The sequence below is a fragment of the Paenibacillus antibioticophila genome (assembly GCF_000455265.1).
Lineage (GTDB): Bacteria > Bacillota > Bacilli > Paenibacillales > Paenibacillaceae > Fontibacillus > Fontibacillus antibioticophila.
In genome coordinates, this window is the sequence record NZ_HG005139.1 from 1,038,842 (window position 1) to 1,096,512 (window position 57,671).

The window sequence follows — 57,671 nt, forward strand, 5'->3', positions numbered from 1 at the left end:
CGCAATGTGAAAGTGTTTGATAACGGGGACTTTATCGAGGTGTCCCACCGGGGGCGTGACGGCAGCGTAGATATCGCGGAAGTCGTTAAGGCCTATCACGAAAATGGATTCACCGGTTATGTGCGTCCTGATCACGGGCGGCATTTGTGGGGAGAAGAGAAGAACTGCCGTCCGGGCTATGGCCTGTATGACCGGGCGCTGGGCGTCATGTATTTGCTGGGCGTTTGGGACAGCCTGGAAAATGCGAAGGAGACAAAATAATGCTTCGCTTATCCTTAAATCGTATTTCCGATGCCTCGGCATGGGCGGCTGCAGGCGTGGAGCTGCCTCAGTTTGATATCGCGCAAGTGGCGAAGAACACAGGTTCAAAGCCGGAATGGGTTCACTTCGGCGCAGGCAACATCTTCCGGGGTTTTGTGGCGAATGCCCACCAAAAACTGCTGGACAGCGGCAAAGCGGATACGGGGATTATCGCTGCGGAATCGTTTGATTTTGAGATGATCGACAAGGTCTACAAGCCATATGACAATTTGACGCTGCTGGTACTGATGAATGCCCGCGGCGATTTTCAGAAGAAAGTGGTCGCCAGCATTGTTGAGGCGATTACGGCGGACAAAAACCGGGAAGCGGATTACGGCCGCCTAATCGAGATCTTTGAGCATCCGAGTCTGCAAATGGCCAGTTTCACCATTACGGAAAAAGGCTATTCGCTGACCGGCCCGGACGGTCATTTCCTAGGCATCGTGGAGAAGGACATGGAAGCTGGTCCCGTGCAGCCGATTCACGTGATGAGCATTGTCGCCTCGCTGGCTTACCGCCGTTATTTGAAAGGCCGGTATCCGATGACTTTCGTCAGCATGGATAACTGCTCGCATAACGGTGACAAGCTGAAGCACGCCGTCTTGACGATTGCCAGGGAGTGGGCGAAGAGAGGGTTGGTCGAAGCGGGCTTCATCGACTATCTTGAAGATGAACGCAATATTTCGTTCCCGTTGTCCATGATCGACAAAATTACGCCGCGTCCGTCGGAAACGGTGCAGGCTGCGCTGTTGGAGCAGGGCATCGGTGAAATGGATGTGATCATTACCTCCAAGAACACCTATACCGCGCCTTTCGTGAATGCGGAAATCAGCGAATATCTGGTGATCGAGGACAAGTTCACCAACGGCCGGCCGCGGCTGGAAGAAGCGGGGATTATATTTACGGATAGAGACACCGTAAACAAAGTGGAGACGATGAAGGTTACGACCTGCTTGAATCCGCTCCACACCGCCCTCGCCGTATCCGGCTGTCTGCTTGGGTTTACGTTGATTGCGGATGAGATGAAAGACGATACGCTGCGCAGATTCGTGGAGACGATCGGTTACACCGAAGGGCTGCCGGTCGTAGTTGACCCCCGCATTTTGAATCCCAAGCAGTTCCTGGACGAAGTGCTGCAGGAGCGCTTCTCCAATCCGTTTATTCCCGATACGCCGCAGCGGATCGCGACCGATACCTCGCAGAAAGTGGGCATCCGCTTCGGTGAAACGATCAAATCGTACATTCGCCGGGAGGACCTTGACCCGGCCGAGTTAACGGCCATCCCGCTGGCGATTGCCGCTTGGTGCCGCTACTTGCTGGGAGTGGACGATGAAGGCAAGCCGTTCGCATTGAGCCCGGATCCGCTGCTGGAAGTGTTGCAAGGGCATCTGGCAGGGGTGAAGCTTGGCGATAAAACCTCAGGAGTTCGCGCTATTCTTGAGGACGAGAACATTTTCGGCGTTCCTTTGTACGCGATCGGACTTGGGGAGAAGATCGAGCGCATGTTTTATGAAATGCTGGAAGGTCCGGGGGCCGTGCGGAAAACGCTGGAGAAATACTTGAAATAGCGGTAAAGAGAGTTAACTGCGACCCTCTTGCGGGTAATTCAGATTGTCGAGAACCCCGACATCATCAGACGTTGGGGATTCTCTTTTTTATTTCCGCAATGAACGGATGATGAAACCCAATAGATGAGAATCGAATTAGACGAATTGAATAGATGGATCATCTGATTAATCCGAAAGTGAAATTGGCGATTCATTACATTGGCAATACGATGAATTTCATCAAGAAATCATTGTCGTGCCCAAACCAAAAAAGAAATAACATGCGTATCGTTGGACTAAATTTGAAGACTTTAGTAAAATAGCGTTGATCATTAAAGGTTAGTAAGGTACATATAGCGGGGAGGCCTGCTTTACGAAGAGCTCTTGATTTGCCGTTACGGCGATCAAGAGCTTTTCGCATTGGTTACTGGAGGACTTGTTGACAAAAATAAAAGACCGGAATAATATCTAATTAACTTAAACGTATAAGTGATAATCATTAAACGATTAAGTTGAATTAATATCAAATCGGAGGATGGTTACGAATGGGAGCGAAAATCATCACACTTTCCAAGGTTTATTCCAAGCTTTTGGACAATTCGCGGGATGTTTACGTCTATTTACCCCCTTCTTATGATGAAGAGGTGAATTGCCGGTACCCGGTGCTTTATGCGCAGGACGGAGGGCATATGTTCGCGTCGGACGCGATGGGGGATTCGTGGGAGATGCACCGAACAGCGGAACGGTTAAGCCGGGAAGGACGGATGAAAGAAGTGATTATCGTCGCCGTTTCGTCTATTTCGGATCAGCGGGCATCCGAATATTTTCACGAGCATTCAGATCTACGGGAAGCGTTCCACGCATCCTGCAAGGGGGAGCTGTACGAACGATTTCTCATCGAGGAACTGAAGCCGATGATTGACGGCAGGTTTCGCACTTTAGCGGATCGGGAGCATACCGCGCTAATCGGTTCGTCCGCGGGGGGACTTGTCTCGTATCATATCGCATTTCGCCGGCCGGACGTTTTCGGACAGGTGGCGATCCTGTCGCCTTTCCTGGTGCATACGGTGGTGAACGAGCAAGGTGGCGGTGCAAACAGCCTTGAACCGATTCGCGAACAAGAAATATATCGTTCCTATCCGGTTAAACCGCCGGCGATGCGAGTTTGGGTGGATATCGGCGGAGCGGAAGGCATGATCATGCCCCGTCACGTCCGGGTGTTTGCCGATGAACTGATTGAGGCCGGATTTAAGCCGGGTGATGATCTGATGTTTCTGCTCGACGAATCTGCTGGCCATTCCCAGGTGGATTGGGCTAGACGGCTGCATAGCCCGCTGCTATACCTGTTCGGCGAGACCGGTCGCCCCCGCAGTCTGCGGTTGGAAGCAAGGAAGCAAGTCGGGCTTCGAGGAACGGGGGTTAGGCTGCATCCGAAGGTTACGTATGACACAGGCTTCGAAATGAATCTGCTGTCGGCCGAATATACGGTGGACCATCCGGAAGTGTTGGAGGCTGGCTCTGACGGCCGGATAGTTCCACTAACCGAAGGAGCGGCCGAGGTGACAGTCAGATATAAGGGGCTAACCGGATCGGCGAGCTTCGAAGTCATCCCGGAGTTATCGGATCATGTGCGGGTTGAAATCAGCGTGACGGTTCCTCCGACTACCCCGGCGGATGCTCAAATCCATGCGGGGTTCGAAATTCCGAAAGTCCAGGAAGGGTTCTATCAGGGAAGCTTCCTGCTGCCCAGAGATCTGGCGTTTGATGTGAAGGTATCGCGGGGTTTTGGTTTTCATGAGCGAAGAGAAACGAGCCGACGATTCGACACATCCGAGCCGGTATGCTTGCATTTCATCGTGGAGGAGTGGGAGGATGACCCATCCGAAAATGCGGAATGAGCGAATATTGATAATCCCTTCATTTTACTCCGAGGTGCTGGGAAATCAGCGGGACATTCAAGTCTATTTGCCTCCCGAGTACGCTACAGAGCCGGATCAGCGGTTTCCCGTGCTGTACATGCACGATGGCCAGGGAATCTTTGCACCAACATTTGTTTGGCGTTGAGTCGAGATGGGCTCCAAGCAGGAATCGGCAGTGGCGGCCGCCTTCCGGGATATGGTATCATCCTACCAGAGCATTAGTGAATCTACGAGGTGTTGGATGTGAGAAAAACGACGATGAAGGACATCGCCCGCGAAGCGAAGGTTTCGGTGGCGACGGTCAGCTATGTCTTAAACCAAGTGGACAACCAGAAGATCACGGACGAGACGCGCTGCCGGGTGCTGGATACCGCCAAGAAGCTGGATTATATTCCGAGTTTGACGGCACGCTCGCTCGTCAGGGGGAAGTCGGGCATGTTGGCCCTGCTCTTCACCCGCAACGAACGGGACGGGGTATGGAAGAAGCTTTATTACGGCATGCTGGCCGAACGAATGGAGGCGCTTTGCAAGCGGGCAGGCTACCACCTACTCGTCCTTGGGGTGGACGCCGAGCGGCCAAGTCCGGATATCGAGATCGTACGGCAGCGGGAGGTGGACGGCGTGCTGCTGGCTGACGTGAAGAAGGAAGCGTTCCGGGACATCTCCATCCACTTCAGCATGGGGGTGCCGATCGTGCTGCTTAACATCTATATCGACGACCCGTTGTTTCACAAGGTCGTGATTGATTATCGTCAGGCGTTCGCGTTATGGAGAGAGCGATCAGCCGGCAGAGGCGGTCGGCGCTTTCTGGTCCTGGATACCGTCACGAACGAGGATACCATGAAGACGATCCTCGATGCGGCGCAACTTGAGCCCGAATCGGTCTTCGTGCTGACGGCCGGCAACGCGGACCGCTTGCCGGATTTTCTGGCGCGGCATCGGGGAGGCCGCGGCGCGGTACTGAACGAGTTCGTGGGGATGTTCGTGGCTAACGCTTCGCGAGATCTTGAGCTTGAGTTGACCGTCTTCTGTACGAGCGGCTGTGCGGAGCTGCTGCCTCCGGATGTCCGCACGCTGATATCGGCAGAGAACCGGGGACCGCTCGATCTTGCCTTCCAACTGATGCGTTTCTACATCGATGCGAAGGATAAGGATGATACGTTTGTGGGATCGGGTGATGCATACGGGGAGTACATTTCCATTCCGCTGCAGTGAGCGGTTTTCCGGGTCCGCGTTCAAGCCGTCTCCGCCAATCCGGTGGACGTGAAGGTGCGGGCGCCGAAGAACCGGACGGAAAGCAAGCCGAGAGTGCTCGGCTGGGACGTGGCCGGGCGGAAACAGCGAATATCATCTCGTTGACGAGCCGATCGTCGGTTTGAAGCCGGTCACGCTGGACTTTGCGCAGGCAGCGGCGCTACCGCTGACGTCCAACACCGCCTGGGAAGGCTTGTTCCTTCGTTTGGGCCTATCTTCCGGCCAAGGCGCTAATCCCGGGAAGACTCTTCTGATCATCGGGGCCGCCGGCGGCGTGGGCTCCATCGCGACCCAATTGGCCAAATACGCGGGGCTTACGGTCATCGGCACCGCGTCCCGGCCGGAATCGGCGGCATGGACGAAGGGGCTTGGCGCGGATATTGTCATCACCACTACGAAGACTTCGTTCCGCAATTGCATTCGCTGGGCTCCGCGAATGTGGATTACATCTTCTGCCTGAACAGCACCGAGAAGCGCTGGAAGCATGGCGGATGCGATCGCGCTGCAGGGAAAAATCTGCTCGATCGTAGAGACTGACGAACGGCTTGATTTGACGATGCTGAAGGTTAAAAGCGCCACCTTCGTGTGGGAGCTGATGATTACCCGTCCGATATTCGAAACGGCTGCATGAAAACGCCCGACAGGTATTTTCAACTGATCGTGCTTCCCCGAATCGCCGACCGGCCTGTGGCAGCGAGTTGTAAAACGGGAGGATGCCGGCCGCAGGGCCGTGCCATCCTCCCGCTTTTTATTCCCCTTGAAACGCTTGGCGCAATTCCGCCAGGTTGAACTTCTTCATCTTCAAAAACGCCTGGGTGACGCGGTTGCGCTGTTCCGGCGTGCCTTTGGCCATCATCTCGTCCAGAGCGGCGGGAGAGATTTGCCAAGAGACGCCGAATCGGTCTTTGAGCCAGCCGCACTGTTCGGCTTCGGGCACTGCGGAAAGCTTGTCCCAGTAGTAGTCAATGTCCTCCTGCGTCTCGCAATTGACTAAGAGGGACACCGCCTCGTTGAGGCCGAATTGGTGTTCGTGCGCGCTGTCCATGGCCGCAAACCAGGTGTTCTCCAGCATAAAATCGGTGAACATCACCGTTCCTTCCTTGTCCGGCTCAAGGCCGGGACCGTATCGGAGGAGAGAGCCAGGTTTGGCGTTGCGGAAGACCGATAGGTAGAACTCGCGGGCTTCTTCCGCTTTGCCGCAATTTTCGCCCACGAACATCAGAGAGGGGATGATCGTCGGCCGCGGCTCTCCGGCCGGGTTCGTCAGCATAAGCTGCCAAGAGACGCCGTACTTGTCCTGAATCCAGCCGTACCGTTCGCTGAACGGGTACTTATCGATCGGCATCAGTACGGTGCCGTTTTTGGACAGCTTGCTCCACACCTCATCGATCATTTCTTTTGCGTTCTCCTCCCGGGACGGGTCGAAATTGACGATAAACGAGATGGAAGGGTTGATCTTAAAATACGGCCCTGCGGAGATAGACATAAACGAGTGTCCCCAAACGGTAAACGAAACGAGATCGGGATCCCCCGAAGGCGTATCGCGCAACGTTACCGCGCTAGTGATCTGGGAATCCGGGAAGACGCTACAGTAGAACTCTGCGGCTTCTTTCGCCTCTTTGTCGAACCAGAGGTGCGGGATGATGGGATGGATCTGCGGACCGTTTTTGGCGTCACTCATATATTTTCCTCCAAACATATAGGGTGGCTATCATTTCTATTTTACCCTGAAAACCAACTTTGTGACTCGAAAATATTTTTAATTTGAAATCATTCAATTTTAAATAAGGATATGTGGAAGAGATTACGGCTTCCGCCGCCACTTTGTCAACCATGTCGGAAGAACTCCAGAGTTTGGTCGCCAGGTTTAAAGTCTGATTTCTCGTGTGAGTATAAAGTCAAAACAATTAACGAGCTCCCGAATCTCCTTCAGTGGAGAATTTGGGAGCTTTCTGCATCATGCCATTAAACCGTCAGTGTAATGTTTCAGCAGGAGCTTCAGGCCATTCTTAATTTTAAGCCTCAGTAAAAATTGGCGTCAATTTCTCTGTTCAAACTCTGCAGGAGGGTTGGTACGCTGTACGAAATTTCGTACAACCCGTCGCCAGAAGATCGCCCTGAAGGCGAATTATACGATAAATCGGACAAAATACCTTTTGTCTGGTGTATATGTAGACTTTTTGTATGAAGAATCATACAAATTCATTGAAATTGTCTCGTTTTTGTGTCTGTGCATACGATTTTTCGTACAAATCGGGAGAATAGCATTTTTAGACGAATGTACAAAAAGCCCCGAGCAAGCGGGGCGCCCAAGCAAAAATTAAAAATAACATTGATCATTAAGGGTCAACAAAATGTATCATGCGAAAAATTATATTTTCTTTTTAAAAAATTTTACGAAACTTTAATCCTCCCTTTACGATCGATGTATTGTTTGAACCGGTCTTAAATCATATCATTCTTTAGGTCAATCATTACTTTGTCAAGGAGGGAATTTAGGAGTGAAGAGCAGGATTGCGCTTACAAGTCGGGTTCTAGCAGTAATTATACTTATCACCTCGTTGTTCTCAACGGGGTATGTTCCGGTTCAGCCGGCAGTGGCGCAACCCGGTGACGTCAATGTATTCGCCGGAGCGGCTGCTGCGGCCACGGCTAACGGGGAAATTTCGCAGAACTATTCAGCGGCCAATGCTATTGACGGGGAAGATGCTGATAAGAAATGGTCCTACGAAGGGGATGCACAGTTACCTGAACAGAGCAACCCTTATTGGTTAGAGGTTGATGCGGGCAGCGAGGCAACGGTTCACAAGTTCGTGCTGTACCATGCCGGTGCAGCGGGGGAGCCAGAGCAGTATAATACCCGCGATTTTACGATTGAAGCCAGCTCTGATGAGCTTCATTGGAGCCATGTGGTCACGGTGACAGATAACACATACGGCGTGACAGAGCATGAACTGGATGCGCCGGTTACGGCCCGCTACTTTAAGTTGAATATTACGAACCCTGGTGAGATTAACGATAATGGTCATTATCAGGCGAGCATTTATGAGTTCGAGGCTTACGGAACGTTCGGGAATACCCCGGCAGATGCCATTCCGGTAACCGGTATTTCCCTGGATAAGTCAAGGCTGGAGCTTGAGGTTGGAGAATCGGAATCACTTCGGGCAACCATTGCACCAAGTAATGCGGATGAGCCGGGCTATTCCTGGTCCACGGCAGACCCTTCTGTCGCAGAGGTGAGTGTTGACGGCCTGGTTAAGGCAATATCACCAGGGACAACGGAACTTACGGTGATTACGGAAGATGGCGGGCACAGTGCATCTGCGGAAGTCGTGGTGACCATGCCGAAGACCGTAATGACTTTAGCGGCAGGGCAATTGATCGCACACAACAGTGAATGGACCTATCTAGATAATGGCTCGAATCAAGGAGCGGCCTGGACCGCTGTTAATTTTGACGACAGCCAATGGAAGTCGGCTCCGGGTTCCTTCGGATACGCCAGCAGCGGTAAGGAACAGCCGAACACGGCGGTTGATTATGGTTCGGACAGCAACAATAGATATATTACGACCTATTTCCGCAAGGAGCTTCAGATTGCCAATGCGGACGACATTAAGCAGCTCTCTGCCGTATTGATCCGTGACGATGGCGCAGTGGTCTATTTGAACGGTCAGGAGGTTTACCGTACGAATTTGCCGCAAGGAGCCATTACCTACACCACGCTTGCTCCGGATGCGGTAGGCGATGAGCGTGAGGAATTGTATTTCGATATTGACCCTTCCCTGCTGTTAGATGGAAAGAACGTCATTGCGGTGGAGGTTCATCAGCAGCGCGGAAGCAGTTCAGACTTGTATTTCTCCATGGAATTAAACAGTTCTGATATTGCCCCTCCTGTCATCGCGAAGAATCAAGGTTTACTGGGGCAATATTACACGAACACAGGCACGCCGTTTAATTTTGGCGAACACAAATCAACAATGATTGATCCGCAAATCCACTTCACGAATCTGGACCCGATTCTGCAGACCTGGGTCGGCCAACAGGACAATGCCAACATATCCTGGACCGGACAGATTACAGTGCCGGAAACGAATGACTATACCTTTTACATGATCGGTGACAACGGATTCCGCTTATGGATTGACAATCGGCTCGTGATCGATCACTGGGAAAATGATTGGGACGTAGAACAAAGCAGTCAGCCGATGAATTTGCAAAGCGGAGTAAAATATAGCTTCAAAGTGGACTATTTCGAAGATTTCGGCGGTTCGAACTTATACTTGCGCTGGTCCACTCCAACGATGGTGAAGGAGATTGTTCCGGCAACCGCGTTTTATTTGCCTGAAGAATATACCGGCCCTATTGCCGGCAGCTTGGCGGCGAACGGTCAGACCGTATCCTTGCAGCTCATGGAGGAGCTGGATGTACTTCCTTCCGGCCTCAAGGATCATCTAACGGCAAAAGTGGGCGATCAGGAGCTGAAGGTTGAAGAGGCTGCGCTGGCAAATGACCCTTCCATGCTCCAGCTGAAGCTCGAGAGCACTGTCAAGCCTAAAGAAATCGTAACTATCGCATATGATGGACAAGCCGAACTGAAGTTCAATAGCGGTAGAAGCATAAGTGAATTTACCTTTAGTCCGGTCAACCAGTCGGAAGCTGTGGACTACTCGCCAAAGGATATTGTTATGTCCCTGTATGGTGACGCGAAGACGACTCGTTCCTTTGCCTGGTATACCTCTTATGAGGCTCCGGATCATGCCCCGGGAAATATTCTGGACAGCATTGTCGAAGTCGTACCTGCTGATCAAGACTTTAACTCGGCAGCAGTACTCCGCTTTACCGGTGCGCCGGAAGATACGCTGGTCTTGAAGAACTTGAATCTGGGCAGCACAACAGGTACTTATATCAGCCATAAAGCAATAGCATCCGGCCTTGTCCCGGGAACGGCTTATAAATACCGGGTAGGCAGTGACGGAAATTGGAGCACGGACGGTCACTTTACGACCGAAGGCGAACACGAGACGGAGTTCGAATTTTTGTATATGACGGACTCCCAAGGCGCGAACACCGAGGATTACCGCGTCTGGGCCGAATCACTCCGAAACGCTCTGGACGATTATCCGGACGCGAGATTTCTGGTGATGCCCGGTGATTTGGTGGATGCCGGAGCGAATGAAAGCCAATGGAGCGATTATTTCGGACAACCGCAGGATATGTTGATGAATCTGCCGGTAATGGCAACGATCGGCAACCATGAAGGGCCGAATAACAACAATTTCTTCTATCATTTTAATTTGCCGGATGATTCGTATACAGATCCCAAGCCAAGAGGAACCGTATATTCCTTTGACTACGGTCCCGCGCATATTATGGTGCTGAATACAGGGGACATCCCTTGGGATGACGCACAGACCAATTCATTCAACAAGCAAATGGAGTGGCTTCGCAAAGAAGTGGCTCAAACAGATAAGAAGTGGAAGATCGTTGCTTTCCATAAAGCGATTTATTCGGTAGGCAATCATGCTAACGATACGGATATCAAGGAGCTGCGGCAGAAGCTATATCCTGTGCTGGATGAACTCGGGATCGATATGGTCCTTCAAGGACACGACCATGTCTTTATGAGATCCTATCAGATGTATAACAATCAGCCTGTAGCCAATGTGACTACCGATACGAACGGCCAAGTGATGAATCCGGACGGAACGCTATATATGATCAACAACTCGCCGGGACGAAAATATTATGGAATTAACGCGAACGCGGACAAGTCTTTTGCCGCCGTCTATCAACAGCCGTACAAACCGATCTATTCGGGGGTTCAAATTACGGAGGACAGCCTGACGATCCATACGTATATTTCCGGAGAGGATAATCCGTTTGACAGCTATACGATTGTGCAAAACAGCGCCAAACCCAATCCGGTAGAAGAGCTGTCGATCGATAAGACCGATACGGGAGGGGCGGTATTATCCTGGACACAGCCTGCTGATCATTCTGCGGATGATCTCATTCGCGGCTTCCGGGTCTATGAGACGAGCGGGAGACTGGGACCGAATTGGAGCGTTTATGTACCTGTTGTAGCGGGACAAATAGACTACCAGGTTGAAATTGAAAAGCTGGACTTCTCTGTAACCTATGAATTTGCAGTCAGAGCTGTGGACAAGCGAGACAATTCAGAGGTCCGGACGGCAGTTCTGCAAGGCGGTGCGCCGTCTGCGCCAACCCATCCTGTGGTGGATGATGCTCGCAACACCTTCGGCTGGAAGCTGGTACCGGGCTATGCTGAGCTTTCGGACTACGAATACAGCGTAGACAAAGGCATTACGTGGCGGACGGTGACGTCAAATCCGCAGCCGGTTGGTGATCATGACTATCCTGCCGGTGCAGTTCTGGTACGCGTGAAAGGAAATGCTGCGGCTGGAACAGAAGCAGGCTTGCCGCTGGCTTCGGATCTTCCATTTACAGTGAACGGGTTCAGAGATACGTTTGCGCTGACCGGAACGGTGAAGAGGGAGGATCAGCTCCAGGTGGATGTGGAGATCGAGCAGCTGGAGAATTACACGGGTCCTGTCTATGTAGTGTTTGAGCTATTGAACGGGAACGAGCCGATCTTGATCAACGCCATACCGCTGAACAACGGCAAGCTGAATGTTTCCCAGTATTTTAACGTCAGCGGGAATAAGTACAGCGTGAAGGTGTTCGTGTTCGACGAATTTGATAACAGCCTTGAAGTACCATTCCAACTGGCAAGACCGGTTGTGCTTCAATAACGGACTGAAGGGGAGGACAATACGGTGAGAAAATATTTGGCGGCGATGCTGGCATTGGTAATTATGCTTATGCCGGCTTCGGTCTTTGCCGCAGCTTCCTTTACACTGGATCTCAGTGTGAAGGAAGTGCAACGCGGCGGTCAACTTACGCTTTCTGGAGAAGTTGCGGATGAATCAGACGATGTTGTGGTCAAAATTGTAAGTCCGAATCAAACCATCTTATATATTGATGTGATCCCTGCAGCAAGCGGCGCTTACTCGCAGACAGTTACAATCCCTCAGACGGAAGACCTGGCTCCTGCAGGACAATATACAGTGGTTGCAGGAAACGGCGGCCTGACGGCGAGCGGAACGTTTACAATTCCGGCCAAGGGCTCCGGTACGAGCCCTACTCCGAGTCCTGCTCCGAGCCCGGCTCCAACAGCGCCTGCGAATAATAATAGCAGTCCTGTGATAGATTCCGATGAGATTCCGCCTGACGCAGGACAGGCTAATGGGGCAAAGCTTCAGCCTGAACTGGCCAAGGATGGCCGTTATCTCGTAGGTCGTGATGTGCTCGCAGAGGCTGCTCGCCAGGCCAATGGCTCCGTAACGATTGAGCTTCCCGCTGCGGCCTCGGAATCCGGGGCAGCGCTGGAATTTCCGGCCAAATCGCTGACGGAATTAAGCGATCAAGGAACGGACCTGATCATTGTGTCCGGCAATCGGACGGTGCGTTTTCCAGCGGGAGCATTATCGCTAGCCGCTGACTCGTCTGCCCGAATCCATATTGTAGTGCAAGCGGCTTGGAACAATGAAGCCAAGGCATGGGTAGAGCAATCGTTAAAAAATCAATCGGATTATGCAGCTACGGGTGTCGTGCTTTCTGTAGTCATTCAATTGATTTCCGGCGATAGCATTCAAGAAATTCATCAATTAGATAAACCCGCTGTAGTGACGATAGCTTTGACAAGTGAACAGGCACAGCTTATTTCTGCGGATCTGGCCGGTGTCTATTATGCGGACGGAGCATCTGTGGAATATGTGCCAGGTGTCTTGAAAAACGGTCAATTTACGTTCTCAGCGGATCATTTTTCCTACTACACGATCCTGCAATACAGCAAGACGTTTCTTGATTTGGTTGGCCATTGGGCGGAGGCTTCGGTCAAGTCGCTGGCTGCCAAACAGATTGTGAACGGGGTGGACAATAATCATTATGCGCCGGGACGCAGCATCACGCGCGCCGAATTTGTCGCCTTGATTATGCGGGCACTTGATCATTCTGGCAGCCAGCCAACGGGCCAAGCGGCCGCGGGAGGATTCACAGATGTGCCTGCTGGCCGCTATTACACCGAAAATGTAGCTGAAGCGGCTGCGCTTGGTATTATCACCGGATATGAAGGGAAATTCCGGCCTAACGACCAGATTACCCGCGAGGAGGCAGTCGTAGCACTGAATCGTGCAGCGGATTACTTCCATTTAACAGCCTCCGGGCAAGGACAGCCTGCTTTTACAGATGCCGGAAGCATCTCGGATTGGGCTAAGGAAGCGGTTGAGACGGCATGGAGCCATGGCTTGATTCAAGGCGACGGGAAGAAGTTCAATCCGGGCCAAGCTGTGACTCGGGCAGAAGTAGCTGTCATGGTGGAGCGGCTATTGAAGAGCAGTTCTCTGTGAGAGGCAGTTCAAAAAAGGAGGAGAACCAAGCGCAATGAAAAAAAGGTTTTTTGCAATCATCATGACGCTGTTGCTGTTATTCAGTTTGTTAGAATCATTGATCCCTGGGCTGTCTCCCGTAACAACGGCAGCATCGGGCACACTCGTTCAGGGGGAACCGACGCGCAATGTTGCCTTGAACGCGGCAGTGACCGCTTCAGGACAATGCAACAGCAATGAGGCCGGAAAATTTGCCGTCGATGGCAAGACAGACACGAAATGGTGTGATAATACGAGCGCCAAAATCAAATGGCTGAAGCTCGATTTAGGACAGGTCTATACCATTAATGAATGGGTTGTCATGAACGCGGCAGTTGGCGAGAGCAAGAATGCCCCTTTCTGGAATACTAAAAATTTCCGCCTGCAAAAAAGTGACGACGGTACGATATGGACAGACGTCGATATCGTTCAGAACAATGCCCAGGCTATCGTTGACCGCTACTTGCCCGAACCGTTCTCGGCCAGGTACGTCCGGTTTTACGTTAGCCAGGGAGAGTATGACTCCAATACCGTTCGTCTGTATGAATTGCAATTGTATGGGGTTGAAGCCGGAAAGACGCCTGCCTATCCGCCCGTTAATCTTGAGGCGGTTGACTATGTAGATCCGTTCATTAATACGCTCGGAGACAACGGCCAGACCAATCCGGGACCGACGATGCCGTTCGGCCTTGTATCGCTTGGACCCGACAGCGATGGCGGCGCATTTAGCGGCTACTATTATCAGGACACGAACCTGAAGGGCTTCTCGCACCTGCGTTTTAGCGGTGTAGGCTGCAGCGGGGCCGGCGGCAATATCCTGATGATGCCCGAGACCCGCACGTTCACCAAAAATGTGAATGAATATAAGCAGAAATACGACAAGTCGAGCGAGCAGGCTTCCGCCGGCTATTACGCTGTGACCCTCGATTCCGGCGTCCAGGTGGAGCTTACGGCTTCCGATAACGTCGGATTTCATCGCTATACTTTCCCGAACACAGCTGCAACAGGCTCCGTCCTGGTCGATCTGTCCAATTCCTATGCCGGCATGATCGATGCAAATTTGAAGGTGGAAAGCAATAATGAAATTACCGGTATGGTCAAATCGAAGAATGTATGCGGAAACGGATACTATGTCATGTATTTTGCGATCCAATTCGATCAGGATTTCGATTCGTATACCTCCTGGCAAGGAGATGCAACAGGAACCGATCCTGTTCGCAGCGGCTCCAACAGCGGTGTATGGGTGAATTTCCAAAATGCTGGCGGAGAGGTGATCCAGGCCAAGGTAGGTCTGTCGCCAATCAGCGTCGAGCAGGCAAAGGTTGAACGTGATCATGACATCACAGGCTGGAGCTTTGATGCTCAGCATGCTGAAATCCGCCAAGCATGGAGTGACCTGCTAAATAAGGTAGAGATCACAGACGCGGATGAAGAGAACAAGAAGATTTTTTATACGCAAATGTATCACACCTTCCTCCATCCTAAAAATGTGACAAGCTCTGTGGGCACGTTTAAGGCGGGGAGAGATGAGAATACGGTTCGGCAGGCCTCCGAGCTGGGCAATGATTTTGAATATTATAACGGCTGGGCAACCTGGGATGATTTCCGGAAATATGCCTTGTTCTCTGTGCTGACTCCAACTGAATATAACAACATGGTGAAATCGCTGGCAGACTTGTACAAGACGCGCGGCACCTATACGCAATGGGGCGATGGGTACTGGCCAAGTCCGACGGTGCGCAATGAGTTCAACGGGGCGGTTCTGCTTGATGCCTATGCCAAGGGCTTTCAGGATTTCGATGCCTATACCGCCATGAAAGGGATGGGGGTTGACGCGGATAACTTCGGTGATCAGGACAAGGTTTCCGGTCAGCTTGAAAAGGCAAAGAGCGGTTATTTTCCAATGAAGCTGGCTGAGCTGCTTGGAGATAACACGACATATGAAAAGTACAAGGAAGTTGCCTTATCTTACAAGGATCTCTGGAACCCGAATCAAGTCGACGAGAATGGCAAGAAGATGGGCTTCTTTACTCCAAACGGGATAACCGTCGGCAGCGAGGATGTAGCTAAAGTAGACAAATTCGCCTATCAGGGAAATCTGTGGCACTATCGCTGGTCCGCTTCGCAGGATATGGACGGCTTGGCTGAATTAATGGGCGGCAAGACGGAAATGGCCAAGCAGCTGCTGGATTTCTTCAGCCGGGACGAATATATGGCTGTCAATGAGCAGGACCTGGATGCGCCTTACTTGTTTAACTATTTGGGCTATCCTTATTTGACGCAATATTATGCGCGCGAGTTCACGACAGAGGTTGTAACCCAGAAATATCATAACCACGGGCTGTATAGCTATCCGATGAAATCGCGGATATACCGGGCCGATCCCGAAGGCTATTTGTCTTCGATGGACGATGATGCGGGAGCCATGGCCTCCTGGTTCGTGTATAGTGCATTGGGGATCTATCCTGCCAATCCGGGAGACGCGGCTTTCCTGATCGGGTCGCCGATCTTCTCGGAAGTGAAGCTGCATCTGGATGGAGGCAAGACGTTTACGATCAAGGCAAACCAGGTTTCTAGCGAAAATCGTTTTATCCAATCCGCGCAATTGAATGGCAAGGTTTTTGATCAGGCGTGGATCAGCTATGAGGATATTATGAATGGAGGCACGCTTGAATTCGAAATGACCTCCGTGCCGAATACAGCTTGGGGAGCCAAGGCCTCAGCGGCTCCGCCGGCAACGGATTACGGGTCAAATGTGGACAGCAGCTTGTCCCGTCAGGAGCTGCTTGCTGAAGGAGCAGAATGGAATTATTTTGATAAGGGAAGCTATGCCGGCAATGGATGGACAGGTCTTACTTATGACGATAGTGCCTGGAAATCGGGTGCTGCACCGCTTGGATACGACAATAAAGGATATGCAAAGACGACGGTAAGCTACGGACCGGACAGCAATAACAAATACCCGACCACCTACTTCCGTAAGACCTTTGAAGTTGCCGACCTGGACGGTCTGATCGAGTTGGACGCTTCTCTGATTCGCGACGATGGTGCGGTGGTATACCTGAACGGTCAGGAAATCATTCGGACGAATATGCCAGCCGGTGCGGTGAGCTATAACACTTATGCTAATGTAACGGTGAATGATGAACGGGACTGGAACGTCTACCAAGTAGATCCTTCCTTGCTCATAGAGGGCACTAATGTCATTGCCGTGGAAGTGCATCAGTCGAACGCTACTAGCTCGGATGTGGCATTTGATTTCAAGCTGGCTGCCGTGAGAGAGCTGGCGAAGCCTGCTGCTCCGACAAATCCGGTGGTAGATGATACAGCCAACTCCTTCGGATGGACCTATGTAACGGGCTTCAGCCAGCCGTCTGATTATCAGTTCAGTACAGATGGAGGCCGGACCTGGATGACCGCTACGGCCAATCCGCAGCTAGTCGGTCCGGTCGATTATGAGATCGGTGCAGTTCAGGTGCGGGTAAAGGCAAATGAAGCTCTGGGTGTAGCTGCGGGCGAGCCGTTACTTTCAGATGCTGTATACACCTCGGATATTAAGTGGGATGTATTCGACCTGAACGCCGAAGTAACACGCTCGGGTAATATGCTCGTTGATATAACCGGTAATCTGAAGGGGGCATATGCGGACTCGGCTGTTGCTGTAATCCAGCTAATGAATGGCGGCGAGCAAGCGTTTGTGACCAGTGCGATCCCGGTCAAAACCGGAGATTTCGATCTGACTCAAGCTTTTAATGTAAATGCCAAGAAATATCAGGTCAATATTTATCTGGTAGATAAATATGAAGGCAACATCTATGATTCGCTCTGGCTGGCTGATCCGATTGTGTCCCAAGCAGAATCGCAGCCGGAACCCAATCCGAATCCGGATCCGGGGACGCCGGAAGAAGAACCGCTTCCGGAGCCGTTGCCGGTTCCAGTCAAGCTGCCGGATGTGCCGGAACCTTCGATCGAACCGGAGCCTCCGGCGGATACGCCAAACTTTGAAGCTGTAGACGGGAAGCTGACGATCGAGTTCGAGAGCAAGACGGATTGGTCGACGGACAAGCATTTCAATAATGGAAATCCGTTAGGAACCGAAGAGGGCAACGAAGGGACCGTGGTAAAAAACACCTTTAGCGGTGCATGGCTAGCCTACCAGCGCGTTGATTTCGGAACTGCGGGAATGAATCGGATCCAAATGGTATACGATTCCCCTACAGGAAGAGCACCTGCAGATGCAAGGGCTGAAGTTCGTCTTGGAGCGGTAGATGGTACATTGATCGGAACTGTAAACCTGACACAGACGGGCAGTGGTTGGGGAACTTACAGAACTGCTGCTGCTGAGCTGAATACTACGGTTAAGGGGATACAGGATCTCTATATCGTTCTGAGAGGAACAACCAATTCCAATCAACCATATATCGGCAATCTGGACAGCTTTACGTTCGATAAGATCAGAGGCGACTATGCCAAGCTGGAGTTGGAGCTCTATGATGCCTGGTCCACGGATCTGAATCCGGCCAAGAATAGTCCGATGAAGACGGAGGACGGAAAGAGCGGACAACAGGTGGCGAACACCTTTGATGGAGCATGGCTCGCCTATAAAGGAATGGACTTTGGCACGGTCGGGGTCGATCAATTCTCCATTGAATATTCCGGGAATAGCAACAACTGTTCACCCGATGCAGAGGTAGAGATTCGACTGGGCTCGGTGAGTGGAGCGTTGATCGGCAAAGTGAAGGTTCCGCCGACGGCGGGCTCCTGGGGAACCTATGCGACGGTAACGACTTCATTGACACAGACCGTAACCGGGGTTCAGGATATTTACCTTGTCCTGACCGGGACGACGGACTCGAAGTATACCTATATCGGCAACTTTGATAATGCAAGCTTTTCGTTGAAGTAAAGTGTCATTTTAAAGAGAAGACGGCGTTTTTCGTGCAGCCCACGGAGACGCCGTCTTTGTTTATAGTCTATTTCGTAGGTTTATGCGAATAGGAGGCCTATTTTAATTGATAATGATTATCATTCGCTGTATACTCGTTGTAGATGAGCACAAAGGGGATGAAACGATGGAGGAGCTAAACTTGCAGCCGGAAATCTCTCTAGCGGCGGCAAAAGTGATCCGCGAGCGAAGAACGATTCGCAGATTTGCGAAACGCGCCTTGTCCGGAGAGGAGCTGGAGGCGATGTTCAGGCTGGCAGAGCGCGCAGTGACATTGGAGTATGACCCTGAGGCGCTGCGGTTTGTTATATTTGCTACCGAGGAAGGGAAGCGCCAGACAACTGCAGCGATCATGGCCGCCTATAGCAATCAGGGCCTGTATCGCTGGATCCCGGGGAAATTGCTGCAGACGTTAGCCGAACAGGTGGCGAAGACTCCGGCCATAGTAGCTGTCATTCGGAGAGAAACGGACGATCCGTCGTTCAATGACAGGCAACTGGCCGCTGCCAGCGCGATGATACATGGCTTTACGCTGCTTGCGTGGGAGCGAAAGCTAGGGCTGGTATGGAATACGGAGCCGGTTATTGGACATGAAGCGCTATTCAGCGGCATTGGACTTGCTGCTGACGAACGGCTTGTGTGTTTGCTGTACCTCGGAGAATATGACAAAATCCCGAAAGGCAAGATGCGCAAGTCTGCCTTCGAAAGATGGACGGTGCTGGAGAACGCCCGGAGAGAGGAGAAGCAGACAAGATGAGTATACAGCTTGCTATGGAGCAGATTCAGGAGTACAAGTGGCATGGCCAACGGCCCGTTGCCGCGGAGCAGGTGTTAGCGCTTCTTGAGGAAGCGGTGTGGGCGCCAAATCATCATTTGCGCGAGCCCTGGCGGTTTGTATGGATAGACGCTGCCTGCCGAAGCAGTCTGGAAGATACGGTGGACCCGTCAACACAGGGTGATTTGAGAGAACTGATCCGAACTGCCCCGGCTTGCCTCATTGTCGTGGCATCTGTGCCGAAGACACCTCGAGAAGAGAAGGATGATTTTGCTGCGGCTTGCTGCCTGATTCAGAATTTGCAGATTCTTGCGGCGGCGAATGGTCTGGGGATGAGCTGGATTCTGCCCCCTCATACGGGGTGCGAGGACTTAAGCTTTGCAGTGAAGCTGGAGGCGAACGAGCGAATAGCCGGTGTGCTGGGGCTTGGTCATATTGAGGACGGAATCGCCTTGGCATCCGGAAAGAAGCCTGTAAGAATCGAAGTTTTGTAGATGCGGTGTTGGTGAGTTACACATATTCTCGGATTTTTCTACTAATTATAATGGTTGCTAATTTCTCTTCCGCTTTATATATTTGATTTGTTGTGCATATGAGTCTGTCGGCCTTGCTGATCAGGCTGGGGGGAGAGAAAATAATTGCTAACCGGTTTTATGGTTTTGTTACTGGCTTGTTTTTTTCAAGGTAGCTTCGGGCTGGGGATGAAGAAGTATCAGCCCTTTTCCTGGGAAGCCTTCTGGGTCGTGTTCTCCGTGGCAGGAATTCTGATTATTCCTATTTTGTGGACCTGGATTGAGGTACCGGATTTTATGAGTTATATCCGTGAGACTCCCGCAAGGGTGCTTGGTCTGGCCTCTCTATGCGGTCTGATCTGGGGAGTTAGCTCGGTATTGTTCGGCAAGGCGGTGGATACAATCGGCGTATCGCTGACCTATGGAGTCAATATGGGGATTTCAGCCTCTTTGGGCTCGTTGATTCCACTGATTCTGTTCGGAAATGTACCTCCCGCGCTCTCATTCAGCTTGCTGCTTGGCGGTATGGTGATTATGCTGGGCGGAGTCGTTATGATTACCAAGGCCGGGCTGGATAAGGAAAAAAGAATGAGTCAACAGCAAGCAGCTCAAGACGGACAAGCCGCTCCGGCGAAGCCTTTATCCAAGGGTCTTATGATGGCCTCCGTGGCCGGTCTCGGATCGGCGGCCATGAATATCGGCTTTGCTTATGCAAACCGGACATTGGAGATCGCTGCCGGGCACGGGGTCTCCGAGCTGAGCGCCAGTCTGATCCCTTGGGTGATCACCCTTTCCGGGGGATTTGTAGCGAATTTTGCTTACGCCGCTTATCGATTGGTAAAGAATCGTTCCTACCGGGATTACGTCAAGCCTGGATCCTCTAAAGCCTATGCCAAAGCATTGCTTACCTCGCTAATCTGGTTCCTCGCCCTCGGATTCTATGCCAAGGCAACGGTCATGCTTGGACCGATCGGCTCCAGTGTAGGCTGGTTAGCCTTTAACGGACTGGCTCTCATTATCAGTAATGCATGGGGCTTGAAGGATGGGGAATGGAGGGGATTTCCGGAGCCGAAGAAGCAGTTGATGCTAGGAAATGGTATTCTCATCGTGTCATGGATTGTGGTTGGCATTGCAAATAGCTTTGCTTGAACGAGGAGAACGTAACGAGGGCGTCCCCGAAATATTCAGGGACGCCCTTTTCCTGTGCGGCAGCTACGCCTTGCAGTATTATTAGTGCATATGAGCAACAAAAGGAGCAAGACATGCTCGTATGGACGCCCGCGCTTGGCATGAGCACCGACACCAGACCAGCAATTTTAGTGCGATTCGGCATTAATATCGTCGCCTGAGCGCCCATGTAAGGAATTTTAGTGCGATTAAGCATTAAAATCGACGCATGAGGGCCCCACGCGAGGAATTATAATGCCTTTATGCATTAAAATCGGCGTAGTAGCACGCACGCGAGGAGTTATAATGCCTTTATGCATTAAAATCGGCGCAGTAGCACGCACGCGAGGAATTATAATGCCTTTATGCATTAAAATCGGCGCAGTAGCACGCACGCGAGGAATTATAATGCCTTTATGCATTAAAATCGGCGCAGTAGCACGCACGCGAGGAATTATAATGCCTTTGGGCACTTATTTTTCCGCATGAGCCACCAGCCAATAATTTTAGTGCCATTCGGCACTAAAATTATAGCGTGACCGCCCAGGCTAGCATTTTTCTACCTCATCATGGTGGCCTAAGAATCTCCTACGGGACACCCTCTACTATGAGTTCAGCCAGACATTACTCCACAGCAGGACTTATGCTTCTTGCCGCTTCCGCAAGCGCAGGGATCATTTCGTCCGGGCGGCTTGCCCTTGAATATCTCGCGTACATTCCTTTCATACAGCTCGCGGCGCAGCCGGTCGCCCAGCTGGCGCATTTTCTCGTCGGCGTAGGCGTACACCTGCATGTAGCTTTGGCAGAAATAATCGGGGCTGGATTGATCGCCCTCTGGATTCCATTTGCGGTTCCGGGGACAGCCGCCATAGCACAGCCGCTGCCATTCGCAGGATCGGCATTTTTCCGCCAGGGCCGGCTTCATTTGATGGAAGCGCCGATAATTAGGGTGGGCAAGAATCTCTGCGATCGAATGCTCGCCGACATTGCCGACCTTCCAATCCTCATGGATGTAGAAATCGCAAGGAAAGGCGTCTCCGTTCTGCTCCAGAATGAGACTTGTCGGACAGGAGGCCCGATGCACGCAGGATTCGGCCTCCCGATTCAGGTAGACGCTGAGCATGTTATCGAAGAAGCGCACGGAAACGTCCGGATTCCCCTCCTGGAACCATTCGTCAAACACCTCGCACAGAAAATCTCCATATTCCTGGGGAGAGATTTCATACACTCCAGGCATGTCCACCTGCTGGGCTCTGAAATCCATGCAGGGAATGAACTGAACGAACGAAAAGCCTTGCTCCCGGTAAAAGGACATCAGCTCCTTGGCCTTATCCACATTCCCTTTATGAATGACGGTCAGGATATTGAAATCGACTCCATGCCTCCGAAGATGATCGATCCCGGCCATTACGCGGTGAAAGCTGCCTATTCCTGCGGCATTGACCCGCCTTGCATCATGAATATGCTGCGGTCCATCCAGACTGACGCCGACCAGAAAGTGATAGGTTTTGAAAAAGGAGGCCCAGCGGTCATCAATCAAAGTGGCGTTGGTCTGCAAGGAGTTGCTGATCACGGTATGGGGAGGAGCATAAAGCGCCTGGCGGTATACGACTTCCTCGAAGAACTCGTAACCGGCCAACAGCGGCTCACCGCCCTGCCAGGCGAAGCTGGCACTGCCCCGGCTGTATTGCATATAGTCCTTGATAAATTTATCCAAGACGGCGGAATCGATCCGGTTGATGTTTTTGCCGGGCTTTCCTCCGCAAGTGCTGTAATAACAATAATCGCAAGCCAAGTTGCATGCTTCGGATACCGTCTTCCACATGACTCCGATCCCGGAGCGGCCGCTTGGTGAACAACCGATGCTCATGATGGTTCCTCCTGTTCTGCGGCTTGGCAACCCGGCTCATTAATCGCCTTCCCATTCATGCAGCAGCATCACGGCTGCGCCGGTTGCCAACGCCTCTTCTTTGAGCCGCCCTTGCGTAAAAACAGGGCTATATTCGGGATAATGGTACGTATTTTTTTTAGCAACCTCCACGGAGGTTTCGAATACAAGTTGATGCGCTCCTACCAATGGTCCGCCCAAAATAACGCATTCCGGATGAAGCGCATTGATGAGATTTGCCAGACCAATGCCCAGATAAGCAGCAGTTTCCGCAAACTGCTCTTTGACCAGAGTATCTCCTAGCACAAGCGCTTCGGTCAGGGTAGCAAAATTCACGCGTTCCGCAGGGATTTCCGCGAGAACGCTGCTGCGTCCGATCTTTAACTGAGTCCGAACCCGCTCCTCCAAAGAAGGAACGGATACGAAGGCTTCGAGTGCTCCGTAATTGCCCTTTCCATGCAGTCTGGGCCCGTTGGTCTGGATAATCATTTGACCGACAGCGCCTTCTGTATCTACGGCGCCGCGCACAATCTGGCCTCCGGACATCATGGCGGAACGAATCGTTACTCCCGCATGAACATAGAGAATATGCTGATAATTCTGATTTCTTAATGCCCAGTGTTCGCCGATCAAGGCCGTATTCGCTCCGTTATCCAGCTTGACGGGGATATGCAGCCGTTCCTCCAGCATGCCGCAGATCGGGACATGACTCCATGAAGCGGAAGGAAAATACTCGGGCTCGAGAATCATTCCTTTGCTCTGATCCAGCGGTCCCACCGCTCCGATTCCCATACCCAGCACGTCCTTGGAAGACAAGCCGTGCTCGCTAAGAAACTCCTTGGCACTGTTTGTAACGTGAGTGGCAAGCAGTTCAGGAGACATGCTGCGATCCATCTCCCATCTGGTCATGGACAGAGGATTCAGGTGCATGTCATACAGCCCGAGGGAGGAATAAATTCGCGAGATCTCCAGCCCGAAGATATAACGGTACTGCGGGTTTGTCTGGAACAGGATGGGCTTTCGCCCCCCTGTAGAGCTGCCAAGACCAGAGACAACAATCAGTTGTTGTGTTGTCATTTCGTCCAACAGACGCGTCATGCTGCTGCTGGTCAGGGGAAACACATTCAGCAAATCGGCTTTAGAGGCCGTTCCGAGATAGGAAATCCGGTCATAAACCTGTTTTTTTATTGATGGATTGGAATGAGGCATCATAACAGCTTTTCTCCATTTCCAAGTTAATTAGTCGGGATACTAAAAGTATAGCGACCTCTCTCGTTTATTTCCAGCTATTTTCATCAGAATAATAAACTTAATTCCAAAAATAAACTTTTTAACACCGAATTTGCTGAATACATAGTTTGATTATGAGGTAATAACGGAATTTTTACAATTAATTTTATAACTTTAATCCAAAATGAAATTAATTATGTTAAACTGATAATAGTTCAAGCTCAAAAGCTGAGTTTTTGAGCTACCTCTATAGAATCATTACACGTATACGAAGACATAAGATTGAAGGGTGAAATGAAATGAAGCAGGGTCTGTTTCAAAGGTTGGATTTGCTATGGCGTATTTTTAAAGTGTTTTTCAAAATTGGACCGTCCACCTTTGGCGGCGGGTATGCGATGATTGCGACTATTGAACAGGAAATCGTACAAAAGAAGGGCTGGATGAACGAGGAGGAGATGGGCGATATGATCTCTGTATCCGGCTCGGCTCCAGGCGGAGTGGCGGTGAACAGTGCGGCATTTATCGGCTATCGGCTCGGCGGAGTTGCAGGTGCGCTGGTGGCCGTCATCGCGATTACGCTCCCAACCTTCCTGATCGTCTTCCTCCTTAGCTATTTGAGCTTCATGTTTAAGGATCATGGAAAGGTGCAAGCCGCGCTGAAGGGGATTCATGCCGCGGTAGTCGCCCTGATTATTGTAGCTGCCAAAAAGATGTGGAAAACGGCGATTCTGGATGCAGCCACCTTGATTTTGGCGGCGGTATCGTTAATCCTTCTGCTGTTCACCGGGATCCATTCCTTCTATTTGATTCTTGGCGGACCGATCATTGGAATTCTTGTTGTGCTGTTCAAGCAAAAGCGCGGGATGAGTGTGAAGACCGAGAAGACAAGACCTGAACAACACCACGAGCTGCAATTTCCTGAATACTACATCTAAAGGGTGGTCATCACATGCTGTGGCAATTATTTATTGTTTTTTTCAAGGTGGGGTTAATTTCCTTTGGCGGCGGTTATGCGGTCATTACCTTAATTCAACGCGAGGTCTCCGACAAGGGCTGGATCGGAAATACGGAATTTCAGGAAATCGTCTCACTGGCGGGAATGGCCCCCGGCTCCATCGCTACGAATACGGCCACGTTGATCGGATACTCGGAGGCAGGTATTTTTGGGGCAATTGCAGCAACCCTCGGCATTATTTTACCTTCCTTAATGATCGTTATCCTGATTGCGGCGTTCTTCCTGCGGCTGCAGGGGAACCGTTGGGTGCGCTCCTCATTCTACGGGCTGCGTCCGATTGTGACCGGATTGATTATTTATGCAGCGATCCACTTTGGCCTGAGCGGCCGTACGGAGAGCTGGCTCAGTTGGTCCATGGCAGGGATGCTTCTGATCTGCGGCGGCTGTCTGCTGCTGGTTATGAAGTATAAGGTGCATCCGTTTGGCGTTATTCTTTTGTCTGCTATAGCGGGAATTGTACTATTTTAAAAAAATAAAAAGCGTGAGCGAAGGGATACACCCTTGGCCCACGCTTTTTTTGCTTCATTATGATTCATCAGGCGTGATGAATTCTCGGCATCGGCAACGGCTCTTTCCCGAGCTCGGCCCATGCATATTTCAGTAACAGCTCGGTCTTGAGCTTCGCGTACTCCGGCTCATCCCACAGATTGTGAAGCTCGTTCGGATCCTCCTGGAGATCAAAGATCTCCCCGTAGGTCTGATTATAGTAGACCGTTATTTTGTACCGTGCATCCACATAAGTCTTCTGGTGTATCGTTGTCGGTTCATGCCGGAATTCGCAGATGGCATGATCACGAGCCTGGCTCTTGCGTCCGAGCCATACGTCCTTCTGGTCAACCCCGGTCATGGTAGGCGGAATCGGAAGACCGCTAAAGGACAGGAAGGTTGGAGCAAGGTCGACGAGTGATTGAATGGAATCGGACCATCTGCCGGCCGGGACATGTCCGGGATAGCGGACGATGAACGGGAGCTTGATCAGGTCCTCATAGTGGAAGCCGCCCTTGGCTTGAAGACCATGCTGTCCGAAGAAGTGTCCGTGGTCCGTCGTAAACACGACCAGCGTATGGTCGGCTAGCCCTAGTGCGTCGAGCTTGTCAAGAATTTTACCGATGTATTTGTCCATCATGCTGATCATGCCGTAATAGACGGCGACCAGCTTCTTCTTGTCATACTCGGTCAGTCTTGCCTTATCCCCGTATTCATAATAGTGATGAGACCTGTAGCCATGAATGCCGAACCCGGTCTCCATCCAATGGGAGAAGTCGGGGTTGTCCTCCTGTGTCATGCCGAAGTGAGGCGGGTTCTTATCATGCTCCCCGGGCACCAGCCCCGGTATGGTAAGCTGATCCGGATCATACATCGTATCCCAGGGCTCAGGCACCAAATATTCCGGATGGGGATCGAAGAAGCTTGCCCAGAGGAAGAAGGGTTCATCCGATTGCTGATGCTCTTCCAGCCGCGCATTGGTCCGCTCGGCAATCCAGGTGTTGTAGTGATATTTCTCCGGGATCGGCCATTTGTAAGTAACAGACGGATCCATTGTGCCGGTCGGAGGGAGGAAGTAGTCTCTCCAGTTGTGGCAGCCCTGCTCCTCAAGCCACAAGGCGTAATGTTGGCCGACATGAGCTTCATTTGTATGATTTCGTGCCAGCTCCACATGGTCAAATCCGTAGAAGGATTCGTTAAAGCCCTTCCAATATTCCAGATCCTGAAGAATCGGATAAGCCTCCTTCGAATCGTATTCCTCGGTAGACTTCAGAGGCTGGAAATGGGCCTTGCCGATCAAGGAGGTCTGATAGCCGGCCTTGCTGAAATCCTCGCCAACCGTATGCCGGTCCTCGAGCAGCTTGGTTCCCAGTGTCCAGGCGCCGTGCTGACTTGGATACATGCCGGTAATGATCGAGGAACGGCTCGGCGTACAGGTTGGATTCGGACAGTAGGCGCGGCCAAAGGTCGTTCCTTGCTGAGCCAGACGATCCAGATTAGGGGTAGAGATCTCGGATTGGAAAGCGCCGATCGTATTCCAGTGCTGTTGGTCGCTTGTAATTAGTAAAATGTTAGGTCTACTAGACAATTCTTATCGCCTCCTATTATGATAATATTGAATTGTACGTGATTTTCAAATAGCTTAGTGTTAGGTTGGGGTTGTCATTTTGTTAGATATTGGGGGAAGTAGGATGTCTGTAAGGTTAAGGGAGTTACAGGAATATGAACATGAATATGCCGACTTTATCTATTACACGCCTGGCGATCTGGACCGGGAAGGACAGCTATGGCCCGTTCGGGCGGGACGAACGATTGCCAAGCCGAATTATCAGGTAGGACCCAAGCGGATCGAATGCTTTAGCCTTCATCTGATCCTGGAGGGAACAGTCGTCCTGGAGTTTGAGGGACAGCGAACCGAGCTCGGCAAGGATGATTTATTCTGTCTGTTTCCGAATCAAACTTATCATTATTATACGATCCCGGGGGAAGCACCGCTGCAGATGAATTGGATTGCGCTGGACGGCAGCCGGATTTTGAGCTTATTGAAGCTGGCAGGACTGACACCGGAGAAGCCCTACAGTATGAAGCGTGTTACGCCTCAGCTTAAGCTTGCGGCAGAGCGTATGCTTGCTTCCATGGCGAAGTTTGAACGGTGGAATCCGGCTCTTTCCTTGGAGCTTCAAGGACTGGCCTGCGAAATATTGTCCGGGCTGATGCCGCCAGCGTCCCGCGGACATGATTCGGAGCCTGCCGGATGGATTCGCGAATGTATGGAGTTTATGGATCTTCATGCTACGGAGGGGATTTCGGTTCAGCAGGTGGCTTCTTTTGCCGGAGTTCATCGTTCGTACTTCTCGAATGCCTTCACCAATCAGGTAGGCGTATCTCCGCAAAAGTATATTCAGCACATACGGATGGAGAAGGCGAAACAACTGCTTGTCGGCACGGATGCGACCGTCACGGAAATTGCGCTTTCCCTCGGTTATCCGAACTTGTATACGTTTACCCGGGCATTCAAGGCCTATTATAAGACGACGCCGCTCTATGTCAGAGCTTCCGGCAGCAATTAATTTTATCAGATGTTTTTTGATAACGCTTTCGCAATTGATTTTCTCCGCAAGGGAGTGGTTGAAATGTCCATCACATCGATTCGCAATAAAATTTCACTGAAGCTGGGTATTCAGGGGAAAATCTTCATGACCTTCGGGCTGCTCAGCCTGCTCTCGATCGTGACGATCACGGTTATTATCTATGTCAATATGCGGGACACAATCAAACATAATGCAATAACCTCCGTGGAGGATAGTATCCGCCAGGCGGATGAAACGCTGAACCTGATGCTGGAGGAGATTGATCGGCTCAATACGGTTGCGGTTACCAACAAGAATACGGTCATCGATACCGTACTGAGCCCCAGCGAGGAGATCAGCTATGAATGGTTCCTGGAACAGAAGCAGATCAATGATTTCTTGTCCGGTCTGATCGGCTATAAGCCTTATATTTCGCGGATCGCAGTGATCGGGTTGAACGGAAAGGTATTCTTTACAGGCAGCCCGTGGATCGACCGCAATTTTCTGGAGACGAGCACGATGAAATTCATGCTGGACAACGGGGAGCGACATGCTTATTTCAAGCAGACAGGCACTTCGGACGCGATTTCCGTAGGACGGGTCATTCGTTATAACCGGGAGACGATTGGAGTTGTCATGGTTGACATGAAATATGACTTCATCCGCAATACTTACGGGGTAAAGCCGACGGCGGACAGCGTGCTTTATGTTCTGGACGAACGGATGGAGCTGGTGTACCAGTCTGATTCCGCACCGGCTTCGCTTTCTCCCCAAATGGAGGATATCATCTATCGCAATCCCCAGGCTTCCGAGATCAAGGAGGCGGAAGAGCGGACCATTGACGGCAAATCCTACATTGTCGTCAGCCGCCGTTCCGAGCATACCGGATGGATCACGCGAGCCTTTATTCCTCTCGACTCTCTGTTGAGCGAGTCTGCAAGAATCCGCAATCTGCTGATCGAGGTCGCAATTATTATTTTTGCCGTGGTGCTGTTAGGCGCACTTCAGCTGTCATCGCGGACAACCCTGCAAATCCGCCGTCTGAAGACCATGATGATGCGGGTCAAGGATGGAAATTTATCGCTTCCCCATGCTGAAATCAAGACGAAGGATGAAATTGGCGATCTGTACCGGGTGTTCATCAGCATGATCGATGAGCTGAAGCGATTGATGCAGGACATCCGGATCAGTGAACAGGCGAAGCGGGAGGCGGAGCTGACCGCATTACAGGCCCAGATCCGTCCGCACTTTCTCTACAATTCCCTTAATACGATCAAATATTTGGCCCATCTGAATTCCGTACCCAATATCGAAGAGGTATCCGGCTCCTTAATCGAGCTGATGAGAGGCGTACTCGGAAACTCCAGTGAGTTCCTTACGGTCAGGGAGGAATTGGATTATGTCAATTGCTATATATCCATTGTGAAATACAAATATATGGGACCGATTCCGGTTCAAATTCAGGTGGAGGATGATGCTCTACTGCAATGCAGGGTGCTGAAGCTGATGCTGCAGCCGATTGTGGAGAATGCCGTCCAGCATGGAATCAACGCTCTGCAAAAGGAAGGGCTCATCCTGATTCGGGTCTATGAGGATGGCGGTGATCTATTGATTGAAGTTATGGATAATGGCCCGGGAATGTCCCAGGAAAAGATGGATTCATTGCTCGGAGAAGCAGACAAGGAGGAGAGTCCGTCACGCTTTAGCGGCATGGGGGTGCGAAATGTGCATGAGCGTATTCGTCTGATGTACGGCGAACCCTACGGTGTCAAGCTGTTTAGCGAGAAAGGACTTTATACGAAGGTCGAAATCAGGTTTCCGAAATTAGGCGCAGCCCCCAAACTACCCCAAGAGGTGAACTGAATGATGTATCAGGTATTGATTGTAGATGATGAAGCATTGGTTCATCACCACCTTTGGACCATGATCGAGTGGGAGCATTACGGGTTCGAACTATGCGGTGAAGCCTACAGCGGCTCGATGGCCCTCCAGCTTATTGAGAGGATCCGGCCGCAGATTGCCATTATCGATATTAATATGCCCGGAATGAATGGGGTGGAGCTTCAGGGAGAAATTCGGCGGCGCTATCCCGAGATCGTGACGATCATGCTTAGCAGCTATGATGATTATGATTATGTGCGCGAGTGCTTGAGAAATGGCGCCATGGATTATCTGCTGAAGCATCGGCTGAATGAGCAGTCGCTCATCACGATTATGAACCGGGCTGTTAAGGAGCTGGAGGAGGCGAATACGGCAGTTTCCTCCAAATCTGCACAAGAAGTGGAAGGAGAAAGCCGGAGGAATGAGCTGCTGCGCGAGTACCTGTCACATCTGCTTACAGGAAAGCCCGGCGCCGCTCAGGAGCTTCAAGCTTATGTCGCTCGGCATCGATTTTTCGAGGGCGCTGTGTGCTATGCGGCGGCGGCAGTACAAATTATTCCTTTCCTCCTGCTCACCGGATCCCAAAGTGATGTGCAGACGAATCGACTGGTCCGGCAAGCTGTGGAGCTTACGCAGCAAACCCTTGGGGATCCGTCGGAGAGTCTGGCTGTCTACGTCGAGAACGGTCGTTTGGCTGTGATCTTTGCGTTCAAAAATAGAAGCGAGCAAGCTGCCTCCAGTGAAGCGGAACGCTTGATGAGTCATGTTATACATTCGCTGGAGCTGTTCTTGAATCTGAAATGTACGTATGCGGTGGGTCATATCTGCGGCGGCCTGGCCAGGCTTGAAGCGAGCTACCATGCTGCTGAGCGGGTCATTGATGCGACTCCCTCCTTGAAGGAGACTACGGCGAGTCCGGCAAATACTTCCCGGCTCTCCTTAACGATTGAGGAGCAGAAGCAGCTACTTCTATCCATGGAGCGGCTGGATAAGGAAGGCGTGCAGCGTTCGCTCGCAGCGGTGTTCGCTGCGATTCGAAAGCATCCGCTTCATTCGCAGAGCGTCCAGATGATGATCAGCGAGCTGCTGTCCATCGGAGAGAAGGCGCTTCCGCGGGAGGCGGGCGGATCGGAAGAGCTGCCGTCTCGCGAGGAGCTTGGAAGGCTTGGGAGCATGGAGGGGCTGGAGGCGTGGCTGTACGATTATTTCGACCAGTTATTGAATTTGCTTCGCCAGCGCCAAGCTGCCGGTCCCTACTCCCGGCATGTGTCACAGACGATTTTGCTTATTCTCGAACGATATCCCAGCTTCATTACGCTGGAGCTGGCAGCGGGAGCTATTGGCCTTAACCCCTCCTATTTAAGCAGAATATTCAAAGAGGAGACTCAGATGACCTTTTCCGAATATGTAAACCGGGTTCGCATTGATGCGAGCTGCAAGCTGCTTGAGAGCGGAAAGTATTCGATCAAGCAGATCAGCAGCCAGGTCGGCTTTACGACCTATAACTATTTTTTCAAGGTATTCAAGGAGCTGACGGGGATGACTCCCCATGCTTATGTGGCACGTCCGTCCGGTCGGGATGATTCCGTAAAATAAGTATAGTAAATAGTCATATATGTGGAATTTGCAGTTTGGACGACTGCATTATAATAAATTCACATCACGGGAAACGCTTACATGACAAAGGAAAGCGACAAGATGAAGGAGGTCAATTAGTAATGCAAAGACAATGGAGAAGAACGGCGATGAGCTTGATGATCATTGCTGCTCTCGCGCTCGGAGGCTGCAGCACGGGCGGAAACAGCAACAAGGAAGCCGCCACTCAGGGATCGGGTGAGGAGTTGACGGTGAGTAAGGATGGATTTCCGATTGTGCAGGAGCCAGTGAAGCTAAAAATGTTTACACGTATCGCTCCTGTCAATGGTCCTTTTAAGGACATGCCGGTGTTCCAGGATTACGAGAAATTGAGCAATGTCCAAATGGAATTCATCGAAGCGCCGACAGACGGCTTTGCCGAGAAGAAGAACCTGCTGTTCGCATCCAATGAATTGCCTGACATCATGTATCGCTCAAATATTACACCATTGGAAGCCGTTCGTTACGGATCTGGCGGACAACTGATTCCGCTGGAGAATCTGATTGAGGAATATGCTCCGAATCTTAAAAAGTTGATGGAAGAATACCCGGAAATCCGTGCATCGATTACGACGCCCGAGGGACACATTTATACAATTCCGGGGATTGTTACGCTGGATGCAGCCCGGACGGACAAGAGATGGATCAATACGGCCTGGCTGGAGAAGTTGAACCTGAAGGTGCCTGAGACTCTTGATGAACTGTATGACGCATTGGTTGCCTTCCGTGATCAGGACCCGAACGGGAACGGACAGCAGGATGAAATTCCGCTTACGGCCCGTACCGGACTTCCTATTGTCGTTGCGATGAGCGGCTCGTTCGGACTGGACCAGCAATTCGGCTATAACATTAATATTAACGACGATAAAGTTGAAATCTGGATGGGCAGCGAGCGCAACAAAGAATTGCTTATGTTCTTGAACAAGCTGTACGCGGAGAATCTCTTGGATCATGAAGTATTCTCCCACACGGAAGCGCAATATTTGGCAAAACAAGGCTCCGGAAATACAGGTATTTTCTTTGATCAGACAAATAACAACTTCTTGCCAATCTCGGATCAATATACAGGGATTGCACCGTTTGAAGGCCCGCATGGCGACCGCCTGCAAAGCCAGGGAGCTCCTGTGCCGCGTGACCAAGGCGCATTTGCCATCACTTCGGTGAACAAGTATCCGGAAGTATCGATGCGCTGGATCGACTATTTCTACAGTGATGAAGGCTCGACCCTGCTCAGATTCGGCCGGGAAGGCGAGCATTATGAGCTGGTGGATGGAATTCCAACGTACAAGCCTGAATTCTCCACAGCCGAGACGCAGCCGAAGCTTACACCATATGCCGGCGGAGGCGCGCCTCACCTGATCAGTGAATATGTCGGCTCGTATATCAACCCTCCGCAAGTACAGGAGGCGCAGGATACGCTGACTCCGTTCATGCCGAAAATCCGTTATGCGGCACCAATGTTCGATGAAGCAACAGCTCAAAAGGTGAACACGCTTCGCAATGATATCGATAAGTACTATGAAGAGCAAAGCACGAAATTTATTGCGGGTGCGTTGAGCTTTGACAAGTGGGAAGAGTTCCAATCCACGCTTAAAAAGATGAACATTGAAGAGCTTCAACAAATCTATCAAGACGCTTACGACAAAATGGCTAAATAGGCAGAACCTCTATGGGATAGGAGTGGATGTTCATGAAGAACGCAGAAATCCATGAGACTGCCGCGGTGCCCCAGTTCCGACCGGAACGGGGCAACCGCCTCATTAGGCAAATTCTCAGCAGATACGATCTGTATCTGATGCTGTTATTGCCGATCACATGGTATTTGCTGTTCCATTACGGCCCGCTTTACGGGCTGCAAATTGCATTTAAAAATTTTAATCCGGGCAAGGGAATTCTCGGCAGCAGCTGGGTGGGCTTCGATAACTTTCAACGCTTCTTCGATTCCTATTATTTCTGGAGACTGCTCTGGAATACGTTATCCATTAATCTGTTTTCACTGCTGGTTGCCTTTCCAATACCGATTATGCTTGCATTACTGATTAACGAAATTCGCAGTAAACGCTATAGCAAGCTGCTGCAAAATATCACCTACATTCCGCACTTTATTTCCGTTGTAGTTATTGTAGGTATTCTGACTGTCCTGCTCTCCACGAATGGTCCGATCAATATGCTGATCCAGGCTCTGGGCGGATCGCCAACCCGCTTCATGGAATCGGCAGGCTGGTTCAAGACGATTTTTATCGGCTCTAATATTTGGCAAAATATGGGCTGGCAATCCATTATCTATATTGCGGCGCTTAGCGGGATCAATCCGCAGCTGTACGAAGCGGCCAAGATGGACGGTGCATCCCGTATGCGGCGTATCTGGCACGTATCGTTGCCGGGGATCATCCCTACGATTGTTATCCTGCTCATTCTGGACATCGGGCAATTCATGAACATCGGCTTCGAGAAAATCCTGCTTATGCAGAACAACCTGAACCTTGAAGCAAGCGACGTGATCTCTACCTTCGTATATACCACCGGGATCTTGAAGGGAGAATACAGCTACACTGCGGCAATCGGGCTCTTCAACTCCTTGATCAACCTGACGCTCCTGCTGCTGGTGAACAGGTTTGCTAGAAAAACATCAGAGACGAGCCTTTGGTAATGGAGGGGATGAACAATGTCTAGAGAAGTATCTTTGAAAGGTCCATCGGACGAGCGCTTGTTCGATGTTATCGTATATTTGATCGCTGCGGTAATCATCCTCATCGTTCTTTATCCGCTGCTGTTTGTGGTCAGCGCTTCGTTCAGTGACCCGGCCAGGGTGCTGAACGGAGAGGTATGGCTGCTGCCAAAGGGTCTGACGCTTGAAGCGTACACGAACATTTTGCATAATGATAAAATTTGGACCGGATACCGCAACTCGATTGTCTATGCGGTAGTCGGTACACTGATCAACATCATCATGACTTTGCTGGCCGCTTATCCATTATCCAGACCGGATTTGCCGGGACGCAAGGGTCTGATGATGATTGTCACCCTGACCATGTTCTTCAGCGGGGGATTGATTCCAAGCTACCTGCTGGTTAAGAGCCTCGGAATGGTCGATACCATGTGGGCGCTGATCATTCCGGGCGCCATCTCGACCTATAACCTGATTGTCATGCGGACTTATTTTCAATCCAGTATTCCGTGGGAGCTCCAGGAGGCGGCGCATATTGACGGCTGTTCCAACTGGCGGCTGCTGATCAGCATCATTCTTCCGCTATCCAAGCCGATTATTGCAGTTATGGTGCTGTTCTACGCGGTGGGCCATTGGAATGCGTTCTTTAATGCTCTGATTTACATCCGAACGGAAGATTTGTATCCGCTTCAGCTCGTGCTTCGGGAAATCCTGATGATCAGCCAATCTGCAGGCGTAGACGGCGGCAATGTCGGGATGGAGGAGAAGATTCTTCTCTCCGAAAGTATAAAATATGCGGTCATTATCGTATCCAGTCTGCCGGTGCTGATTATGTATCCATCTGTGCAACGGCATTTTGTTAAAGGGGTTATGATCGGCTCCATAAAAGGATAAATGGCAACGGAGGTATAAAATTGAACAATAAAGCTACGATTTCAATCAATGACAACAGTGCCAGCGAGCACACAATTAATCCTTATTTGTTCGGGCATTTTGTAGAGGACATTCGCGATCACATGGAGGCCATGCTGGCCTTTCCGTTGAAAGACATGGACTTTGAAAGCGAAGCGGAGGGAACCTCCGGCGTGTCGGGAAGCTGGTATGCTTACACGAATGGGCGCAATACGAAGTATGCGCTGGAGGCTTCAGCGCCAAAGCATTCGGGACGCGCGCAGCGTATTCGTATCTTAAGCGACGATGAGGCTTATGCGGGAATTGCCCAACGGATTGCTCTGAAGGGACCGAAGAATTATTCCGTGAAGCTGGTGATCCGCACATCGATCGAGTTCAAATATGTGATCGTCGAGGCCGTGGATCGCAGCAATCAAGAACGTCTGGGTCTGGAGCGCATAGAAGTGAACAGCCATAACTGGCGTGAATATGAAGCCGTGCTATCCGTCAGCAGAGATTGTGCGGATGCGGAATTCCGGGTGTATGTGCCGTCCGAGCATCCCCGGTGGAGGGATAGCGTGTCCACGGGCATGCTCTGGATCGACCATGTTTCCTTGCTGCCGGAGGACCATATCGGCATGGTGAAGCGCGAAGTGGTTGAGATGACCAGAGATTTGAATGCCGGCATGATGAGACTCGCAGGCAACTATATTAGCGCCTACCATTTTGAGCATGGGATCGGACCGGTATTGGAGCGTCCGGTGATGTTCAATGAGGCTTGGGGAGGCTGGACCAGCAAATATTTTGGCACAGATGAGTTTATCGCCTTCTGCCGGGAGTTGAAGGTGGAGCCGCTGATTTGTGTGAATGACGGTTCAGGCACACCCGAAGAAGCGGCGGCATGGGTGGAATATTGCAATGGCGGCACGGATACCCCGATGGGGGCGCAGCGGGCTGCTAACGGACACCCTGAGCCATATAACGTAACATATTGGGAGATTGGAAATGAAGTTTGGGGAGCCTGGCAGGTTGGAAATGTAACAGGAGAGCAATTTGCCAGACGGATGCTTCCTATCATTAAAGCGATGAAGAAAATTGACCCTTCGATTGTCATTCTGGCATGCGGGCATACCGATCAGGAATGGAACCGGGCCGTGCTTGACATTGCGGGGGAGCATATCGATTATTTGACCCTGCATTTGTATCACGGGTACAACCGCTTCGGGATGGACCGCAATACGCCGGCGGATGAGCGCTATAAGGCGATGGCTGCCTTTTCAGAGTGGACCCGCCTCAACCTGGAAGAGACAAGAGAACAGATTTTTGCGAATCTGAAGCACTGTCATGTGAAGCTGGCTATTACCGAATACAATACGATGTACTATCCGAATAACATCCGCAGAGGATTGCCGGATGAGCATACGCTTGGAGCGGCGGTGGCTAACGCAGCCAACCTGAATGAAATGCTGCGGGCCAGCGACCTTGTGCAGATCGGAAGCTTCTCCGATCTTGTCAACGGGTGGCTCGGAGGCTGTATCCGCGTTGGCGACTACTATGCGGATCAATATTGCGGCAAGGTTCCGGGCTGGAGCGGACACCCGCTTAAGGTATACGGCACGCCTACCTATGAGGTGATGAAGCTCTATGCGGGACGCGATATTTCCCGCATGCTTCCGGTAAAGGTAGAGTGCGGCACCTTCGCTGTTCAATCCAACAAACCGGCACCGATCAATTTGGATGCCTTGCCGGATCTGGATGTCGCGGCATGCACGAATAAAGACAGCAGTACGATCACTTTGTTTATCGTCAATCGGAGCCTGAAAGAGGTAACTGCTGCTCTGGATCTTGGAGAACTGCAAGCCGATAAAGACACCGTGCTCTATGAAATTACAGGAGAATCTGAGTGGGATATTAATTCCGTCTTTGCTCCGGATTGCATCTCCTGCAAGTCCAGCTCCATTCCGTTCGAAGCCTGGAAGGCGGGATATCCGCTGCGTCCGGCATCGGTCTATGCGCTGGAGATCAGAACCAAATAACTTTCAGGAGGAGCAAGATGACAACCAAGGGTTATATCAAAGATTATCCAAGACCCCAATTCGTGCGCGAAAGATGGATGAATCTGAACGGCGAATGGGACTTCCGCTTTGACGACGATAACGTCGGGGAAATTGAAAAATGGCAGGAACAGCTGGCAGGAACGCATAAGATTACTGTTCCATTCACGTATGAAACACAGGCCAGCGGCATCGGCATCGAGGAATTCCATTCACGGGTATGGTACAGCAAGAGCGTCTCGATTCCGCAGGAAGCGGAAGGACAACAGGTAATCCTGCATTTTCAGGCTGTGGATTATATCGCCAAGGTATGGGTGAACGGCGTGTTGGCTGGCAGCCATCAGGGGGCTTATGCCGCATTTTCCTTCGATATTACGCCTTACCTGACCTTCGGCGCGGATAATATCATCACGCTGAAAGCAGAGGACAGCGACGACTGCACTCAGCCGCGGGGCAAGCAGCGGTGGACGAAGAACAATTTCGAATGCTTCTATGTGCAGACCACCGGCATTTGGCAGACCGTCTGGCTGGAATATGTGGAGGAGCAGCGGCTTGACACAGTGAAGATTACCCCTGATCTCGATCATGCCAGAGTAGCCTTCGATTATCGGGTACACGGCCTGGAGACGGCAAAGGGAACCTTAAGACTGGAAGCCATCGTGACGATGAAAGACCGCCATGTAAAGACGGTAAGCCTGGTGATCGACCGGCCTCGCCTGAGCGTGGAAGTGGACCTGGTGCACGAAGTGAACGGACCTTGGAAGAGACGCTTCTGGTCGCCGCAGCAGCCGAATCTCTATGATGTAGAATTCGTGCTGTATCAGGATGATGTCGTTGTGGATCGCGTGCTATCCTATTTCGGCATGAGAAAGGTATCGATCGAAAAGGGCAAGGTACTCCTCAACAATGTGCCAATCTATCAACGGCTGATGCTGGACCAGGGCTACTGGACAGAGAGCCATTTGACCCCGCCGAGCGAGGAAGCGCTAATTGCCGACATCGACTTTATGCTGGAGATGGGCTATAACGGCGTGCGCAAGCACATGAAGATTGAAGACGCCCGCTTCCTGTACTGGTGTGACGTTAAAGGCCTCCTCGTATGGTCGGAAATGGCGGCGACGTTTGAATTTCATGATGATGCGGTGGAGAACTTCACCAAGGAATGGCTGGAAATCGTTCATCAGCAATATAATCATCCGAGCATTATTACCTGGGTGCCGTTCAATGAATCCTGGGGAATCCCTTATATTCTGCATGACCAGAGACAGCAGAAATTCACGGAGAGCATCTACCATCTGACCAAGTCGTATGACCCTTACCGCCCGGTCATCACGAATGACGGTTGGGAGCATACGGTCTCGGATATTATCACCTTGCATGACTATGTGGAGACCGGCGAGAAATTCCTGGAGCGGTATGCGGACAATAAGGATGCAATCGTCAACAAAGAGACCACCTGCAATAAATGGAAGTATGCGCTTGCCGACGGCTACGAGTATAAAGGCCAGCCGATCATGATCACCGAGTTCGGCGGGATCGCCTTCCAGTCGGATAAGGGCTGGGGCTATGGACAGCAGGTCAAGACGGATGAAGAGTTCCTGGCACGCTTTGACGGCCTGGTGCAGGCGATTAAGAGCGTGGACTATATTTGCGGCTTCTGCTACACCCAGCTTACCGATGTCCAGCAGGAGATCAACGGTCTGCTGGCAGAGGACCGCAAGCCGAAATTCCCGTTGGAGCAGATTAGGGCGATTAACTTGAAGTAACTTCAAAGCGACAAAAGAAACCTCTCCTTGCTGAGCGGTTGGATGGCAGATCCAATTCACCAAGGAGAGGTTCTTTATATTCTATGTCCTATTTCAAAATACTGTCTACAACAGCATCCACAATCATGTCATTCGCAATCGGACCGGTGTACAGCCAGCTTGACAAGTCAGCATCGAACTCATGGACGTTGCCGTTAACAACGGCCGGGAGACTTGTCCAGATCGGGTCCTTCAGGGCTTCGGAGCCTGTTGCCGCATCACTGTTAATCAGGAAAATGTGATCGGTGTCCAGTTCAGCCATAGCTTCAAGCGATAGCGATCTCCAGATGTTGCCTTCTCCCTCAGAAATTTCAGTAACAATTGAAGGGACCTTCAAGCCGAGGTCTTGATACATTACCGCACCGCTGGATTGATCGTCCACGACAATCCAGAAGGTACCGCCAACCAGCCAAATCGCTGCGGCTGACGGGGAGCCAGCGGCTTCAATCTTAGCCTTGGCCTCGGCAGCCTTAGCATCATAAGCTTCTAGCGAGGCTTGCACTTCGGCTTCCTTGCCAACAATCTTCCCAATCTCGGCAAAGGCTTTGCGCCAATCGGCATTAATCTCACTGCCCAAAGCATAGGTTGGGGCAATTTTATTGTAGGAATCATATTTGTTGTCAGCGATCAGTGACTCATCCCCAATAATAATGAGATCCGGCGAGAAGCTGGTAACGGACTCGAAAGGCAAGTCATGGGCGATAACAGGGACATCCTTAAAGTAGGATTCCAGATAGTCCATTGGGGAATCCCCCACAGACCATTGTGCAACAGGAGTTATATCCAGTGCAGCCAGATAGTCCTCCAGGTATGAAGCCAAAATACGCTCCGGATTGGCAGGGATCGTAACCGTATGTCCTAATGGATCCGTCAACTCGCGCGGACCGCTTGGTTCAGCATCAGGTTGGGTATTAGTGCTTGCCTGCTCTTCATTGGCAGCAGGAGATGTATTGGTATTTGACCCCTCCGCAGGAGAATTGCCGTTATTGCTTGAGCAGCCTGCTAGCACCGTTAGAATGGATACGATAAGCAGTAAGGATTTGAAGTGAATTTTCAAAGCATGAGCCTCCCTTTATGTTCTATACAGATAATGATAATCAATATCATCTACAATGTCTAATTCTATCGTGGACAGATCAGATGTCTATACCCATTTGTCTTCGTTTTTATGCACAAAATGATTATGGGTTTTTTGGTTCACAGGGTGCTGCAGCAACTCTTCCATCAGATCAAGCTGGCAATATAGCGAGTAGACATCGTTAGCATGATAAAGATTGCGATCGATATAATAAATTTTCGGATGCTTGGAGGCCTCTAATTCTGCCCATACAGGGTGCTCCAGGAGATCCTTGATATAGGGCATGTCCCGATCTTTATAGGTGTAGCTAATAATCATGTGATCGGCCGCGAAGAGAGGAAGATGATCGAGCTGAATTTCTAATGGCATTCCTTTGCCGATCACACGCTGTGTAACCGAGGCCGGGGGCTTCAAGCCAAGCCCGCGAAATAAATTATAGCCGCCTCTTCCGTGAAAGTCGTTGAGCACCCAAATGCTGTGATTCGGGGATAGCTCATAAAGTCCGACCGTCTCATCGGGCTGAATAAACTGAAGCAGTCTTTGCCGCAGAGCCTCGGCCTTCTGTTGATAGTTCATCATGGACCGAGCGGCCGCTTCGGTCTTGTTTAAAATTTGAGCGAGCTGGTGAAACCGATCGAAGGGGTCGCCATAAGGCACGACAATGGTGGGAGCTATATTTTCCAACCGCTGGATGAAGGTTGCGCCGATCCAGATCGGTGCAATGATCAGATCCGGATTCAGTGCAATCACCTTTTCTACATCCTGTCGCCCAACATCGATCACATCCGCCAATAGGTTCCGCAAAAAGGGATTGGCGTGCAAGCCGAAAAAGGAGGCCGCTCCCACAGGCGTAATGCCAAGCGCAAGCAAATTACCCACCCAATCATAAATAACGATTCGCTTCTCCATTGCTGCAAATGAGCTGGGAGAATAGCCGGTAATCTGTTTGAATTTCCTGCTAAGATAAAGTCCGTTGGTGTATCCGACAGCATTAGCAATGTCGTTCAGTTTTTTGTTGGTGGTAAGCATAAGGGATTTCGCTTTTCTGATGCGAAGTTTTGATAAATAATGCGAGAAGCTGTCTCCTGTCTCTTCCTTGAAAATCCTGGAGAAAACATGAGGATGGAATCCGGCCAGCTGTGCCAAGTCCTCCCGGGTGATCTGCTGCTTGTAGTGCCGGTCAATATAGTCGATCACCTGCTGAATGGAATAGGTATGCTGTTCTTGTGGATTCATAGGAAGCGTACGTTCCTGCTCCAGCAGCAGAATCAATTCGTATAGCAATGCCTGCTTGGTGTAAGCGTGGGATTGCTCCTCCTCCAGCACATACAGACGCTTGACAAGCTCAAAGACTTGGAGGTAGGATTGGACGAAGATTTCTCCATCGGCCCTCCATGGCTCCTGCAAAGGCTCGTAGACTATTTCCTGCTCAGGTGTGAAGGCGTTTTTTTTCAATATATCAAAGGTTAGCCTGTACAATACAAGATCATCGGCTTCAGCTCCATGCAAGTCGAAATACCGATTGCGATTACATAGAACGACAGTCCCCTGCTGCAGCAGAATCGTATTTTGATTCACTCGAAGCTTCCCTCCGCCCTGAAGAATGTATAGCAGGCAGTAATGCTGGCTCCATTCGCGAACAGGCTGTTCAGCAGCCAAAATGGTCAGTCTTTTGATACTGTGGAAGGAAAATAGCAGATCCAATTCGCACGCTCCCAATACATATTCGCCATCTTGCGCAACTAGCGGTTATGGCCTATACTCGTTTTGTTATAGTTTTCTCAATTGAGAATCATTATCAACATCAACTAACTGCAAGTATAACATGAATAGCAATGATTTTATATAGAATGGAGCAATTCTAATGCTGCAACGGAGGCGCGTGGCGATTGCCACAATCATAGGCATGGCAGGATTGATAGCGATACTGGTTAGTATTGTGCTGTCCGTAATTCTCGGCTATGCGGATATTAAGCTGCAGGTGATATGGGATGCCCTATTTCACTTTGACCCGGCCAATCGGGAGCACCTCGTGATTCAGACGATTCGCTTGCCCAGAGTATTCGCGGCAGGTATTGTTGGCACATGCTTTGCAGTTACAGGGGCGATGATGCAAGGGATGACAAGAAATCCGCTTGCTGATTCAAGCCTGCTTGGCATCAATGCAGGAGCAGGTCTTGTGTTGGCGCTCAGCTTCGCCTATCTGACCAATGTATCCTATAACTTCATTTTGCTGCTGTCCATTTTCGGTGCGGCAGTCGGGGCAGCTCTGATCTACGGCATTGGATTCGCCGGGAAGAACAACTCCTCATCCTTAAGACTGGTGTTGGCGGGAGCAGCTGTTACGGCCTTGTTTAATGGTCTGAACGAGGGGCTTTCCTTGTATTTTGGCATTGGGCAGAATATTGCCTTCTGGTATGCATCCGGTGTATCGCGTGTGACCTGGAGTCAGATTGTGTATGTTACGCCATGGTTCGTGGCAGGGCTCGTATGTGCGCTCGTATTGTCCCGCTCGGTTACAATTCTGAGCATAGGCGAGGATAATGCGCGGAGCCTTGGCCTTAAGATAGGACAGCTAAAGCTGGTCATCGCCGTTGTTGTACTGGTGCTGGCCGGGATTTCGGTTGCCCTGGTAGGAGGTGTCGGGTTCGTAGGTCTGATTGTTCCGCACTTGGTCAGGAAGCTGGTGGGACAGGACTATCGTCTGGTCATCCCCTGCTCAGCGGTATTAGGTGCTTTGTTGGTCATTTTAGCAGATCTGTTTGCCCGGACAATGAATCCTCCGTTTGAAATTCCTCTGTCTGCAGTAACAGCAGCCTTAGGCGTGCCTTTCTTCTTATATCTTGTGCGTAAAGGGGGAAGGATGGAGCGATGAGAAATAAGAAATTTATCGGCTGGCTATTTGGTTTAAGCGTTGCATTAGTCGTTGCAATGTTGTTGAGTGTAAGGATCGGCACTGTTGAGCTGTCGTACAGTGATATCTGGCAAATTCTGATCGGCAAGGGTGATCAGCGCCTTCGCATGGTGTTTATTGATTTCAGGCTTCCCAGAACAATGATCTCAGTCATGATTGGGGCGGCTCTGGCCGTTTCGGGCGCGATTATGCAAGGCGTGTCTCGAAATTCACTGGCTGACCCCGGTCTCTTGGGCATCAATGCCGGGGCAGGTCTGATGGTGATGCTCTATGTGTTCTTCTTTGGCATTAGCGCAAGCTCATCCATCTTTCTGTTGCCGTTGCTCGCACTGATTGGGGCGTCCGCGGCAGCATTGCTAATCTTTATATTGGCCTATAAGAAGCAAGAAGGCTTGTCCCCGATTCGTCTGGTGCTGTCGGGGATCGGAGTTGCGGCAGGGATTAGTGCGGCTATTACAATATTAACGATTCAGTTCAACCCGCAGCAGTATCAGTTCATTGCTACCTGGCTGGCAGGGAGTATTTGGGGAACCAGTTGGATGTTTGTGCTCGCATTGCTGCCCTGGCTTGTCGTGTTGCTGCCTTATGTATACAGCAGATCTAATGTCCTGAATATACTCATGCTGAGCGAGGATACCGCCTCCGGTCTGGGTGCACGAATTACGCTTGAGCAGCTAAAAATGCTTGCTGTTGCCGTAGGACTGGCTGCTGCGGCAGTGTCGGTGAGCGGAAGCATCGGGTTTGTTGGTCTCATCGCTCCTCATATTGCCAGAATATGTGTCGGTGCAAGGCATCAGCGTCTGCTGCCGATTTCCGCTCTGTTTGGAGCTCTATTGGTCACTATTGCCGACATATTGGGAAGATCCCTTATGAACGGAAACGAAATCCCGGTAGGAGTAGTTATTGCTGTCATTGGCGCTCCATACTTCATTTTCCTGCTGTTAAGAGCAAAGATATAGGAGATCAAACGGCCCATGGGGTCAATACCTGCCTGAGAAAACGGGAAAAGCCGCCCTGTCGCGAGCTGTTCCCGTGTTTTTTTGCATTGAAGCTGTTTTGGACATCTGCCATAATAGGAACAATCAAATGAAGGCTTTGTTAGAAAAAAGAAAGACAAAGGAAAGCAGAGGAGGCTAAGGTTCTATGAAAGGAATCATTACTGTGCTCGGCAAGGACAAGGTAGGTATCATTGCGAGGGTCTGTACCTATCTCGCCGGACAGAACGTCAACATTCTGGATATTACACAGACGATTGTACAAGGGTATTTCAATATGATGATGATCGTCGATATTTCGGCTCCTGCCAAGAGCTTTGAAGAGGTAGTGGAGGAGCTTCATCAAATCGGTGTAGAGCTTGGCGTAGAGATCAAGCTGCAGCATGAGGATATTTTTAATACGATGCATCGGATCTAGGAGATTACGACTAATTCAGAATCAGGCACAGGAGGAATTCGATGATTACGCTTGGAGAAGTGCAGGAAACGAATAAAATGATTCGGGAAATGAATCTCGATGTGCGGACCATTACGATGGGCATTAGCCTGATGGATTGCGCGCATTCCGATCTGGCAGTATTTAACCGAAATGTTTACGATAAAATTACCCGGCTGGGCGAAAACCTGGTCAAGACGGGGGAGGATCTGGAGCGCCAGTTCGGTATTCCAATCGTTAATAGGCGGGTATCGGTAACTCCGATCTCCATTGCAGCTGGCGGGCTAAAGACGGACTCATTTGTTCCTGTAGCCGAGACGCTGGACAAGGCAGCCAAGGAGATTGGTGTGAACTTCCTGGGAGGCTTCTCGGCTCTGGTGCATAAGGGCTTCACAGAGAGTGATCTTAAGCTGATTCATAGCATTCCTGAAGCACTGGCTGTAACGGAGAGAGTCTGCTCTTCAGTTAATATTGGCACCTCCCGCAGCGGGATTAATATGGATGCGGTGAAGCTGATGGGCAGCATCGTCAAGAGAACGGCTGAGCTGACCTCTGACCGTGACTCTGCGGGCTGCTCCAAGCTGGTTATTTTCTGTAATGCGGTAGAGGACAATCCCTTCATGGCAGGAGCCTTCCATGGCGTAGGCGAGCCGGAATGCGTCATTAATGTCGGCGTCAGCGGACCGGGTGTTGTGAAGCGTGCCTTGGAGGAGGTTAAGCACAAGGACTTCGAAAGCCTCTGCGAGACGATTAAGCGAACCGCGTTCAAAGTAACCAGGGTGGGTCAATTGGTGGCGCAGGAAACCTCGAAGCGTTTGGGTGTTCCCTTTGGCATCGTTGATCTGTCATTGGCTCCCACACCGGAAATCGGCGACTCGATTGCGGAAATATTTCAGGTCATGGGGCTGGAGGAAGCAGGGGCTCCCGGTACAACAGCGGCTCTGGCTATACTGAACGACAATGTGAAGAAGGGTGGAGTCATGGCCTCTTCCAATGTAGGCGGACTTAGCGGCGCCTTTATCCCGGTCAGTGAGGATCATGGGATGATTGAGGCTGTACAGAAGGGGGCGCTGACGCTGGAGAAGTTAGAGGCAATGACCTGTGTCTGCTCCGTGGGGCTGGATATGATTGCAATCCCGGGCGACACTAGCGAGTCAACCCTCTCAGGAATTATTGCCGATGAAGCGGCGATCGGGATGATCAATAACAAGACGACGGCCGTCCGCATCATTCCGGTCATTGGCAAGGGGGTTGGCGAAATCGCCGAATTTGGCGGTTTGCTTGGCTACGCGCCGGTCATGCCGGTTAACGGCTTTAGCTGCGCCAGCTTCATTGACCGCGGCGGCCGGATTCCAGCGCCGATTCATAGCTTCAAGAATTAATTTGCGCAAGGAAACTCACAAGGCAGTTAGGAGGTTCCCCAGTTTACTTTTGGGACACCCTAACTGCCTTTTTATAGAAAGAAATTGCCCGCGTTTTTCCATGATATTACGTTTGCCATAAATCCAACTTATGTTAGCATATATAAACTAAAGAACTTAAAGGCAGCATTTGACGTGGTAGAAGAGTCGAAGAACTCCCTTTGTCTCACCGCTTTTAAGAAGTGCGAGTAGGAAGCACGAGTAGGAAGCATGAGCAGCAGGAAGTGCGAGGAGATTTGTACGTTTTTTCGCATAAATTGTTCCCAAACCTGTTCTAATGGATGCGTATTATACGAAAAACCATACAATTAGTAAGGTAAGCTGCTCGAAAATTAAAAAAATGTACGGTTTTTCATATAAAACACTCTTCATTATCTTTAAAGAAGCACTCTTTGTACGAAAAATCGTATAAAACGGCCATCCCTTTCTGTGCATATACTCCAGCATGAACGGCTGTATTTCAGATATATGAAAACGCTGTCAAGACCCGTGTAGATATGAGGTTTAGGAGTCTAAAGATTTAGAGTTTTAAAGATTTGGAGATTTAGGAATGTAGAGACTATGGAGGAATCGGGATGAGCGGACTTTGCAAAATATTGATTGTCGATGATGAGCTATTGGTCCGGCAAGGGATCAAGCATCACTTGAACTGGGAGCAGCATGGCTTTCAGATTGTTGGCGAGGCTTCCAATGGCAAGGAAGCACTGGAGATGATCGAGCAGCTGTCTCCGGACATTATAATTACGGATATCGTCATGCCGGTTATGGACGGAGAAGAGTTTGTCCGGATTCTGAAGACGCATTATCCCCGGATCGAGGTTATTGTGCTTAGCAGCTACGGCGAATTTCATTACGTCCGATCGACCTTCCAGAGCGGTGTTGCCGACTATATTTTAAAGCCGAGACTGGAAACCTCCGAACTGCTGCAGGTACTGCAGAACACGGCGCGGAAAATCCCCGGATTGAATTACATGGCCCAATCCCGGAGCGGCGAGCTGTCGCTGGATCAACTGCTGGAGCGGCTGTTGGCCGGTTACGAGCCGGAGGATCAGGCGCAGCTTCTCAAGTTTTTTCCGCATCGGTCCTTTGTGCTTGCAGGCGCAGATCTTAGCGGGGTCTCTGGTGATCTGCATAGTTACATGGCAGGGTTGGCCTCCAGCCTAAAGTCTTGGCTGGAGGAAGGCTCTGTTCCGGCCGTACCTAAAGTGATCGCCGCAGAGAGCAAGCAACTGTTGATGCTTGTCAACATGCCTCAGGAGAATGAAGGACAAGTGTTTCGGCTTGTCAAAGAATTTGTTGCGGAAAAATCGAGCGGCATGCCGAAGCTGGTATGGGCTGTAAGCTCAGGGTTTGCGGATTTGCTCAAGTTAGAAGCGGTTTATCGGGAGGAATGGCTCAGACTGCTTTCTTATCGGTTCTATTTCCCGGATCATAGCTGCTTGCAGGCAAGTGAGCTGCCGGCTGTCCTGGAAGTGCCTGAATTTGATATGAAGCAATTCCTGGCGGATCTGCGGAAGGAGCAATATCATGGGGTATTTCACCGTTTGAGGGAATATGTCGGCAAGGCGGCCAGCAATTACCGGGTTCCTCCTTTTGAATTCAAATCGTTCCTGGGCAACGCCATCTTTAATATGACCGTGGTAATGACAGAGGGCAATGAGCGCATGAAGGAACTGGATCAGGTGAAATATGATTATTTCAAAGCTATTGATGAAGCGAAGAGTGTGAGCGAGGCCGTTACCTGGATGAACGGATTTCTGGAGATGGCGGAGCAGCTGGCTGAAGCGCATACGCCGCTGCCTGGAGAAGCGAATATGAGAAGGCTGCTGGAATATATTGATGAGCATTACAGTGAACCGCTGAGCCTTGGCACGCTTAGCAAGCATTTTCACTTCAATCCGTCGTATTTATCCAGCTATTTCTCAACCCACAATGCAGAAGGGTTCAGCGAATACCTGAACAAGATCCGAATCCGCAAGGCGGCGGAGCTGTTGTCTGCCAGCACGTTGACGATTTCGGAGATCAGCGCCCAGGTCGGCTACGGGGATCACAGTTATTTTACGAAAGTGTTCAAAAAACAGACAGGGGCATCTCCGAGCCAATACCGCCGGGATCAGTACGGCAAGAGGGCCGAGCTATGAAGAATCGGTTCAGGAAACCGGGAGGACAGCGCCTTTTCACCAAGCTGTTCCTGATTATGACGGTCAGTATTATTGCGGTCTGCCTGCTCACTTCGTTAATTACGATTCGGATGTCGGAGCGTCTGTTTGCGGAGACATTCAGTATTACCAACGGCAAAGTATTGCAGCAAATCCAGACCAGTCTAAGCTCCTTTCATGATTCGATTGTGAACGCATCGACATTTGCGACCCAAAGCGGCACGGTGAAATCCTATTTAACCAGCGAAGAGTCGGATTCGGTCTCGATGTCCAAGCTGTACTATCGGATGTCCGAGCAGGTCAATCAGATGAGCTCGAACCTGGGAGCCTTTGATGTATCGGTCATGATCACGGGGGTTAATGGCCGAAGCTATTCCACGGATCGAGCCTATTGGCCTGTAACGAACAGTGAGCTGGCGAAGGATCCGTTAACCGCCAGAGCGGTTGCCAATGCGAACCGGATATTGTATCAATATGATCAGCGAATGAACGGGGATGAGGCGGAGCATTTTCTTATTGCTTCAAAGGCGATGGTGGATCGGACAAGCGGTCTTCCTTACGGGATGCTTTACGTTTCCATTCGGGAGCAGGAGTTCAGACGCTTCTTTGCTAATTTTACGAGTGTAGGCAATGATGTGGTCGTATTGGACAGCACCGGCAAGATCGTATCCAGCAACCGCCTTGAGCTGATCGGCAGTGCTGAGCCTGAGCTGCTGGAGGATGCGGAAAGGATCGTCAGCGACCAACTCGATTATCAGAGCGGAGCCGTGTTCGGCAAGGAACGCATTATTTTATCTAACTATCTGCCGTCCTACGATCTTTACTTGGTGAATTTGATCGACCGGCAGTATACGGCGGGACAGATCATTAATGTTCAATCCGTGGCGTTGGCCTGTATTCTCATTATTTTGTTTGCGCTGCTGGTTGTCTTTATCATGTCGAGAAGGTTGACGAGTTCTTTGACACGGCTTGTCCGGCAAATGTCTACCATTACCAAAAGAGACTTCGGCAACTATATCACGGTGAAAGGCGGGTTTGAAGTTCAGGAGCTGGGCAAAGCATTTAACTATATGCTGGATGAGCTTAACGATTATATCCGTCAACTGCTGGACACTCAGAAGGAGCAGCGAAACGCCGAGCTGGCAGCATTGCAGTTCCAAATCAATCCACATTTTCTGTACAATACGCTGGCATCGATTAAGATGCTGGTTCAGAAGGGAAGCAAGGAAACCGCGGCGGATACGATTAACGCCCTGATTTCGCTGCTGCAAAATACGATCAGCAATGTCAGTGAGACGATCCCGATCGAGCAAGAAATGGAGAACATGCGGAATTATGTGTTCATTAACCATGTGCGCTATGGCGACCGGATCAAGGTCAATTATTTCGTCTCGCCGGATTGCCTGGAGTATGAAGTGCCTAAGCTGATTATCCAGCCATTTATCGAGAATGCCTTCTTCCATGCCTTTAATGAAAAAAATGAAGGAACGATCTATATTCTTATTTCCAAGAATGAGAATACTCTGGTGTGCGAAGTGGTCGATAATGGGGACGGGATGGAGTTAAATGGGGAGACGAATGTGCTGCCGAACTCAAAAAGCCATCGCCAGCTCTTTACAGGCATCGGTATTCAAAATGTGAATCATCGGATCAAGTTGCTATACGGGGAGACGTATGGCGTGCATATTTCCAGCACAAAAGGAGAAGGAACGAAGGTTAGGATCATCATGCCGCTCCTGTCGAAGCTGGATGGAACAGAGGAACTGGAGGGCGAAACTAAATAAAGTACCAGAATCTAAAAATTAGACGAATCATGTGAATGCGCTTTCCTCCAAGGTGTAATAAAAACACCAATCGCTATAAAGATATTTCTAACCTCCGAAAAAACCAGGGTGCTATCATAAATACAGGAAGTGGAAGCGCTTTCTAAAAAGATAAGTAGGGGGATGTACGGAATGAAAAGACGGTTTCATTACTACTTGCGAGCTTGATGCTGATGCTCACCTTATCCGCTTGCTCGGGCAATTCCGGAGGTGCGTCCGGTTCGGGCGGCTCGGAAGGCTCGGAGAATACGGGGACAACCAATTCTGGCGGCTCTGGCGGCAGTCAGGAAGTCACAGTCTGGGCATGGGATCCTAACTTTAACATTGCGGCCCTCAAGCTGGCCAAGGAGAGATTCGAAGCCAAGCATCAGGATATCACCGTCAACATTATTGAGTATGCGCAGGATGATATTATACAGAAGCTGAATACCGGGCTCAATTCAGGAACTACAAAAGGATTGCCGAACATCGTGCTGATTGAAGACTATCGGGCGCAGAACTTCCTGCAGGCTTATCCGGATGCATTCCGCGATATGTCCGATGTCATTAAATCGGATGACTTCGCAGAGTACAAAATCGGCCCGACAAGCTATGACGGCAAGCAATTCGGCGTACCTTTCGATTCCGGCGCCACCGGATTGTATATCCGTACAGACTATTTGGAGCAAGCAGGCTATACCGTGGATGATGTAACGAATATCGATTGGAATCAATTTATTGAAGTCGGCAAAAAGATCAAGGAAGTGACCGGCAAGGACATGCTGACACAGGACCCTAACGATCTCGGTCTGATTCGGGTAATGGCTCAATCCGCCGGATCATGGTACCTGAAAGAGGATGGCAAAACACCTAATATTGCAGATAATCCGGTAATCAAGGAAGCGCTTGAAACCTACAAAGCGATGTTTGATGCGAATATCGTCAAGATGAATTCGGACTGGAGCCAATTCCTGGCGGCCTTTAACAATGGGGACGTCGCTTCGGTTCCAACAGGGAACTGGATCACGCCTTCTGTGAAGGCGGAAGCTTCGCAATCAGGCAACTGGGCAGTCGTACCTATCCCTCGTCTCGGCGGCAGCGCGGAGTCGGTCAATGCTTCAAGCTTGGGCGGCAGCTCCTGGTATGTCATGAACATGGACGGACAGGATGCGGCGGCAAGCTTCCTGGCGGAAACCTTCGGCTCGGACAGTGAACTGTATTCCGATCTGCTGGAGCAAATCGGCGCGATCGGCTCCCTGAAGGCAGCTGCCAGCGGATCGGCCTATGAGAAGGCGGATGATTACTTCGGCGGACAGAAGATCTACGCGGACTTCGCGAAATGGACAGAAGAAGTGCCTAAGGTCAATTACGGTCTGCATACGTACGCAATCGAAGATATTCTGGTCATTGAAATCCAGAACTATCTGAACGGCAAGGATGTGGACAGCGTCATGCGCGATGCTCAGACACAAGCCGAATCACAGCTTCAATAAGCTCTGAGGGCCAAGCAATAAAACCTTGCGCTGATTCCGGTTCAAGGTTTTATTGCTATCTATTCAACCTGTCAGCCGAGAGAAAAGGAGATGAAGCTGAAGATGAAAGGTTCTGGATCACCCCGACGCCTGAAAGCTGCTGCCGTTGGCTGGTCTTTCGTTACACTGGCCGTATTGATGATTGTTGTCTTTTATTTTTATCCGATGATCCAGGCTCTAATGTTGTCCTTCCAGACCGGAACCGGAGCGAACTTGAGCTTTAACGGAATTGATAACTATAAGCGTCTGTTTACGGACTCCATGTTTCGGACCGCTGTTAAAAATACATTTATCTATTTGATTGTGCAGGTGCCGATGATGGTGCTGCTGGCCCTGTTCCTGTCGACACTGCTTAACGACCGGACTCTGAAATGGAAAGGCTTCTTCCGGACTGCCATCTTTCTGCCGTGCATTACCTCGCTGGTTGCGTATTCGGTTATTTTCAAATATTTATTTGCGGGAGACGGACTGGTTAATTCGTTGCTGCTCAATCTCCATCTTGTATCCGAACCGATCCAGTGGATCACGCATCCGTTCTGGGCGAAGATTACGATTATCATTGCCATTACCTGGCGCTGGACCGGATACAACATGATCTTCTACTTGTCCGGCATGCAAAATATCGACCCGGCAATCTATGAAGCGGCAAAAATAGACGGGGCCTCGTCCAGCAGACAGTTCTTCGGAATTACGATTCCGATGCTGAAGCCCATCATTTTGTTCACTTCGATTACCTCCACGATCGGCACGCTGCAGTTATTCGATGAGGTCATGAACATTACAAAAGGCGGGCCGGGAAATGCAACAGCTTCGATATCGCAGTACATTTATGACCTGTCATTTAAATATTCGTCGGACTTCGGCTATGCGGCTACCGTCTCGTACTCGATTGTCATTATGATTGTCGTGCTCTCCATCATCCAATTCAAAGTGGCAGGTGATCGCAATGGTTAAGGTCAGAAGACTCTCCATGTACTTGTTCCTTTCTGTTGCCGCGTTCATTTCTATTTTTCCGTTCTTGTGGATGATTGTCAGCTCGACGAACGCTTCGGTGGATGTTACCCGCGGGCGATTGCTCCCAGGCATGCACTTGATGGACAATCTGCGGAATTTGCTTGAATCCGTGAATATATTAAATGCAATGAAGAATTCCCTGATCGTCTCCGTGTCCACCACCTTGCTGGCGCTTTTGATCGCTTCACTGGCCGGATACGGCTTTGAAATCTATCGCAGCAAGGCGAAGGATGTTGTCTTCAACATTTTGCTCTTGTCGATGATGATCCCGTTCGCAGCGATGATGGTCCCTTTATATCGGCTGTTCGGCAAGATCACGAATCTTGTTCCGCTGATCGGTATTGATACACTGGCAGCGGTGGTGCTGCCGACCATGACGACGGCCTTCCTGATCTTCTTCTTCCGGCAGAGCACAAAAATGTTTCCGAAGGAGCTGCTGGAGGCAGGCCGAATCGACGGCTTGTCTGAACTAGGTCTGTTCTATCGGGTATTCGTTCCGACGATGAAGACGACCTATGCAGCGGCAGCAATCATTACCTTTATGAGCAGTTGGAACAATTATATGTGGCCGCTGATCATTCTGCAGACCCCGCAGAAGCAGACGATCCCGCTCTTGATCTCCACGCTCGGCTCCAGCTATACGCCGGACTACGGGCTCATTATGCTGGCGATCGTCATCTCGACCATTCCAACTGCGATTGTATTTTTTGTCATGCAGAAGCATTTTGTGGCAGGAATGATCGGCTCGATCAAGTAGTGAGTAACATATATGTTGAATATATGACTGTACGTTGGGGGCAACGTGTGAAGTATGCTTACGATCGTTGTTGTTCGCGGATTTCTATGATTGAACTAAGTTCTAATAGGGGAGAAATCCGCTCACAAAGGCGAACGCTTTCTGCTGCTCGCTAACGGACATTTTAGCCTCTTAGCAGACTTTTTCTCATGATTCGAAGGGTTAACGGACATTTCGGGCGCTTAGGACGCTCAAACGACTCTGGTTCACTCGATTCTACTCTCTAAGCAGCCAAAATGTCCGTTACAATTCTGGTTCATCCAAAGGCGGACCGTAAGGAGACATAATGTCCGTAAGACAAAGTACTTACTTCCCTTAGACCAACTACTTACTTCCCTTAGATCAAATGCACCGTATTGCTTATATTGGTAAACAGAGTTGATCCCTGCTATATCGAATGTACAAAGAAACCGTCTCCTATTGGTTTATGGTTGGGTGGTACCACCAGTTTCCAGAGAAGGGTTTCTTTTTGTTTGACGAAATGAAAGAGGGTGCCTCTTACTTAATATCGGCGATGTGTGCAATCAGTCTAACCAAACGCAGTCCACAATGTCCCTGTCCACTTTAACAAATTCTTCGTCTATAAATACAGCTGCCCAACCATGTTCTTCATCCCATGGACAATCAAGCACCAGTATCACACACACATCGACATGCTGCGACTCATACTCGTCTATTGCTGTTTTGCTTTTGGCGTAGATACTGTCTTCCAAAGCATAGAGCGTAACATTTGTGCCTGTATGCTTTACAAGGTCTGCGGGCGACTTCATTTCCGGCCAATACTCTTTATTTTGCTCCTCGTCATCAGGACCCCATTGTTCGTACATATCATCATAATAAAGAGTGATAAAGGCTTCTAACATCTCAGTTTCCAGTGCAGGTGTCCATTTTTCTAATAGTCTTTTACAAGCGGCTATGCCCTTTTCCGCATCTTCGCAACAATCATCTTGAATCTCAAACTGAATTGGATTTAATAGTGTCTTTCCCCACATGATATTTCCTCCGAAAGTATAAGTTCTCTTTATGTAAACAATGAGCAACTCGAGTTTTGTATAGAAAAGCATACCACATTTTTCAGCAACCTTTCACCAGCTTTAGCCAACAATTGATTGAACTTATACTTGATAGATCTGAACAGGTGAAGTATAGGCCAGGCTATCCAACCGACTCAAGTAGCTTTTTTTCAGTGCCTCAAATTTATCCATTCCCGGACTGAAACTCAAATCAAGTCTATGTCAATATCAGAGCGCGTCTTTTCACGAAACACCATGTGCCACTCCACATGTTCCACCGGCTCAAAATGCAGCGCGGAGCAGGCCACCCGGAGTTTACCTTGGTTGCCGCGACCGAACACGACAGCGGTTGGGTCATTCGCCCCAGCGCTGGTACCGATGCAGAAAACATCGCCGTTTGCCTGCGGCTCCATTGGGTCGTTGTGTTTTTGACGTGGGCGGTCGCCCCGCGCGCAATCCGTGATCATAAAAGATTACGGATGGACGTAATTCCCTGCTGTATTCATCGGACTGACAGCAAACACCATCTCGCCAAAGCCACGTACAAAGCAAAAATGAATGCCGTCAACACCTGCCCACCCGATCATTCTCGCCCCCTTTGGTGTACAGAAATAGGGGGGATCGTTTTGTCTTTGTTCCAAGCCGATATGAGATCCATTTATATCCAGCTTCAAATATTTTTTATATATTGTCTTCATTATGTCCTCACTTTACATAAAATCAAAGTAATAACGAATAACATGAAAAAGAACAGGAGAAGTATAGGCCAGGCTATCTACCCGACTCAAGTAGCTTTTTTTCAATGCTTCAAATTTATCGTCAGCCCCGATCAACAAATCTCGCCGCAGAACGGAGACGGTCAGGCTGCCTAAATAACCGCTTAAGCTAATGAGCATACCGGATACGAACCCGAAGGTTGGGGTAAGCGGAGTAAGGTAAGGGTAAATCAAATAAGACACGGCGGTTGTTATGAAAAATGCACAAATGAAGCCTTCCCAGGTCAAATAGGGATTAGCGGTAGGAACGACTTTGTGCTTGCCGAGAATAATCGAAGCCAGATGATGTACGACATCATTTAACTGCGTTAACACGACCAGAAAAAGTACAAGTCCCGCTCCGTATTGCGGCGTTGCAAATTGAAAGTAGGCTAAATGGCTGAGTCCGAACACCATGAGCATCAGTCCCCATTGGGTCGAACTGACACTGCGCAGGAAGCCAACCGTCCCTTTGTTGATGATTCGTGGTAATGGCAGGAACAGGAATACATAGATGGGGATGAAAATAATAAACATGCCGTACCATTCGATATAAATCCAGTAGAATTGCACAGGGATCGACAGGTAGGCCCACAGATATATCCGGCGATCGGCTTTCCTTGATCGAATCATGGTGAAATACTCCTTTAATGCAAAGAAGGTAAGCACCATAAGGGACAATAGGGAAACTACAGGATTGAACAGGGTAGCCAAACAAAATATGAAGAACATCCCCCACCAGGTTTTGATACGTATACTAATGGCAGAGTAGTCCTTGAGAGGTTTGACTTTTCCCAGCACATAATAAACCAGATGGATAACAGATAAAATAATAAATATAAGGAGTAACGTATAGTATGAGCTGTCCATTGCTAATCACCATCTTCTTGCAAGATAAGGATTCCATAGAAGGAAGTGTTCCCCAAAGCAGAGTTTTCAGCATCAGCAACCTTCAGCAGGGATCATATGTTATTATGAAGGAATAGTTCACACTTGATAAGGGGAAATTTCGTAAATGGCAGCAGATTGCTCGGTCTTTATCTTACTTACGAATACAGGAACGCTTTTCACAAAAATGATTAAGAGCTATACGAGGGCGCCTTATAATCATGCCTCTATTTCTTTTAATCGGGAGCTTTCCGAGCTGTACAGCTTCGGGAGAAAGAAACCCGGCAATCCTCTAAACGGCGGATTTGTACGGGAAGACATCAAGACGGGCACCTTCAGCAAATATCCGAATACGACGTGTGTTATTTACGAGCTTCAGGTATCTGAACGCGAGGTTGAAAAAATGAAACGCGTCCTCCAGCTTTTTATAAAACAGCGTAATAAGTACTTGTATAACATTCTGGGCGTCATTGGTATTGCGTTAAAAGAGCCGGTGGAATTTAGCAACTCCTATTTTTGCTCACAATTTGTTGCAGAGATTCTGGAGCGTTCCGGCATCAAGCTGTGGAACAAGCTGCCTGCGCTCGTTACACCGGACGATTTTCGGCAAAGCGACCGGTTGCATTTGATTTACGAAGGTAAATTAAGTGATTATAACGCAGAAGCGTGAGATGAATGAAACGTCTTTTCTCAGTCAGGTGGAGGGGGATCACTGATAGGGGGGCATCCGGAGGGGCTGGGTCAGTCCCGCTGTCCCAAAAGTTGTTTAGTGAATTTTTTTCCATTACATTCGCCATATGACGCTCAAACCCCATTTTAGTGAAAAATCTTCGCTTACATTTCCAATAATGATGGATTTCCCTGTTTTAGCCCGCGCTAAGGTCAAAAATTTCACTAGAGATGCTCTCGGACGATTTTCCTGAAATTTAATGTCCTTTTGTTCACTGCAACCAAAAACAAAGGAACTAAGCGAGAACATATCGCTCAGTTCCTTGGCTTCTTTCAAATCTCCTCCTGGACAGTCCACTTCCGCTCACTGCTCTACCGATTAGTTTTGCTTGGCATACCATTCCGAGTATTGCTTTTGATATTCGGCGATGTATTTATCCAAGCCCGCAGCCTTTAACTTCTCCAGCGCTCTCGGATAGACTTCATCGTAATCGACGAACCCGCTGCCAATGGGAGCCAGGTATTCCGTGAACACACCGTTCAACTTAGTTTCTTCATTCTTGACAGGGGTATTATCGAAGTTGAAGCCAGCCCCTTTGGAAATGATTGCTCCGTCATCCCATGCTTTATATTCGGCAATGAAATCCTCCGGTACGGAATTATCGAAGCGCATGAAGTTTTTGTTCATCAACAGCCAGTCAGGAATCAGCGCATCATTGTTGATTTTCGTTAGACGGCCATTTTCATCCAGTGTAAAGTCGGTTCCTTCGATACCGTAGGCGAACAGATCATACAACTCCTGGTTCTTTTGCAGCAGGTTAAAGAACATGACGTAACGCTCGGGATCCTTCGCTGCGGAGGATACGAAGAAGGCGGTGCTGTAAGTGCCGCGGCTGATTTTTGGACGTCCTGTGCCCAGGAAATAATTGGCCAGCTTGGCTCCTGGTACGGCTTGCGTGATGGTTGCAGCTCCTTCGAAAGGACGTGCCGCTGTCCCTGCCCAGAAAATCGCTTTGCCCGAGTTCCAGTCGGATTGAAGCTGTGGCGTATTGGTTGCGGCATATTTAGGAATGATGCCTTTTTGATACCAGCCGCGCATCAGCTCGGCGTATTTCTTGAAATCCTCGGATTCGAACCAGCTGATGATTTGATCGTCCTCTGCGGACTCGTCCAGCGCAATGAATTCATTTTGCCAGTAGAGATTTTTATC

The 57,671-nt window shown here is 50.2% G+C and carries 43 protein-coding genes and 1 pseudogene (1 of these 44 cut by a window edge); 32 read left to right on the plus strand and 12 right to left on the minus strand.

What is annotated here, in order from left to right:
* The 6 genes and pseudogenes from TX85_RS27280 to TX85_RS26230 form a co-directional block, all read left to right on the plus strand.
* Nucleotides 1–261: mannonate dehydratase (locus TX85_RS27280; RefSeq protein ID WP_233500606.1), on the plus strand; the 261-nt coding region annotated here is incomplete at its 5' end.
* Entirely contained in the window at nucleotides 261–1,868 is a 1,608-nt protein-coding gene (locus tag TX85_RS04600) for a mannitol dehydrogenase family protein (RefSeq protein ID WP_044477937.1), read from the plus strand. The genes TX85_RS27280 and TX85_RS04600, both read left to right, overlap by 1 nt.
* A 524-nt stretch (nucleotides 1,869–2,392) precedes the next feature.
* The gene (locus tag TX85_RS04605) at nucleotides 2,393–3,745 is read left to right on the plus strand and encodes an alpha/beta hydrolase (RefSeq protein WP_044477938.1); all 1,353 of its coding nucleotides are present in this window, start codon (nucleotides 2,393–2,395) and stop codon (nucleotides 3,743–3,745) included.
* 34 nt (nucleotides 3,746–3,779) lie between these two features.
* Nucleotides 3,780–3,911 carry an alpha/beta hydrolase-fold protein gene (locus TX85_RS04610; RefSeq protein ID WP_233500607.1) on the plus strand — a complete coding sequence of 44 codons (132 nt, stop codon included), beginning with the start codon at nucleotides 3,780–3,782 and terminating at the stop codon, nucleotides 3,909–3,911.
* Between the two features lie 113 nt (nucleotides 3,912–4,024).
* Complete coding sequence (locus TX85_RS04615; RefSeq protein WP_262362643.1) at nucleotides 4,025–4,981, plus strand: LacI family DNA-binding transcriptional regulator; 957 nt, start codon at nucleotides 4,025–4,027, stop codon at nucleotides 4,979–4,981.
* A 12-nt stretch (nucleotides 4,982–4,993) separates the two neighbouring features.
* Nucleotides 4,994–5,642 (plus strand): annotated as a pseudogene (locus tag TX85_RS26230) (zinc-binding dehydrogenase); the annotation flags it as partial.
* Nucleotides 5,643–5,768: 126 nt separating this feature from the next.
* Here the strand turns inward: TX85_RS26230 and TX85_RS04625 are convergent.
* Entirely contained in the window at nucleotides 5,769–6,701 is a 933-nt protein-coding gene (locus tag TX85_RS04625) for a VOC family protein (RefSeq protein WP_044477941.1), read from the minus strand.
* Between the two features lie 820 nt (nucleotides 6,702–7,521).
* On the opposite strand from TX85_RS04625, the gene TX85_RS04630 reads away from it, so the two are divergent.
* The 6 genes from TX85_RS04630 (at nucleotide 7,522) to TX85_RS04655 (ending at nucleotide 20,848) form a co-directional block, all read left to right on the plus strand.
* Nucleotides 7,522–11,793: a discoidin domain-containing protein gene (locus tag TX85_RS04630; RefSeq protein ID WP_044477942.1), complete on the plus strand. Its 4,272-nt coding sequence runs from the start codon at nucleotides 7,522–7,524 to the stop codon at nucleotides 11,791–11,793.
* Between the two features lie 24 nt (nucleotides 11,794–11,817).
* Entirely contained in the window at nucleotides 11,818–13,449 is a 1,632-nt protein-coding gene (locus tag TX85_RS04635; RefSeq protein ID WP_044477943.1) for an S-layer homology domain-containing protein, read from the plus strand.
* A 34-nt stretch (nucleotides 13,450–13,483) separates the two neighbouring features.
* Nucleotides 13,484–18,373 (plus strand): GH92 family glycosyl hydrolase, encoded by a 4,890-nt coding sequence (locus TX85_RS04640; protein WP_044479804.1) that lies wholly within the window; start codon nucleotides 13,484–13,486, stop codon nucleotides 18,371–18,373.
* 112 nt (nucleotides 18,374–18,485) lie between these two features.
* A complete protein-coding gene (locus TX85_RS04645) occupies nucleotides 18,486–19,169 on the plus strand; it encodes a nitroreductase family protein (protein WP_233500727.1) in 684 nt (227 codons plus the stop codon).
* On the plus strand, nucleotides 19,166–19,681 hold the full coding sequence (locus TX85_RS04650) for a nitroreductase family protein (protein WP_049894794.1): 516 nt from the start codon (nucleotides 19,166–19,168) through the stop codon (nucleotides 19,679–19,681). Before TX85_RS04645 ends, TX85_RS04650 begins: the two co-directional genes overlap by 4 nt.
* Before the next feature lie 159 nt (nucleotides 19,682–19,840).
* A complete protein-coding gene (locus TX85_RS04655; RefSeq protein WP_233500609.1) occupies nucleotides 19,841–20,848 on the plus strand; it encodes an L-rhamnose/proton symporter RhaT in 1,008 nt (335 codons plus the stop codon).
* A gap of 631 nt (nucleotides 20,849–21,479) precedes the next feature.
* Here the strand turns inward: TX85_RS04655 and TX85_RS04660 are convergent.
* Both TX85_RS04660 and TX85_RS04665 read right to left on the minus strand, forming a co-directional pair.
* The gene (locus tag TX85_RS04660; protein ID WP_044477946.1) at nucleotides 21,480–22,736 is read right to left on the minus strand and encodes an anaerobic sulfatase maturase; all 1,257 of its coding nucleotides are present in this window, start codon (nucleotides 22,734–22,736) and stop codon (nucleotides 21,480–21,482) included.
* Nucleotides 22,737–22,775: 39 nt separating this feature from the next.
* Nucleotides 22,776–23,966: an ROK family protein gene (locus TX85_RS04665; protein WP_044477947.1), complete on the minus strand. Its 1,191-nt coding sequence runs from the start codon at nucleotides 23,964–23,966 to the stop codon at nucleotides 22,776–22,778.
* 317 nt (nucleotides 23,967–24,283) lie between these two features.
* On the opposite strand from TX85_RS04665, the gene TX85_RS04670 reads away from it, so the two are divergent.
* A complete protein-coding gene (locus TX85_RS04670; RefSeq protein ID WP_044477948.1) occupies nucleotides 24,284–24,919 on the plus strand; it encodes a chromate transporter in 636 nt (211 codons plus the stop codon).
* A 14-nt stretch (nucleotides 24,920–24,933) separates the two neighbouring features.
* On the plus strand, nucleotides 24,934–25,467 hold the full coding sequence (locus tag TX85_RS04675) for a chromate transporter (RefSeq protein ID WP_044477949.1): 534 nt from the start codon (nucleotides 24,934–24,936) through the stop codon (nucleotides 25,465–25,467).
* A 67-nt stretch (nucleotides 25,468–25,534) separates the two neighbouring features.
* On the opposite strand, the gene TX85_RS04680 is transcribed toward TX85_RS04675, so the two are convergent.
* A complete protein-coding gene (locus TX85_RS04680) occupies nucleotides 25,535–27,073 on the minus strand; it encodes a sulfatase family protein (RefSeq protein WP_044477950.1) in 1,539 nt (512 codons plus the stop codon).
* 103 nt (nucleotides 27,074–27,176) lie between these two features.
* Here TX85_RS04680 and TX85_RS04685 point away from each other — a divergent pair, with 103 nt between their 5' ends.
* The 8 genes from TX85_RS04685 to TX85_RS04720 all read left to right on the plus strand — a co-directional run bounded on the left by TX85_RS04685 (nucleotide 27,177) and on the right by TX85_RS04720 (nucleotide 38,950).
* A complete protein-coding gene (locus tag TX85_RS04685; protein ID WP_044477951.1) occupies nucleotides 27,177–28,055 on the plus strand; it encodes an AraC family transcriptional regulator in 879 nt (292 codons plus the stop codon).
* A 63-nt stretch (nucleotides 28,056–28,118) separates the two neighbouring features.
* Nucleotides 28,119–29,918, plus strand: a complete 1,800-nt coding sequence (locus tag TX85_RS04690) for a sensor histidine kinase (protein ID WP_044477952.1) — start codon at nucleotides 28,119–28,121, stop codon at nucleotides 29,916–29,918.
* Entirely contained in the window at nucleotides 29,919–31,532 is a 1,614-nt protein-coding gene (locus TX85_RS04695; protein WP_233500610.1) for a response regulator, read from the plus strand.
* Between the two features lie 122 nt (nucleotides 31,533–31,654).
* Complete coding sequence (locus tag TX85_RS04700) at nucleotides 31,655–33,229, plus strand: extracellular solute-binding protein (RefSeq protein ID WP_044477953.1); 1,575 nt, start codon at nucleotides 31,655–31,657, stop codon at nucleotides 33,227–33,229.
* A gap of 32 nt (nucleotides 33,230–33,261) precedes the next feature.
* Entirely contained in the window at nucleotides 33,262–34,221 is a 960-nt protein-coding gene (locus TX85_RS04705) for an ABC transporter permease (protein ID WP_044477954.1), read from the plus strand.
* 15 nt (nucleotides 34,222–34,236) lie between these two features.
* Nucleotides 34,237–35,133 carry a carbohydrate ABC transporter permease gene (locus TX85_RS04710; protein WP_044477955.1) on the plus strand — a complete coding sequence of 299 codons (897 nt, stop codon included), beginning with the start codon at nucleotides 34,237–34,239 and terminating at the stop codon, nucleotides 35,131–35,133.
* A gap of 20 nt (nucleotides 35,134–35,153) precedes the next feature.
* Entirely contained in the window at nucleotides 35,154–37,166 is a 2,013-nt protein-coding gene (locus tag TX85_RS04715) for an alpha-L-arabinofuranosidase C-terminal domain-containing protein (RefSeq protein ID WP_044477956.1), read from the plus strand.
* 17 nt (nucleotides 37,167–37,183) lie between these two features.
* Nucleotides 37,184–38,950: a glycoside hydrolase family 2 protein gene (locus tag TX85_RS04720; RefSeq protein ID WP_044477957.1), complete on the plus strand. Its 1,767-nt coding sequence runs from the start codon at nucleotides 37,184–37,186 to the stop codon at nucleotides 38,948–38,950.
* Between the two features lie 88 nt (nucleotides 38,951–39,038).
* Here TX85_RS04720 and TX85_RS04725 read toward each other — a convergent pair whose 3' ends face one another.
* Both TX85_RS04725 and TX85_RS04730 read right to left on the minus strand, forming a co-directional pair.
* Nucleotides 39,039–40,046, minus strand: a complete 1,008-nt coding sequence (locus TX85_RS04725; protein ID WP_044477959.1) for an ABC transporter substrate-binding protein — start codon at nucleotides 40,044–40,046, stop codon at nucleotides 39,039–39,041.
* Nucleotides 40,047–40,133: 87 nt separating this feature from the next.
* Nucleotides 40,134–41,771 (minus strand): helix-turn-helix domain-containing protein, encoded by a 1,638-nt coding sequence (locus TX85_RS04730; protein WP_044477960.1) that lies wholly within the window; start codon nucleotides 41,769–41,771, stop codon nucleotides 40,134–40,136.
* 160 nt (nucleotides 41,772–41,931) lie between these two features.
* Here TX85_RS04730 and TX85_RS04735 point away from each other — a divergent pair, with 160 nt between their 5' ends.
* From TX85_RS04735 to TX85_RS04775, 9 genes are all read left to right on the plus strand, one after another.
* A complete protein-coding gene (locus TX85_RS04735) occupies nucleotides 41,932–42,942 on the plus strand; it encodes a FecCD family ABC transporter permease (RefSeq protein WP_044477962.1) in 1,011 nt (336 codons plus the stop codon).
* Nucleotides 42,939–43,940, plus strand: a complete 1,002-nt coding sequence (locus TX85_RS04740; protein ID WP_044477963.1) for a FecCD family ABC transporter permease — start codon at nucleotides 42,939–42,941, stop codon at nucleotides 43,938–43,940. Before TX85_RS04735 ends, TX85_RS04740 begins: the two co-directional genes overlap by 4 nt.
* Nucleotides 43,941–44,124: 184 nt before the next feature.
* Nucleotides 44,125–44,394: an ACT domain-containing protein gene (locus TX85_RS04745; RefSeq protein ID WP_044477964.1), complete on the plus strand. Its 270-nt coding sequence runs from the start codon at nucleotides 44,125–44,127 to the stop codon at nucleotides 44,392–44,394.
* A 44-nt stretch (nucleotides 44,395–44,438) separates the two neighbouring features.
* Nucleotides 44,439–45,794: a PFL family protein gene (locus TX85_RS04750; RefSeq protein WP_262362644.1), complete on the plus strand. Its 1,356-nt coding sequence runs from the start codon at nucleotides 44,439–44,441 to the stop codon at nucleotides 45,792–45,794.
* Between the two features lie 614 nt (nucleotides 45,795–46,408).
* The gene (locus tag TX85_RS04755; RefSeq protein WP_044477966.1) at nucleotides 46,409–47,974 is read left to right on the plus strand and encodes a response regulator transcription factor; all 1,566 of its coding nucleotides are present in this window, start codon (nucleotides 46,409–46,411) and stop codon (nucleotides 47,972–47,974) included.
* Nucleotides 47,971–49,776 (plus strand): cache domain-containing sensor histidine kinase, encoded by a 1,806-nt coding sequence (locus TX85_RS04760; protein WP_044477967.1) that lies wholly within the window; start codon nucleotides 47,971–47,973, stop codon nucleotides 49,774–49,776. Before TX85_RS04755 ends, TX85_RS04760 begins: the two co-directional genes overlap by 4 nt.
* Nucleotides 49,777–49,982: 206 nt before the next feature.
* Nucleotides 49,983–51,287 carry an ABC transporter substrate-binding protein gene (locus TX85_RS04765; protein ID WP_044477968.1) on the plus strand — a complete coding sequence of 435 codons (1,305 nt, stop codon included), beginning with the start codon at nucleotides 49,983–49,985 and terminating at the stop codon, nucleotides 51,285–51,287.
* A gap of 102 nt (nucleotides 51,288–51,389) precedes the next feature.
* Nucleotides 51,390–52,280, plus strand: coding sequence for a carbohydrate ABC transporter permease (locus TX85_RS04770; RefSeq protein ID WP_044479807.1), 891 nt, complete (start codon nucleotides 51,390–51,392; stop codon nucleotides 52,278–52,280).
* On the plus strand, nucleotides 52,273–53,097 hold the full coding sequence (locus TX85_RS04775; protein ID WP_044477969.1) for a carbohydrate ABC transporter permease: 825 nt from the start codon (nucleotides 52,273–52,275) through the stop codon (nucleotides 53,095–53,097). The genes TX85_RS04770 and TX85_RS04775 overlap by 8 nt, the downstream gene beginning before the upstream one ends.
* Nucleotides 53,098–53,660: 563 nt before the next feature.
* On the opposite strand, the gene TX85_RS04780 is transcribed toward TX85_RS04775, so the two are convergent.
* The 4 genes from TX85_RS04780 to TX85_RS04795 form a co-directional block, all read right to left on the minus strand.
* Nucleotides 53,661–54,128, minus strand: a complete 468-nt coding sequence (locus TX85_RS04780) for a DUF6985 domain-containing protein (protein WP_044477970.1) — start codon at nucleotides 54,126–54,128, stop codon at nucleotides 53,661–53,663.
* A gap of 227 nt (nucleotides 54,129–54,355) precedes the next feature.
* Nucleotides 54,356–54,562, minus strand: coding sequence for a hypothetical protein (locus tag TX85_RS04785; protein WP_148444324.1), 207 nt, complete (start codon nucleotides 54,560–54,562; stop codon nucleotides 54,356–54,358).
* 60 nt (nucleotides 54,563–54,622) lie between these two features.
* The gene (locus tag TX85_RS26235; RefSeq protein ID WP_222860695.1) at nucleotides 54,623–54,790 is read right to left on the minus strand and encodes a hypothetical protein; all 168 of its coding nucleotides are present in this window, start codon (nucleotides 54,788–54,790) and stop codon (nucleotides 54,623–54,625) included.
* Between the two features lie 69 nt (nucleotides 54,791–54,859).
* Complete coding sequence (locus TX85_RS04795) at nucleotides 54,860–55,774, minus strand: phosphatidate cytidylyltransferase (protein WP_044477973.1); 915 nt, start codon at nucleotides 55,772–55,774, stop codon at nucleotides 54,860–54,862.
* A gap of 145 nt (nucleotides 55,775–55,919) precedes the next feature.
* Here TX85_RS04795 and TX85_RS04800 point away from each other — a divergent pair, with 145 nt between their 5' ends.
* On the plus strand, nucleotides 55,920–56,462 hold the full coding sequence (locus tag TX85_RS04800; RefSeq protein ID WP_044477974.1) for a hypothetical protein: 543 nt from the start codon (nucleotides 55,920–55,922) through the stop codon (nucleotides 56,460–56,462).
* Nucleotides 56,463–56,576: 114 nt separating this feature from the next.
* Here the strand turns inward: TX85_RS04800 and TX85_RS04805 are convergent, their stop codons facing one another.
* Both TX85_RS04805 and TX85_RS04810 read right to left on the minus strand, forming a co-directional pair.
* Nucleotides 56,577–56,798, minus strand: a complete 222-nt coding sequence (locus tag TX85_RS04805; RefSeq protein WP_044477975.1) for a hypothetical protein — start codon at nucleotides 56,796–56,798, stop codon at nucleotides 56,577–56,579.
* A gap of 42 nt (nucleotides 56,799–56,840) precedes the next feature.
* Nucleotides 56,841–57,671, minus strand: the 3' portion of a protein-coding gene (locus TX85_RS04810; RefSeq protein WP_044477976.1) for a DUF3502 domain-containing protein. Its footprint extends 678 nt past the window's final position; 831 of the gene's 1,509 nt are visible here — the last part of the coding sequence; its start codon lies off the right edge, out of view; it ends in the stop codon at nucleotides 56,841–56,843.

Bases quoted from the DNA above. Each gene is read 5' to 3' on its own strand.
- TX85_RS04600 (WP_044477937.1), top strand. From the start codon at position 261: ATGCTTCGCTTATCCTTAAATCGTATTTCCGATGCCTCGGCATGGGCG.
- TX85_RS04605 (WP_044477938.1), top strand. From the start codon at position 2,393: ATGGGAGCGAAAATCATCACACTTTCCAAGGTTTATTCCAAGCTTTTG.
- TX85_RS04615 (WP_262362643.1), top strand. From the start codon at position 4,025: ATGAAGGACATCGCCCGCGAAGCGAAGGTTTCGGTGGCGACGGTCAGC.
- TX85_RS04625 (WP_044477941.1), bottom strand. From the start codon at position 6,701: ATGAGTGACGCCAAAAACGGTCCGCAGATCCATCCCATCATCCCGCAC.
- TX85_RS04640 (WP_044479804.1), top strand. From the start codon at position 13,484: ATGAAAAAAAGGTTTTTTGCAATCATCATGACGCTGTTGCTGTTATTC.
- TX85_RS04645 (WP_233500727.1), top strand. From the start codon at position 18,486: ATGATTATCATTCGCTGTATACTCGTTGTAGATGAGCACAAAGGGGAT.
- TX85_RS04650 (WP_049894794.1), top strand. From the start codon at position 19,166: ATGAGTATACAGCTTGCTATGGAGCAGATTCAGGAGTACAAGTGGCAT.
- TX85_RS04655 (WP_233500609.1), top strand. From the start codon at position 19,841: ATGGTTTTGTTACTGGCTTGTTTTTTTCAAGGTAGCTTCGGGCTGGGG.
- TX85_RS04660 (WP_044477946.1), bottom strand. From the start codon at position 22,736: ATGAGCATCGGTTGTTCACCAAGCGGCCGCTCCGGGATCGGAGTCATG.
- TX85_RS04665 (WP_044477947.1), bottom strand. From the start codon at position 23,966: ATGATGCCTCATTCCAATCCATCAATAAAAAAACAGGTTTATGACCGG.
- TX85_RS04670 (WP_044477948.1), top strand. From the start codon at position 24,284: ATGAAGCAGGGTCTGTTTCAAAGGTTGGATTTGCTATGGCGTATTTTT.
- TX85_RS04675 (WP_044477949.1), top strand. From the start codon at position 24,934: ATGCTGTGGCAATTATTTATTGTTTTTTTCAAGGTGGGGTTAATTTCC.
- TX85_RS04685 (WP_044477951.1), top strand. From the start codon at position 27,177: ATGTCTGTAAGGTTAAGGGAGTTACAGGAATATGAACATGAATATGCC.
- TX85_RS04690 (WP_044477952.1), top strand. From the start codon at position 28,119: ATGTCCATCACATCGATTCGCAATAAAATTTCACTGAAGCTGGGTATT.
- TX85_RS04695 (WP_233500610.1), top strand. From the start codon at position 29,919: ATGATGTATCAGGTATTGATTGTAGATGATGAAGCATTGGTTCATCAC.
- TX85_RS04700 (WP_044477953.1), top strand. From the start codon at position 31,655: ATGCAAAGACAATGGAGAAGAACGGCGATGAGCTTGATGATCATTGCT.
- TX85_RS04705 (WP_044477954.1), top strand. From the start codon at position 33,262: ATGAAGAACGCAGAAATCCATGAGACTGCCGCGGTGCCCCAGTTCCGA.
- TX85_RS04710 (WP_044477955.1), top strand. From the start codon at position 34,237: ATGTCTAGAGAAGTATCTTTGAAAGGTCCATCGGACGAGCGCTTGTTC.
- TX85_RS04720 (WP_044477957.1), top strand. From the start codon at position 37,184: ATGACAACCAAGGGTTATATCAAAGATTATCCAAGACCCCAATTCGTG.
- TX85_RS04735 (WP_044477962.1), top strand. From the start codon at position 41,932: ATGCTGCAACGGAGGCGCGTGGCGATTGCCACAATCATAGGCATGGCA.
- TX85_RS04740 (WP_044477963.1), top strand. From the start codon at position 42,939: ATGAGAAATAAGAAATTTATCGGCTGGCTATTTGGTTTAAGCGTTGCA.
- TX85_RS04745 (WP_044477964.1), top strand. From the start codon at position 44,125: ATGAAAGGAATCATTACTGTGCTCGGCAAGGACAAGGTAGGTATCATT.
- TX85_RS04755 (WP_044477966.1), top strand. From the start codon at position 46,409: ATGAGCGGACTTTGCAAAATATTGATTGTCGATGATGAGCTATTGGTC.
- TX85_RS04760 (WP_044477967.1), top strand. From the start codon at position 47,971: ATGAAGAATCGGTTCAGGAAACCGGGAGGACAGCGCCTTTTCACCAAG.
- TX85_RS04765 (WP_044477968.1), top strand. From the start codon at position 49,983: ATGCTGATGCTCACCTTATCCGCTTGCTCGGGCAATTCCGGAGGTGCG.
- TX85_RS04770 (WP_044479807.1), top strand. From the start codon at position 51,390: ATGAAAGGTTCTGGATCACCCCGACGCCTGAAAGCTGCTGCCGTTGGC.
- TX85_RS04775 (WP_044477969.1), top strand. From the start codon at position 52,273: ATGGTTAAGGTCAGAAGACTCTCCATGTACTTGTTCCTTTCTGTTGCC.
- TX85_RS04780 (WP_044477970.1), bottom strand. From the start codon at position 54,128: ATGTGGGGAAAGACACTATTAAATCCAATTCAGTTTGAGATTCAAGAT.
- TX85_RS04785 (WP_148444324.1), bottom strand. From the start codon at position 54,562: ATGGAGCCGCAGGCAAACGGCGATGTTTTCTGCATCGGTACCAGCGCT.
- TX85_RS04795 (WP_044477973.1), bottom strand. From the start codon at position 55,774: ATGGACAGCTCATACTATACGTTACTCCTTATATTTATTATTTTATCT.
- TX85_RS04800 (WP_044477974.1), top strand. From the start codon at position 55,920: ATGGCAGCAGATTGCTCGGTCTTTATCTTACTTACGAATACAGGAACG.